General features: G+C 45.3%; 45 protein-coding genes, 3 tRNA genes and 1 pseudogene (2 of these 49 cut by a window edge). 17 read left to right on the top strand and 32 right to left on the bottom strand.

The genetic code is table 11. From position 1 onward, the window contains the following. The 3 genes from DWW23_RS01870 to DWW23_RS01880 form a co-directional block, all read left to right on the top strand. A protein-coding gene (locus DWW23_RS01870) for a 2-oxoacid:acceptor oxidoreductase family protein (RefSeq protein ID WP_122351579.1) crosses the window boundary here: on the top strand, positions 1–428 show its 3' portion. The gene continues 115 nt to the left of window position 1, outside the view; only the last 428 of its 543 coding nucleotides appear in the window; its start codon lies off the left edge, out of view; it ends in the stop codon at positions 426–428. Between the two features lie 70 nt (positions 429–498). Then, positions 499–2,634 carry a putative porin gene (locus DWW23_RS01875; protein WP_122351580.1) on the top strand — a complete coding sequence of 712 codons (2,136 nt, stop codon included), beginning with the start codon at positions 499–501 and terminating at the stop codon, positions 2,632–2,634. 5 nt (positions 2,635–2,639) lie between these two features. Further along, on the top strand, positions 2,640–3,464 hold the full coding sequence (locus tag DWW23_RS01880) for a transporter substrate-binding domain-containing protein (RefSeq protein WP_122351581.1): 825 nt from the start codon (positions 2,640–2,642) through the stop codon (positions 3,462–3,464). 18 nt (positions 3,465–3,482) lie between these two features. On the opposite strand, the gene DWW23_RS01885 is transcribed toward DWW23_RS01880, so the two are convergent. After that, positions 3,483–4,625 (bottom strand): ATP-binding protein, encoded by a 1,143-nt coding sequence (locus tag DWW23_RS01885; protein ID WP_122351678.1) that lies wholly within the window; start codon positions 4,623–4,625, stop codon positions 3,483–3,485. 182 nt (positions 4,626–4,807) lie between these two features. Between DWW23_RS01885 and DWW23_RS01890 the strand changes: the two genes are divergently transcribed. Then, positions 4,808–6,103 (top strand): DEAD/DEAH box helicase, encoded by a 1,296-nt coding sequence (locus DWW23_RS01890; RefSeq protein ID WP_122351582.1) that lies wholly within the window; start codon positions 4,808–4,810, stop codon positions 6,101–6,103. A gap of 76 nt (positions 6,104–6,179) precedes the next feature. Here the strand turns inward: DWW23_RS01890 and rho are convergent, their stop codons facing one another. The 6 genes from rho to DWW23_RS01920 all read right to left on the bottom strand — a co-directional run bounded on the left by rho (position 6,180) and on the right by DWW23_RS01920 (position 14,327). Continuing rightward, complete coding sequence (gene rho / locus DWW23_RS01895) at positions 6,180–8,216, bottom strand: transcription termination factor Rho (RefSeq protein WP_122351679.1); 2,037 nt, start codon at positions 8,214–8,216, stop codon at positions 6,180–6,182. 187 nt (positions 8,217–8,403) lie between these two features. Next, on the bottom strand, positions 8,404–9,744 hold the full coding sequence (gene tilS / locus DWW23_RS01900) for a tRNA lysidine(34) synthetase TilS (protein ID WP_122351583.1): 1,341 nt from the start codon (positions 9,742–9,744) through the stop codon (positions 8,404–8,406). A gap of 80 nt (positions 9,745–9,824) precedes the next feature. Then, the gene (locus DWW23_RS01905; protein WP_122351584.1) at positions 9,825–10,589 is read right to left on the bottom strand and encodes a zinc ribbon domain-containing protein; all 765 of its coding nucleotides are present in this window, start codon (positions 10,587–10,589) and stop codon (positions 9,825–9,827) included. A 1-nt stretch (position 10,590) separates the two neighbouring features. Next, the gene (locus tag DWW23_RS01910) at positions 10,591–11,688 is read right to left on the bottom strand and encodes a Nif3-like dinuclear metal center hexameric protein (RefSeq protein WP_122351585.1); all 1,098 of its coding nucleotides are present in this window, start codon (positions 11,686–11,688) and stop codon (positions 10,591–10,593) included. Positions 11,689–11,698: 10 nt separating this feature from the next. Further along, positions 11,699–13,456, bottom strand: a complete 1,758-nt coding sequence (aspS, locus tag DWW23_RS01915) for an aspartate--tRNA ligase (protein WP_122351586.1) — start codon at positions 13,454–13,456, stop codon at positions 11,699–11,701. 796 nt (positions 13,457–14,252) lie between these two features. Further along, a tRNA-Pro gene (locus DWW23_RS01920) sits at positions 14,253–14,327 on the bottom strand. Between the two features lie 217 nt (positions 14,328–14,544). Here DWW23_RS01920 and DWW23_RS01925 point away from each other — a divergent pair. Beyond that, a complete protein-coding gene (locus DWW23_RS01925; RefSeq protein ID WP_122351587.1) occupies positions 14,545–15,183 on the top strand; it encodes a recombinase family protein in 639 nt (212 codons plus the stop codon). Between the two features lie 77 nt (positions 15,184–15,260). Here DWW23_RS01925 and DWW23_RS01930 read toward each other — a convergent pair whose 3' ends face one another. From DWW23_RS01930 to hypF, 4 genes are all read right to left on the bottom strand, one after another. Next, on the bottom strand, positions 15,261–17,321 hold the full coding sequence (locus DWW23_RS01930; RefSeq protein ID WP_122351588.1) for an acetate--CoA ligase family protein: 2,061 nt from the start codon (positions 17,319–17,321) through the stop codon (positions 15,261–15,263). Positions 17,322–17,400: 79 nt separating this feature from the next. After that, positions 17,401–18,162, bottom strand: a complete 762-nt coding sequence (hypB, locus tag DWW23_RS01935; RefSeq protein ID WP_122351589.1) for a hydrogenase nickel incorporation protein HypB — start codon at positions 18,160–18,162, stop codon at positions 17,401–17,403. Between the two features lie 16 nt (positions 18,163–18,178). Next, positions 18,179–18,520: a hydrogenase maturation nickel metallochaperone HypA gene (locus DWW23_RS01940; protein ID WP_122351590.1), complete on the bottom strand. Its 342-nt coding sequence runs from the start codon at positions 18,518–18,520 to the stop codon at positions 18,179–18,181. Continuing rightward, on the bottom strand, positions 18,513–20,789 hold the full coding sequence (gene hypF / locus DWW23_RS01945; RefSeq protein WP_122351680.1) for a carbamoyltransferase HypF: 2,277 nt from the start codon (positions 20,787–20,789) through the stop codon (positions 18,513–18,515). Before hypF ends, DWW23_RS01940 begins: the two co-directional genes overlap by 8 nt. A 179-nt stretch (positions 20,790–20,968) precedes the next feature. Here hypF and DWW23_RS01950 point away from each other — a divergent pair, with 179 nt between their 5' ends. From DWW23_RS01950 to DWW23_RS01980, 7 genes are all read left to right on the top strand, one after another. Next, a complete protein-coding gene (locus tag DWW23_RS01950; protein ID WP_122351591.1) occupies positions 20,969–21,196 on the top strand; it encodes a HypC/HybG/HupF family hydrogenase formation chaperone in 228 nt (75 codons plus the stop codon). Next, positions 21,193–22,272: a hydrogenase formation protein HypD gene (hypD, locus tag DWW23_RS01955; RefSeq protein WP_122351592.1), complete on the top strand. Its 1,080-nt coding sequence runs from the start codon at positions 21,193–21,195 to the stop codon at positions 22,270–22,272. Before DWW23_RS01950 ends, hypD begins: the two co-directional genes overlap by 4 nt. A gap of 83 nt (positions 22,273–22,355) precedes the next feature. Next, positions 22,356–23,402, top strand: coding sequence for a hydrogenase expression/formation protein HypE (gene hypE, locus DWW23_RS01960; protein WP_122351593.1), 1,047 nt, complete (start codon positions 22,356–22,358; stop codon positions 23,400–23,402). 26 nt (positions 23,403–23,428) lie between these two features. Continuing rightward, the gene (locus tag DWW23_RS01965) at positions 23,429–24,526 is read left to right on the top strand and encodes a hydrogenase small subunit (protein WP_122351594.1); all 1,098 of its coding nucleotides are present in this window, start codon (positions 23,429–23,431) and stop codon (positions 24,524–24,526) included. Positions 24,527–24,538: 12 nt separating this feature from the next. Continuing rightward, a complete protein-coding gene (locus DWW23_RS01970; RefSeq protein ID WP_122351595.1) occupies positions 24,539–26,260 on the top strand; it encodes a nickel-dependent hydrogenase large subunit in 1,722 nt (573 codons plus the stop codon). Positions 26,261–26,271: 11 nt separating this feature from the next. Further along, positions 26,272–27,012, top strand: a complete 741-nt coding sequence (gene cybH, locus DWW23_RS01975) for a Ni/Fe-hydrogenase, b-type cytochrome subunit (protein ID WP_122351596.1) — start codon at positions 26,272–26,274, stop codon at positions 27,010–27,012. A gap of 89 nt (positions 27,013–27,101) precedes the next feature. Continuing rightward, positions 27,102–27,590 (top strand): HyaD/HybD family hydrogenase maturation endopeptidase, encoded by a 489-nt coding sequence (locus DWW23_RS01980; protein WP_122351597.1) that lies wholly within the window; start codon positions 27,102–27,104, stop codon positions 27,588–27,590. On the opposite strand, the gene DWW23_RS01985 is transcribed toward DWW23_RS01980, so the two are convergent. The 7 genes from DWW23_RS01985 to DWW23_RS02015 form a co-directional block, all read right to left on the bottom strand. After that, positions 27,584–28,483, bottom strand: coding sequence for a substrate-binding domain-containing protein (locus tag DWW23_RS01985; RefSeq protein WP_233564239.1), 900 nt, complete (start codon positions 28,481–28,483; stop codon positions 27,584–27,586). The genes DWW23_RS01980 and DWW23_RS01985 overlap by 7 nt on opposite strands. Before the next feature lie 241 nt (positions 28,484–28,724). Beyond that, positions 28,725–30,662, bottom strand: a complete 1,938-nt coding sequence (locus DWW23_RS01990; RefSeq protein WP_122351599.1) for a hypothetical protein — start codon at positions 30,660–30,662, stop codon at positions 28,725–28,727. Between the two features lie 97 nt (positions 30,663–30,759). Continuing rightward, positions 30,760–31,497 carry an MIP/aquaporin family protein gene (locus DWW23_RS01995; RefSeq protein ID WP_122351600.1) on the bottom strand — a complete coding sequence of 246 codons (738 nt, stop codon included), beginning with the start codon at positions 31,495–31,497 and terminating at the stop codon, positions 30,760–30,762. A gap of 5 nt (positions 31,498–31,502) precedes the next feature. Continuing rightward, entirely contained in the window at positions 31,503–33,014 is a 1,512-nt protein-coding gene (glpK, locus tag DWW23_RS02000) for a glycerol kinase GlpK (RefSeq protein WP_122351601.1), read from the bottom strand. A 130-nt stretch (positions 33,015–33,144) separates the two neighbouring features. Then, positions 33,145–35,493: a transglycosylase domain-containing protein gene (locus DWW23_RS02005; protein WP_122351602.1), complete on the bottom strand. Its 2,349-nt coding sequence runs from the start codon at positions 35,491–35,493 to the stop codon at positions 33,145–33,147. A 130-nt stretch (positions 35,494–35,623) separates the two neighbouring features. Beyond that, complete coding sequence (locus DWW23_RS02010; RefSeq protein ID WP_122351603.1) at positions 35,624–36,565, bottom strand: YeiH family protein; 942 nt, start codon at positions 36,563–36,565, stop codon at positions 35,624–35,626. 127 nt (positions 36,566–36,692) lie between these two features. Beyond that, positions 36,693–37,979, bottom strand: a complete 1,287-nt coding sequence (locus DWW23_RS02015) for an O-acetylhomoserine aminocarboxypropyltransferase/cysteine synthase family protein (protein ID WP_122351604.1) — start codon at positions 37,977–37,979, stop codon at positions 36,693–36,695. 178 nt (positions 37,980–38,157) lie between these two features. Between DWW23_RS02015 and DWW23_RS02020 the strand changes: the two genes are divergently transcribed. Next, positions 38,158–38,619 (top strand): Lrp/AsnC family transcriptional regulator, encoded by a 462-nt coding sequence (locus tag DWW23_RS02020; protein ID WP_122351605.1) that lies wholly within the window; start codon positions 38,158–38,160, stop codon positions 38,617–38,619. Between the two features lie 2 nt (positions 38,620–38,621). On the opposite strand, the gene DWW23_RS02025 is transcribed toward DWW23_RS02020, so the two are convergent. Beyond that, positions 38,622–39,506, bottom strand: a complete 885-nt coding sequence (locus DWW23_RS02025; RefSeq protein WP_122351606.1) for a LysR family transcriptional regulator — start codon at positions 39,504–39,506, stop codon at positions 38,622–38,624. An 87-nt stretch (positions 39,507–39,593) separates the two neighbouring features. Between DWW23_RS02025 and DWW23_RS02030 the strand changes: the two genes are divergently transcribed. Beyond that, on the top strand, positions 39,594–42,893 hold the full coding sequence (locus DWW23_RS02030; RefSeq protein WP_122351607.1) for an AsmA-like C-terminal region-containing protein: 3,300 nt from the start codon (positions 39,594–39,596) through the stop codon (positions 42,891–42,893). Here DWW23_RS02030 and rfbB read toward each other — a convergent pair. After that, positions 42,888–44,033 (bottom strand): dTDP-glucose 4,6-dehydratase, encoded by a 1,146-nt coding sequence (rfbB, locus tag DWW23_RS02035; RefSeq protein ID WP_122351608.1) that lies wholly within the window; start codon positions 44,031–44,033, stop codon positions 42,888–42,890. The two genes, DWW23_RS02030 and rfbB, sit on opposite strands and share 6 nt — an antisense overlap. Positions 44,034–44,041: 8 nt before the next feature. Continuing rightward, on the bottom strand, positions 44,042–44,602 hold the full coding sequence (gene rfbC / locus DWW23_RS02040; RefSeq protein WP_122351681.1) for a dTDP-4-dehydrorhamnose 3,5-epimerase: 561 nt from the start codon (positions 44,600–44,602) through the stop codon (positions 44,042–44,044). Between the two features lie 158 nt (positions 44,603–44,760). Here rfbC and DWW23_RS02045 point away from each other — a divergent pair. The 3 genes from DWW23_RS02045 (at position 44,761) to DWW23_RS02055 (ending at position 45,479) form a co-directional block, all read left to right on the top strand. After that, positions 44,761–44,832: transfer RNA gene (locus tag DWW23_RS02045), tRNA-Cys, on the top strand. A gap of 36 nt (positions 44,833–44,868) precedes the next feature. Further along, positions 44,869–44,940 (top strand) — tRNA-Cys (locus DWW23_RS02050). Positions 44,941–45,272: 332 nt separating this feature from the next. Beyond that, complete coding sequence (locus DWW23_RS02055) at positions 45,273–45,479, top strand: AAA family ATPase (RefSeq protein ID WP_122351609.1); 207 nt, start codon at positions 45,273–45,275, stop codon at positions 45,477–45,479. 387 nt (positions 45,480–45,866) lie between these two features. Here the strand turns inward: DWW23_RS02055 and DWW23_RS27005 are convergent. From DWW23_RS27005 to DWW23_RS02110, 11 genes and pseudogenes are all read right to left on the bottom strand, one after another. Then, positions 45,867–46,289: pseudogene (locus DWW23_RS27005) on the bottom strand (D-Ala-D-Ala carboxypeptidase family metallohydrolase); the annotation flags it as partial. Beyond that, a complete protein-coding gene (locus DWW23_RS02065; protein ID WP_122351611.1) occupies positions 46,282–46,485 on the bottom strand; it encodes a hypothetical protein in 204 nt (67 codons plus the stop codon). The gene DWW23_RS02065 and the pseudogene DWW23_RS27005, both read right to left, overlap by 8 nt. 26 nt (positions 46,486–46,511) lie before the next feature. Next, entirely contained in the window at positions 46,512–46,949 is a 438-nt protein-coding gene (locus DWW23_RS02070) for an HU family DNA-binding protein (protein WP_122351612.1), read from the bottom strand. A gap of 216 nt (positions 46,950–47,165) precedes the next feature. Next, positions 47,166–47,588: a hypothetical protein gene (locus DWW23_RS02075; RefSeq protein WP_147382580.1), complete on the bottom strand. Its 423-nt coding sequence runs from the start codon at positions 47,586–47,588 to the stop codon at positions 47,166–47,168. A 116-nt stretch (positions 47,589–47,704) separates the two neighbouring features. After that, positions 47,705–47,986: an HU family DNA-binding protein gene (locus tag DWW23_RS02080; RefSeq protein WP_122351614.1), complete on the bottom strand. Its 282-nt coding sequence runs from the start codon at positions 47,984–47,986 to the stop codon at positions 47,705–47,707. A 166-nt stretch (positions 47,987–48,152) separates the two neighbouring features. Further along, positions 48,153–50,870, bottom strand: coding sequence for a BACON domain-containing protein (locus tag DWW23_RS02085; RefSeq protein WP_122351615.1), 2,718 nt, complete (start codon positions 50,868–50,870; stop codon positions 48,153–48,155). Positions 50,871–50,889: 19 nt separating this feature from the next. Then, entirely contained in the window at positions 50,890–52,047 is a 1,158-nt protein-coding gene (locus DWW23_RS02090; RefSeq protein WP_122351616.1) for a fimbrillin family protein, read from the bottom strand. Positions 52,048–52,069: 22 nt separating this feature from the next. After that, a complete protein-coding gene (locus DWW23_RS02095) occupies positions 52,070–53,188 on the bottom strand; it encodes a fimbrillin family protein (protein WP_122351617.1) in 1,119 nt (372 codons plus the stop codon). After that, the gene (locus tag DWW23_RS02100; RefSeq protein ID WP_122351618.1) at positions 53,185–54,396 is read right to left on the bottom strand and encodes a fimbrillin family protein; all 1,212 of its coding nucleotides are present in this window, start codon (positions 54,394–54,396) and stop codon (positions 53,185–53,187) included. Before DWW23_RS02100 ends, DWW23_RS02095 begins: the two co-directional genes overlap by 4 nt. A 402-nt stretch (positions 54,397–54,798) precedes the next feature. After that, positions 54,799–57,636, bottom strand: coding sequence for a BACON domain-containing protein (locus DWW23_RS02105; protein WP_122351619.1), 2,838 nt, complete (start codon positions 57,634–57,636; stop codon positions 54,799–54,801). A 13-nt stretch (positions 57,637–57,649) separates the two neighbouring features. Continuing rightward, a protein-coding gene (locus tag DWW23_RS02110) for a fimbrillin family protein (protein WP_122351620.1) crosses the window boundary here: on the bottom strand, positions 57,650–57,671 show its 3' portion. The gene runs 1,133 nt beyond the window's last position; only the last 22 of its 1,155 coding nucleotides appear in the window; its start codon lies beyond the right edge, outside the window; the stop codon is at positions 57,650–57,652.

The raw sequence follows: 57,671 nt of genomic DNA on the forward strand, positions 1-57,671 counted from the left end.
ACGGACCCGAACAACGCGGTGGTACAGCCAATGTAACAGTGATCCTGAGCGACGACCCGATCAGCTCTCCGATCCTGAACGAATATGACATCGCTATCATCCTGAACCAACCGTCTATGGATAAGTTCGAAAGCAAAGTGAAACCGGGTGGTATCCTGATCTACGACGGCTATGGTATCCATACACCGGTAAAACGTACCGATATCAGCGTTTATCGTGTGGACGCGATGGATGCTGCCACGGAAATGAAGAATGAAAAAGCATTCAACATGCTTATTCTCGGCGGTCTGCTGAAGATCGTTCCGATGGTACAACTTGAAAACGTGTTGCTGGGTCTGAAGAAGTCCCTGCCCGAGCGTCACCACAAGCTGATCCCGATGAACGAAGCGGCCATAAAGAAAGGCATGGAGATCATACAGAAAATGTAATCTTGCAAAAAGAATATAAAGAGGGGCGTTTCTTTCGTAGAAATGCCCTTTTGTTTTATCTTTGCAACCCATGAAGCATTGCTTATACATATTATTGTTGCTGATAGTATCTGCCGTAACCGTTCAGGCACAACGCGAAGGAGGCCGGGCAGATCAGAGAGGTGGAGGAAGACGTGGCGGCTTCTCCCTGTCGAACCTGACATCATCGCAGAAAGATATACCGGACAGTCTGCTGGTTGCTGATAGTGCCGCTTTGAAATCCAAACGCATTACAGCCTATCGGCTCACTCCCTTTCTGGGTGAACCGTATGTAGCACCTATGGATACGAATAAACTGAATTTCAGTAATTCGACATTGGTGGAAAGTAAATCGCTTGCCGTCGGCTACCTGGCAAACCTGGGCTCTCCGGCACAAACCAAAATATTCACCGAACGGCAGGAAGCACGTGATTTCATCTTTGCCGATGCATATGATTATTATATCACGACACCTGAAAACGCCTATTTCTACAACACAAAAATCCCTTACACCAACGTTATGTACACCACTGCCGGCGGTAGCACGAACAAGGAAGAACAGTTGAAAGGGACAATGACCATGAACTTCGGCAAGAAGATCAATGTGGGTGCCGATATCGACTATATCTATGGCCGCGGACATTATAAAAATAATGGTAACAAACTATTAAGCTATCGCTTCTTCGGCAGTTACCAAACCGACCGTTATGAATTGCATGCTTCGCTAAGCAACTTTAACTTTGTAAATTATGAGAACGGAGGGTTGGAAAACGATTCTACCATCAACCATCCGGACGAATATTTCCCGGAAGGACGTCCGTCCGATACCAAATCGTATGATATCCGTTATCTGACAAATGCATGGAACCGTGTACGTGGAAAACGCTATTTCCTGACGCAACGATACAATCTCGGTTTCACACGTGAACTGGAAGAAACGGATGAAGAAGGGAACCCGAAGGAAGTGTTTGTGCCGATATCCAGTATTATCCATACAATCGATTACGAAGATAACCGCCGCCGGTTCATCGCTGACAACACGGCACTGATGGATTCGTCCTATGTGGTCGATGATAACGGTTTGCGTTTCCCGCGTATCTATGGATTAGGGGCTGCACTCAACGACCAGACATCTGCATGGAATCTGAAAAATACGATCGGCCTTTCGTTACGGGAAGGTTTTCAGGACTGGGTGAAATTCGGTCTGACCGCTTTCGTCAGGTTGGAAAAACGCAGGTTCAAACTGGAGCCAAGGATAGAAGGACTCGACTACGGCGAATACGGCCGGGGTCCCTACTTCTCTGTAGACAATATCGACCTGAAGAATTTACCCACAGCAGAGATTTATGATGAGTTCTCCACCTATGTCGGAGCGGAACTTTCCAAACGCCAGGGCAGTATCCTGACTTATAATGCACGAGGTGAACTATGTATGGTTGGTAGTGATGTAGGTGAGTTTCGCGTGACCGGAGATTTGCAAACCCGCTTCAAGTTATTCAATAAAGATGCCGTTATCAAAGCAGATGCTTACATCAAGAATACAACACCGGCTTTCTACCTGCGCCATAATCATTCCCGGTACTTCTGGTGGGACAATCCCGGCTTTAACATGACCCAGCAAATCTATGCGGGAGGTGAAGTTTATCTGGAATCTTCAAAGACGACATTAAAAGCAGGTGTAGAAAGTATCCAGAATTATATTTATTTCAATAAGGAAGGATTCCCGGTACAGCATGGAAGCAACTTGCAGGTTGTCAGTGCACGTATCAAACAAGACTTCCGTTTCCGTGCTTTCGGATGGGAAAATGAAGTTTGCTGGCAATTAAGCAGTGATAAAAGTGTACTTCCTCTTCCATCGATAAGCGCTTACTCGAACATGTATCTGGCAGTTAAGCTGGCAAAAGTACTGACCGTTCAATTGGGAGCCAATGTGTATTATAACACGGCTTACTACGCTCCTTATTACGAACCGGCCACCCAACAGTTCCAGGTTCAGGATGAAGTAAAAGTAGGTAATTATCCTTTGGTCAATGCGTATGTGAATTTCCACCTGAAACAGGCCCGTTTCTTTGTAATGGCGTATAACCTGAGCAGCAAGTTTGCTGATCCTAACTATTTCTCTCTGGCCCATTATCCGTTGAATCCGATGGTACTGAAAATGGGTATTGCTGTTACATTCAATAACTAAGCCGTATGAAATCCCGGAAGTTACTGGTCGTTTATGTCATCCTGTTGGTATGTGTACTGATAGTCATGTTTCGTCTGTGGCCATATAAGAAAGCGCCTGTCGCTCCAAGGGACTATCCGGAAATCAAGGCAGAGGGTATCCTTCGAATGGTTACCGAATATAATCAATCCGGTTATTACATAGCCGGCGATACGATAGAGGGGTTCCAATATGAATTAAGCCAGGCAATCGCCGCCTTGTCCGGTCTGGAAGTTCAGACCCAGCTCGAAATGAGCCTTGCAGAAAGTTTCAAGGAATTATCGGACAACCAATGCGATATCATAGCCCGCAATATTCCGATTAACAGTGAAATAAAAGAGAACTACCTGTTTACCGAACCGATCGTTTTTAACAAGCAGGTATTGGTACAACGCACGGAAGAATCCAACAACGGCATCAAACCGATCCGTAATCAGCTCGACCTGGCACAAAAGACATTGTATATCCCCAAAAACTCACCGGCTTTGCTGCGTCTGCAAAACCTGGCACATGAAATAGGCGACACCATCTATGTAAAAGAAGACGAACTTTATTCCAGCGAACAATTAGCCATCATGGTAGCCAAAGGGGATATCGACTATGCCGTATGCGATCAGCAAATAGCCCGTCTATCCAAAGACAATCTGCCCGAAATAGATATCGATACGGATATTAGTTTCACCCAGCTTCAATCGTGGGCCGTACGTAAAGACTCCCCTATCCTGCTCGACAGCCTGAACAGCTGGTTGTCACAAATTAAGCAGAGCGGTTTGTATGACCAGATTTACAAACGCTATTACGGAAAGAAATAATTACTTCAAAACAACTCTTTACCAGGCATGTGAAGGCAGAATGAACGAAAAAGTCGAACCTTCACCCAGCCGCGATTCAACCCGGATAGTACCTCCCATCTTCGTCACAAGTCCTTTACAAATAGCTAATCCCAAACCGATACCCTCCACATAGTCATTGACCTTGACAAAGCGGTTGAACAGGTTCTGCAATTGCGCCTCAGCGATTCCCTGTCCGGTATCTTTGACATAAAAGTTTAGTTTACCATCCCCCAGAGATTCATAGCCCATCGTAATGCTCCCCTTTTTGGTATTCTTGATCGCATTATTAACCAGGTTATTGATTAGCTGGAGCAAACGGATATAGTCGGCACCAAAAGTACATCTATCCAGTCCCTTTTCCAGGATCAGTTTCACATCTTTCGGCATACGGGGTCTTATGGAAGCATAAGTAGTATCCATCATCTCGTTCAGGTCGATCGGCGCATAGCTGATCTTTATCGCATCCGCCTCAATCTTCGATAAGTCGAGAATATCATTGATCAATTGCATGAGCAACTGATTATTGGCTTTTATTATCTCATAATAAGACATACGTTCTTCGTCCGAATCCGCAAAGGCCATCATTTCCGAAAAACCGGTTATTGCATTCAAAGGCGTACGGATCTCATGGCTCATATCTGCCAGATATTTAGATTTCAGCTTGTCTGCCATTTCCGCCTTATCACGCTCATCTTCCAGGCGTTTTTCTATTGCCCGTTTCACTGTAGCGTCACGCCACAATGCGAGTAACAGAGGTTTTCCGTTACTTAAAGAAATCGGATACTTTGCAACCTCAATATATTTAGTCTCTCCGGAAACAGTCTTGAGCCACCCATGAAATTCGGCCTCTTTTCCCGAGCGGATTACCTGTCTATCAACCTCCAGGCGTTCCTCTGCCGACATTAAGGCATTAAAATTCACTTCAGAGTCATCGTGTCCTTCGATCTGGGATGTATCAATACCCGTTATCTCTTCCATAAATTTGTTCCAGTAAAGATAATTGAAATGATCTTCCGGATCTTTTACAAATACCCCCAGAGGCAAATGATCTAATATTGTATTAAGTAACTCATGAACTGTATCCGACTCATTTAAGGTTACTTTCTTTTGAAAGCCGTTAGAGCTATCATTTATTCCCATAATAACTTGCCATTTTTCCAATACGGGCATAAAGATATTAATTTTTATGGTACAGCACCATAGATAAATATGAATTTTCAAAGCTTACAGAAAAATACAAGACATTTATTACAAGAGCCAACATTAGTAGTATAGAATTTGACAAATATTATTTACCTTTACGGTGAATTTAATGATAGAAGATGAGATTTGACGAATTGGATTTGGAAGAGGCCGTATTAGACGGACTCGATGCTATGAATTTTCAGGAAACGACACCTGTACAGGAATTAACGATTCCGGTAATATTAGAAGGGAAGGATATTATCGCCTGTGCACAAACCGGCACAGGAAAGACGGCGGCATATGTACTGCCTCTGATCAATGAATTAAGTAAGGGAAATCATCCTGACAATGCCGTTAATGCCGTTATTATGGCACCAACCCGTGAGCTGGCCCAACAGATAGACCAGCAGATAGAAGGATTCACTTATTTCGTTCCGGTATCGGCTGTGGCCGTATACGGCGGAACTGACGGGGTAGCCTGGGAACAACAAAAACGAGGTATGGAAATGGGTGCCGATATTGTTATCGCCACTCCGGGACGTTTATTATCGCACCTGAAACTGGGGACTGTAGACCTTTCACAGGTTTCCTATTTCGTGCTCGATGAAGCCGACCGCATGTTGGATATGGGATTTTACGACGACATTATGCAGGTATATAAACAACTGCCTCCTACGTGTCAGACTATTATGTTCTCCGCCACCATGCCTCCCAAAATCAGAACATTAGCAAAAACAATTCTGAAAAACCCCGAAGAAGTTAAAATCGCCATCTCACGTCCACCGGAAACAATCATGCAAACGGCTTATATTTGCTACGATCCTCAAAAACTAAAGATACTTGAAGATCTGTTCCAGCAAAGCCGTCCGCAGCGTGTCATTATTTTCTCTTCCTCCAAAATGAAAGTGAAAGAGCTTGCCTCTACCCTGAAACGGATGAAGTTCAATGTAGCTGCCATGCACTCCGACCTGGAACAGTCTCAGCGCGAAGAGGTGATGAAAGAATTTAAAAACGGACACATCGACATACTGGTCGCTACCGATGTTGTTTCACGCGGTATCGATATCAATGACATCAAACTGGTAGTCAATTATGATATACCTCACGATCCGGAAGATTACGTACACCGCATTGGTCGTACTGCACGCGGTACCGGCGGCGAAGGATTAGCTATCACATTTATCAGTATAGAAGAACAGGCACAGTTCAAACGCATCGAAAACTTCCTGGAAAAAGAGGTTTACAAAATCCCTATCGATCCGAAGTTTGGCGAAACACCCTTGTACGAGCCTGAGAAATATGGAAATATGCGTCGCGGACGCGGACGTCCACGTAAAGAAGGTAACAACGGTGGAGGAAGAAATCAGGGAAACCGTCCGGGAGGAAAACCCAATAACGGAAACCGCCGCGGAAGACCTAAAAAAGAATCCTGAAAGAAAATCAAAATACAGGTAAACAAAAAGGGATGCATTTAATATGCATCCCTTTTTTATATGTTTCTGTTTTAAATTATCCGTTCATGGAAGCCAGGAATTCCATATTATCATAAGTTTGTTCCATACGTTTCTTCACAAACTCCATCGCTTCGATCGAGTTCATATCCGACAGATATTTACGAAGTATCCACATACGGTTCAATGTACTTTCATCCTGCAACAGATCATCGCGGCGAGTACTTGAAGCTGTGATATCGACAGCCGGATAAATACGTTTGTTAGACAACTTACGATCCAACTGTAACTCCATATTACCTGTACCTTTAAACTCTTCAAAGATCACGTCGTCCATTTTTGAACCGGTTTCTGTCAATGCTGTTGCCAGGATCGTCAGGCTACCGCCATTCTCAATGTTACGGGCAGCACCGAAGAAACGTTTCGGCTTCTGCAGCGCGTTCGCATCCACACCTCCGGAAAGAACCTTACCGGAAGCAGGCTGAACTGTATTGTAAGCACGTGCCAGACGAGTGATAGAATCCAGAAGGATAACAACATCATGGCCGCATTCTACCATACGTTTAGCCTTGTTCAATACGATCTCGGCAATCTTCACATGACGTTCTGCCGGTTCATCGAAAGTAGAAGCGATCACTTCCGCATCTACACTACGAGCCATATCGGTTACTTCTTCCGGACGCTCATCGATCAACAGGATGATCATATATACCTCCGGATGGTTCGCTGCAATTGCATTAGCGATATCTTTCAGCAACATAGTCTTACCGGTCTTAGGCTGTGCCACGATCAGACCACGCTGACCTTTACCGATCGGAGAGAACAGATCGACTACACGAACAGCTATATTATCATATACTTTCGGAGCTTTACGAGCCGTCAGCATAAACTTTTCATCCGGGAAAAGCGGTGTCAGATGATCGAAAGGAACACGGTCGCGCACATCTTCCGGCGAACGGCCATTGATCTTATCGACTTTTACCAGCGGGAAATATTTTTCACCTTCCTTCGGAGGACGGATAGCACCTTCCACCACATCACCGGTCTTCAGACCAAACAATTTGATCTGCGATTGTGAAACATATATATCATCCGGAGAAGTCAGGTAGTTATAATCCGAAGAACGCAGAAAACCATAACCATCCTGCATCATTTCCAAAACGCCCGTACCGATCAGAATTCCATCGAACTCGTACTGTTTTTCCTGCGATGCGTTATTGTTGCGCTGATTATTGTGGTTATTCTGATTGTTCTGTCTGTTATTATTCTGACGAGGAGCGTTTTGCTGCGGCTGTGCTTGCTGCGGCTGAGGAGCATTCTGCTGTTCAGGCTGTTGCGGAGCAGCTTTTTCCGGTTTGGCCGACGAAGGAGAGAACGGGAAAAGTTGATCGAGCACCGACTTGGTGTCAGGATGTCTGAATACAACTCTCTTGGGTTCGTTTGCTGCCGGGGTTTCAACTGCCGGGACTTCAGGGGCTTCCTGTACCGGTACTGCCGGAACTTCAGGAGCGGCTTCTACTACCGGCAATTCCTCCGGAGCACCTTCAACCACAACCGGTGGTAATAAAGGCTTTTCCACAACTACTTCCGTAGAGACAGTTTGAGGAGTCTTAGTAACCTTCACCTCATCTGTCTGATTAGCCGGAACAGCTGCACCTGCCACTTTTTCTTTCTTTTCAATGCGTACTCTTTTCTTACGCTCGGGTTGTTCCTTCTTTTCCGCAACAACCGCTGCTTTCTTTTCTGCAACAACCGCTACTTTCTTTTCTTCAACCGGCTCTGTGGCTTCAGGAGCTACAACCGCAGCCGTTTCGGACTTTGCAGCTTTAGGTTTGCTTTCGGCTTTCGGAGCTTTTGCAGCAGCCGTTTTAGAAGGTTTCTTCGCTTTCGTCTGCTTTTCAGCTTTCTTAGCTTCTTTTTCTTTCTCCTTTTCTGCCTGTAAACCTGCATAAGAGATAGCCTGTTCATCAAGAATACGATAAACAAGTTCTTCTTTTTTCAAAGAACTTATCTTCTTAATTCCCAACTCTTCCGCTATACTCTGCAATTCAGGAAGGAGTTTTTCATTTAGTTCTAGAATGTTATATTTCTGCATATTGAGAAGTGAGTAATAAAAACGGCACACGATGAAAGATTGTACAACACGTGCTTACCGCTATCATTGTATCTTAATAGTTTTTGATAATAAAAATTTCAATGTAAAAACCGGATTGTCTAGCTAATTTGAATCATTAGTAACACATCTGCGGAGTAAATCAGTGCAAATGTAAAAACATTTTTAGTTATTCTGTCATTTTTGTCGAAAAAAAATTCACAATTAGCACACTCTTAGTCGTTTTGTCGAGACAAAAGCGGTTATCGGAGCGCTCTCCTACAATCCAGATAATGTTTTCGCCGCTACAAAGGAGCCACGTCCGCTCCTTATCCATACGGCTGAATTTATGATCGGAAAAATAATCACTCAGTTTCTTACGGCCTTTCATCCCAAAAGGAATGAACCAGTCTCCTTCTTTCCATTTACGTAATGTCAGGGGAAAAGAGAGTTTGTCGTAATCGAAATAAGCGATATGCTTATCTTTCCGGATACTGAAGTCAGTAGTAATAACAGATTTAAAGAAAGAAAGTTCAATCGGACCGTGCCAGATATCTTCCATAATATCTTCTGCCGTAAACGCATATTCCATAGTCTCCCCCTGATCTTTGGGCTCCAACAGCAAATACTCACGATCTTTCAATAAACAAAATCCGGGAGAATAAAACATTTTACCCGACTCTCTCTCCAATGAACGGAATACATCATCGGCTACCTGGCGGGAAAAACCATAAGGCTTCAACAACTCATATAAAATCGTTGCAGGAGAAGGATATCGGAGCAAGCGGGCAATCGGGATACGGTTTCCCTCTTTCAGCAGTTCTCTACGGGCTTTTTCCACCTCATGCAGGTAGATGGTTTCGGTTTCTGCCAAATGGTCGGCAGTGCGCGCTATAGCCGATTTGACGGAAGGATTCAATTCTTCCAGCAAAGGAAGTACACGAAGACGAATAAAATTACGTGTATAAGCATCCGAGAGGTTTGTGCTGTCGGTAACATACGGCAATTGCTGTTCTTCCAGCCAGTCCAGTATCTCACTACGGCTGACCGTCAGCAGCGGACGCACCACATGGCCGTTTTTCGGACGAATACCACCCAGTCCCCGAATCCCTGTCCCCCGCACCAGGTTCATCAATACAGTTTCCACGCTATCGTCGCGATGATGGGCCACAGCGATAGCCTGTGCACCCAAACGTTGCCGCATCTCTTCAAACCAGCTGTAACGGAGTTCACGGGCTGCCATCTCGATAGAAAGATGGTGCTCTGCCGCATAAGCAACGGTATCAAAATCTATTTTATGAAAAGGCACCTGCAGCCTGCAGGCCATATCTTCGGCAAACTGTTCATCTCTGACAGACTCATCGCCACGCAAATGGAAATTACAATGCAGAGCCATACAGGGATAATCCAGCTGTACGAGCAAAGCAAGCAAAGCAACCGAATCAGCTCCTCCACTCAACCCGACCAGCACAGGCTTGTCCCCCGACAACAACTGCTGTTTTTCGATATATGCACGAACAATATTCCTCATCTGCCGTATAAAATTATGGCTTTAGCCAAACATATTATAATTCAGCTAAAGCCATAAGCTTTTATCCACTGTATCAGTTTTTATTCTTCCACACCTGCCAGTTCCGGGTCGATCATGATACGTCCGCAATATTCGCAAACAATCACTTTCTTACGCAACTTGATATCCATCTGTTTCTGGGGCGGGATCTTATTGAAGCAACCACCGCAGGCATCACGCTGGATATAAACAACAGCCAAACCATTGCGTGCACCCTTACGGATACGTTTGAAAGCAGTAAGCAAACGAGGCTCGATCGTTGTCTCCAACTTTTTAGCCTTTTCGCGTAATCTTTCTTCTTCCTGCTTGGTTTCGGAAATAATCTCTTCCAGTTCGCTCTTCTTCTGAACCAGGTCAGCTTTACGGCCGTCCAGTCTTTCAGAAAGCTGGGCAATCTCTTCTTTCTTATGGTTAATCGACTCACCGAATTCACGTATCTTCTTTTCAGAAAATTCGATCTCAAGTCCCTGGAATTCGATTTCCTTCGACAAGTTATCAAATTCACGGTTATTGCGCACGTTATCCAGTTGCGATTTATATCTCTCGATCAGTCCGGTAGATTCTGTAATTCTGTGTTTCTGTTCAACAACAGCATTCTCATAATCCTGGATCTCCGACTGATAGTTCTGAAGACGGGTTTCCAATCCTGCAATCTCATCTTCCAGGTCCTGAACTTCCAGGGGAAGCTCTCCACGAAGCGTTTTGATCTTATCAATTTCAGTCATCATCGTCTGAAGTTGATAGAGCGTAGAAAGCTTTTCTTCAACTGTATACTCTTTTTCAGCTGATTGTTTATCTGTAGCCATTCTATAAATATTTTACCGGGTTTGAATTAACATTCGAAAAATGTACGGCAAAGGTAGGGAATTTTTTCGATATTATGTTATAAAAGATGTCTTTTGTACATACTTCGGATTCATAGTGGCCTATTACAGCCAACAGAATACGATCCTCCACATCATAAAAGTCATTGTATTTAGCCTCTCCTGTAATGAACACGTCGGCACCGTACGCAATCGCATCTTTCACAAGGAACGCGCCGCTGCCACCACACAACGCTACTTCACGTATCGGCTTGCCGGTGAAGGCGGAATGCTTTACGCAACCGACCTGAAACAGGTCTTTTATCCGTTGCAGAAAGGCCAGTTCATCCTCTTCTTCCGGCAACTCGCCCACTACGCCCGAACCGACCTGTTCCCACGTATTGTTTAAAGGGTAAAAATCGAATACCGGCTCCTCATACGGATGAACGGAAAGCAAAGCGCGTGTTATCGTAGGCTTACGGAAAGCAGGCAATATCGTTTCGATACGGATTTCGCGTTCAACATGCAACTCCCCTACTTCACCGCAAAACGGATTTGTACCTTCTCCTGCACGGAAAGTTCCGCTCCCTGTCAGGTTAAAACTGCACGAATCATAAGCCCCGACAGTTCCGGCACCTGCGTTGAACAATGTGGTTCGCACCAGTTCGGCATAAGCTTCAGGCACGAATGTAACCAGTTTCAACAAAGCGCCTTTCTGCGGACTCAACACACGCACGTTTTCCAAACCGATCAGTTCGGCCAGACGAAAGTTCACACCACCAGCAGCATTATCGAGATTCGTATGGGCAGCGTAGACCACCAGGTCATACTTGCATGCCTTCATCATACAACGCTCGATATAAGTCGAACCGGTCAACGATTTGAACGCTTTAAAGGCTAAAGGATGATGAGAAATAATCAGATTACACCCCAGTTCTATCGCCTCATCCACCACCTCTTCAGTGACATCGAGGCAAAGAAGCGCACCGGTGGCAAGCTGGTTTACATCTCCAACCTGTACACCTGCATTGTCAAAGCTTTCCTGCAATGGCAACGGAGCGTATTGCTCTAATTCTTTCAGTACATCCTTTATCCGTATCATAAGCAATAAATTATTCTTTTACGTCTACTTTCAGGCACAGCTCATCCAATTGCGAATCGTCGATAACCGACGGAGCATCGAGCATGACATCGCGACCGGAGTTGTTCTTCGGGAAGGCGATGCAATCGCGAATCGAATCGAGACCGGCAAACAAAGACACCCAACGGTCGAGACCATAAGCCAGACCTCCGTGAGGGGGTGCACCATATTTGAAAGCATTCATCAGGAAGCCGAACTGAGACTGTGCTCTCTCTTCGGTGAATCCCAGCAACTGGAACATCTTATCCTGCAATTTGCTGTCATGGATACGGATAGAACCTCCACCCACTTCAACACCATTGATAACCATATCGTAAGCATTGGCACGTACAGCACCTGTATCACTATCCAACAGCGGAATATCCTCGGGCTTCGGAGAAGTAAACGGGTGGTGCATCGCATAAAAACGCTGATCTTCTTCACTCCACTCAAACAACGGAAAGTCTACAACCCACAGGCAGGCAAACTTATTCTTGTCGCGCAATCCTAACTGGCTTGCCACTTCAAGACGTAATTCGCAAAGTTGTTTGCGTGTCTTCATTGCATTATCACCGGAAAGGATCAGGATCAGATCGCCCGGTTTTGCACCGAAGGCATCTTTCATCTGCTGCAACGTTTCCTGTGTATAGAATTTGTCTACACTCGATTTTACGTTACCGTCGGCTTCCACACGGGCATAAACCATGCCCTTTGCTCCCACCTGCGGACGTTTTACAAACTCGGTCAGCGCATCCAATTGCTTACGTGTATAAGTTGCTGCCCCTTCGGCGCAGATACCGCCGATATAAGCTGCATCGTCGAATACCGAGAAACCATGACCTTTCATGATATCCATCAGTTCGACAAACTTCATACCGAAACGCAAATCGGGTTTATCGCTTCCGTAATATTTCATTGCATCGTGCCAGGTCATACGCTGGAACGGTTCTTTAATCTCAACACCACGAATTACGTTGAACAGATGTTTCGCCATTCCTTCGAAGATATTCAAGACATCTTCCTGCTCAACGAAACTCATTTCACAGTCGATCTGTGTAAATTCCGGCTGACGGTCGGCACGCAGGTCTTCGTCACGGAAACATTTAACGATCTGGAAATAACGGTCGAAACCAGACACCATCAGCAACTGTTTCAAGGTCTGCGGAGACTGTGGCAATGCATAGAACTGTCCCGGATTCATACGTGAAGGAACCACAAAATCGCGTGCACCTTCGGGAGTAGAATTTACCAGAACCGGAGTTTCCACTTCAAGGAATCCCTGTTTATCCAGATAGTTACGAACTTCAAAAGCCATGCGGTGACGCAATTCGAGATTCTTGCGAACAGCATTACGACGCAAATCCAGATAACGGTATTTCATACGCAGGTCATCGCCTCCGTCCGTTTCGTCTTCAATCGTGAAAGGAGGAGTAACAGCCGCATTCAATATATTCATTTCCGAAACGATCAACTCGATATCTCCTGTCGGGATATTTTTATTCTTGCTGGAGCGTTCTCTAACCGTACCTGTTACCTGAATAACATATTCACGTCCCAGTTTATTTGCCTTTTCGCAAAGATCTGCATCCACTTCCTGATTGAATACCAACTGGGTTATACCATAACGGTCGCGGAGATCGACAAATGTCATACCGCCCATCTTACGAGTTCTCTGCACCCATCCGGCTAAAGTAACCACCAGACCTTCGTCTGCCAGGCGCAAGTTTCCACATGTTCTTGTTCTATACATCTTAAATAAGATTTATTTGTTTTAATTCCATGAATCAAAAGTACACATACAATGCATCTGTAAAATACTATTGTACTCTACGCGCAGCCGGTTTGCAAAGATAATACTATATTCATTAACTGTAATAATTTCATTGAAATTAAAAGAAAAACAGGACAACCGGACCAAAGATACTTACGATTATTTAATGCAAAACAACTGTCATACTATCATAACACACACCTTATCTATTAATATTCAGCACTACGACAGCATGATAGTTAAGATGATACGGATCAATACAACTATCATACTATCATAAATACACCTGGATTTTATCACGTAGTATATTGTTTATTTTCAATAACATAACGACTTATTTCCATTGAGACCCGGGTCTGTCAACCCTTTACACCCGGGTCTCGGCACCGTTCAAACCCGGGTGTAAAAAGCATTCAAATGAGGGTCTCGGAGAAATAATCCGCTTACTCTTCGCAAAAAATCCTATTACATCACTAAAAAAAGATACCTGTTTAATATAAAACAACCCACCGGCTACACTTTCAGGTACCTTATTTTTTTGATAAACGGGTAGATATGACAGTTAAATGAGGATTATGATAGTTGCCATGATAGTTATTTCAAGCAACTATCATAGATATATGCATTGACTTTCAATCCACACAAAAGAAAAATGAGAGTATGATAGTTTATTTTCAAAAAACTAATCAGGGAAAGAGAACTTCCGGATAAGATATATTATAGAGATTTAAAAATAAAAAAGAGAACCAACTAAACCGTTGATTCTCTTTCTCTGTCGGGGTACCAGGATTCGAACCTGGGACCCCCTGCTCCCAAAGCAGGTGCGCTAACCGGACTGCGCTACACCCCGTTTTACAACCCCTTTATTGTTGATTGCGGTGCAAAGGTAAGCATTTATTTTTATCTTCCAAATATTTCGTGTTCTTTTTTAATTGATTATTTTCGCATCTGTTTATTTACATGATTTAAAGGAAAGGAGGAAAAAGCAGCAGAAAGAAGAAGAATCGAACATGAACATATTGCAAACCAATATGTTATAATATAAACGTATCAACATTGAAAACAGTATGATAATTGCCTATACACGAACATATTCAAACAAGCAACAAAGTGACAATCAAAAAAATGCGATTGAACAGTTTGCCGCGAACAATAACATAATTATCGACAAATGGCATAAAGATACCCGTACAACCTCCTCACGACACAAGAACAGGCTTGAAGATATAATCAAGAATATGAACGCTGGCGACACACTGATTGTAGCCGATGTTACGCGCCTGAGCCGAAGGTTGATGGAAATTATGCATTTGATCTTATTATGTATTGAGAAAAAAGTAACCCTTCATTGTCTTAAGGAAGGCTATACTTTTGAAAATAATGTCGACAGCAAAACATTAGCATTTACTTTTGGGCTCGTTTCGGAAATAGAAAGTAAACTAATCTCGACCCGAACAAAAGAATCGTTAGAGATAACCAGAAGCCGGGGTAAAGTACTCGGGCGGCCGAAAGGAACACCCAAAATGGATCACCTGCTCTCACAAAAAGAACAGATCGAAAAAGAACTCAACGAAGATAATGCGACTTATGCCGAACTGGCCGAATTTTACCAGGTATCGCTGAGTAGCTTTAAAAAGTTTGTCAGAGACAATATTTCACCTTCACTTCCCGGACGAAAAAGAAGAGGAAGAAAACAGGCAGAATAGAGACCATATATTAAGGGGAATTGAAACAAATCGACAGGCTTATGTTTTCAATTCCCCTTTTTTTTATTTGTCAGTTTTTATTTCTCTATCCTGATGCGGGCATCTACCGCAAACAATCCCCGGTCGGTTGCTACCAGCGGATTAATATCCATTTCTTTTATCTCGGATGCAAAACGGAGCAAAGTGGAAAGGCGGACGATGATATCAGCATATTGTTGTTCATCGATACCTTTTTGACCACGCGTTCCCTTAATAATCGGATAACCGCGCAAAGAGCGGATCATGGAATAGGTTTCATCATATGATAACGGAGACAGGCCATAAGAGACATCTTTCAATACTTCGACAAAAATTCCTCCCAGTCCACACAGGATGACATGGCCGAAACCTTCCTCATATTTAGCCCCCAGGAACAACTCCTGCCCTTTCAGCATGGGCTGCACCATAACGGCCGTCACATCCGGCAAACGCATCATACGTTCAAACTCGAACAACAGATGTTCTTCGCTACGAATATTCAGGGCTACTCCTCCAATATCACTTTTATGTACAGGACCTACGACTTTGGCAACTACGGGGAATTTTACCCGTTTGGCAAAAGCGATCAACTCGTCTTTGTCGGTCGATGTAAATTCATCCACAAGCGGAATATTGGCAGCACCCAGTAAAGTACGAACCTGCTCGGGAGCCAAATATCCGTTTGAAGGAAGCTGGTCGATGATGCGGCGTACCTCAGGCACATTAACCCCATACAGTTGTATATCGGTACTCATCGGCTTCGGCGTATTGATCACACGTGAAAGGGCTGTTCCCAGCGTCACTTCATCAGAGAAATTCACATGGCCTTTTTTAACAAAACTGCGAACCTCCGGTCCGGCTGTCACAATAGAGGGGAGCACCGGGAAGATCGGTTTTTTACATTCTTCCATCTTCTTATGAAGCACTTCATAAGCGTCATACAATTTCACCAGTCCCGGACTTCCGAAGATGACCATCATCAGGTCGATTTCTTCAAAATGATTTTCGCAATAATCGATCGCGGTAGCCAGATGTTCCGGTGTTCCCGTTCCGATAATATCGATCGGGTTGCCCACTGCAGCCCCCGGATATAATTTAGATTTCAGTTCGGTAGCAACAGGCCCTTCCAGGTTCGGAACATTCAGACGGCCTTTGGAAAGCGCATCGGCCAACATAACCGCCGGACCTCCGGCATGTGTGATGATAGCACAGTTCTTTCCTTTTACATCCTTCAGGGTAAAGATACTGGCAACAGTCGTCAGTTCTTCACGGCTAAAACAACGTACGATGCCCGCCTTACGGAACAAAGCCTCAACTGCCGAATCAGAGCTGGCAATCGCACCGGTATGCGAAGAGGCCGCACGTTTGCCGGACTCTGTACTTCCTGCCTTGATCGCTGCAATATGGCATCCTTTACGAATCAATGAAGAAGCATGATAAAGCAGTTTATCGGGATTCTTGATCTGCTCGATATACAGCATTTTTATTTTTGAGTCGAGTACAGGATCAAAATGACGGTCCATATATTCGATCACCTCCTCCACTCCGATCTGTTTGGAGTTGCCGACAGACCAGACAGACGAGAAGCGCAAGCCTTTAGTCAACGCCGATTCGATAATGAAAAGCGCCGTACCGCCTGAACTGGAGATAAAATCCACTCCGTCCGGATGAAATTCGGGTATAGGTTGCGTAAATACGCCATGGAAATTCATATTCATCAGCCCGATACAGTTCGGACCGATCATGGATGCTCCCGCTTCATTCACACTTTCGAGCATCTGATTTTCCAGAATGGCTCCTTCGTGAGTCTCCTCTCCGAATCCGGCAGAGACTACAATAAAGGCTTTTACATTCTTCTGTTTTGCCAATACATCGACAGCTTCAGGACATGAAGGACCGGGAATTGATATAATAGCCATTTCCGTATCCGGTATATCGTGTACGGAATGATACGATTTCAGACCTTGCACGTCGTCTTCCTTGGCATTCACGACATACAACTCTCCTTTATATTTACCATCGAGGAGGTTTCGTACCAAACGCCCACCCGGCTTGTGTACATTATTTGAGCCGCCTACAACGACTATGCTCTTCGGGTCGATTAATTCTCGGTTAATCATAACATTTTGATTATTTAATTCAATGAGCCGGAACAAATATAGCTTTTTTCATCTATTTATTCATCGGATTCCGGGTTATTTATTTACATTTTGCACATTCCAGACACAACCAGTCACACCAGGCATCCATACCGTCGCCTTTCATAGCCGATACTTCAAAAACTGCTAAATGGTGATTCACCTTTAAAGCATTATTTTTCAATGTCTCTATATCTGTATTGAGATAGGGTGCAAGGTCTGTCTTGTTGATCACACAGACATCTGCTTCTGCAAAGATATGCGGGTATTTCAAAGGTTTGTCATCCCCTTCGGTCGTACTTACAATAACCACTTTCTTCGCTTCACCGAGATCGAACATGGCAGGGCAAACCAGATTGCCGACATTCTCAATAAACAAGATCGAACCGTTTGCCGGAGAAAGATGTTTCACCGCATGATTTACCATATCAGCCTCCAGATGGCAGCCTGTTCCGGTATTTACCTGGAAAACTGGGATATTCAGAGCGGCAATACGATCTGCATCATTGGAGGTCTGCTGGTCACCTTCGATAACATACAACGGAAGTTTACCATTCAAACGGCGGACGGTCTCTTCCAACAATGTCGTCTTTCCGGAACCGGGCGAGCTCATCAGGTTCAGGCAGAATATTTCTTTTGCTTCAAAATAACCTCGGTTACGTTCTGCCAGCAGATTGTTTCGCTGGAGAATATCCTGTTCGAGTGTTATTACCTTATCCTCATCATGGTGGTGATGATGATGTTCATGGCCATGATCATGATGATGGTCGTGATGGTCATGTTCGTGATGATGGTGTTCTCCACACCCGCAAGTTCCACACATAAGCGTTTTGTATTTATTATTTAATAACAATCGATTTCACACGAAGTTCTTTTCCTTTAATGATTTTAACACAATAAGAACCGCATGCCGGACAAGGCGTGAATAAAGCCTCCATTGGAAAGAGCTGTCCGCAATCCATACAGGTTCCCTCACCGTCAATAATATGACGAACGATCGAAGCATGTTCGAGCATGGAACCTTTCACCGCACTTTCAAGGGCGAAGTCAAGCGTATGTAATTCCACACCGGCCAGACGCCCGATTTCCAGTTCCAGTTCTTCGACTGCTTCCGAATGACGGCTGCGCGCCTGCTCTTCCGCCAGTTCGACTATACTTTGAGCAATAGACATTTCATGCATAATCAGTACTATTTTTCCGGGAAGCAGCAATGGCCAGCTGACCGACTGCGACTCCCCCATCATTACAAGGTATACGGCCCGGGACATACAATGAAATATCCTCATCCGCAAATAAGCGTTGCAACTGTTCCGTCAACCGTTTGTTTTGAAAACAGCCGCCGGAGATAACCACCCGGGTCGCCCCGGTCTGCTGCAGATAACGTTTAGCTTCTGCCAGCAGAAGAAACGCTATTGCATTATGGAATTTTGCCGCTATATCAGCGACAGAGACTCCGGAAGCCAGATCGTTCAGCAATCCTTCAAACATAGGGCGGAAAGAGACAACCCCTTCTTTTATTATAACCGGATACTGCGCCGACTGTTCACTTCCTGCCGCTTGTTCCAACCGCACGGGAGCCTCAGCCTGATGCGTCGACACGTCACAAAGCCCAAGCAAAGAGGCGACAGCGTCAAATAACCGGCCGGCACCCGATGTATAAGGCGTATTGATACCCTTTTCCATCATGGTTACCAGCAACCGGATCTTATCTGCACCTATCCGTTCAGTAAACCCTTCCGGAAAACGGGCGGCATCTCCCCAGTAATGCCATAAATAAGCAACGGCCATCCGCCAGGGTTCTACAGCTGCTTTATCACCACCGGGCAAAGGGACATATTCGAAATGTGACAGGCGGTGATACACCTTCCGGTCACAGAGGAAAAACTCGCCTCCCCACACTTTCCCGTCATCCCCCAGACCGGTCCCATCCAAGACGACAGCAACGACTTTTTCATGTAAGCCATATTCCAGCATACAAGCCGCAGCATGGGCATGATGGTGCTGTACTTTCAGCAACGGCAAGCCGGAACATGCAGCTACACGCTCCGCCTCCCGGGATGATAAATAATCAGGATGCATGTCACATACAAGCACAGAGGGGGTAAAGCGAAAAAGATGCCGGAAACGTTCCAGCGATTCTGTATAAAAACTGAATGTTTCCCAGTTCTTCAAATCACCGATATATTGGCTTTGCAAAACCGTATCCCCTTTCCCCAAAGCAAATGTGTTTACCTTTTCCGCACCAAAAGCCCATATTCCTTCTACCGGAATATCTGCAAAGAAAGGCTCCGGCACATAACCCCGCGAACGACGGATCAGACAAGGCTGGTCACCGCAAACCTGAAGAACCGAGTCGTCCACCCGGTTATGAATATCCCTGTTGTGATGAAGTAACAGGGCGACTTTACCGGATAGTTGTTCCTCTGCCTCAGCAGGCGTTATGGCAATCGGCCGATCACTCAGGTTTCCACTGGTCATCACCAAAGCCGGAGTGTCGAGGACAGCAAACCAATCGTAATGCAGGGGCATATAAGGCAGCATGCAGCCTAACGTTTGCATATCAGGGTTTATATCGGCAGCAAGCCTTCTCTTTTGTTTCAGCAATACGATCGGACGCCGCCAGGAAAGCAGGCAATCTTCTTCGACCGGATTTACTTCTACATATTGTTTCAACTGTTCCATATCACGGAACATAACGGCAAAAGGTTTACCGTCACGCTGTTTTATCATCCGTAAACGGGTTACGGCCCGGTCGTTCAGGGCATCACATATCAAATGGTAACCACCGATACCTTTTGCTGCGATCACTTCTCCTTCACTAAGCAGGCGAACGGACAGATCGAGCAACTCATTATAGTCTTCCGTCTCTACATTATTATATATAGCATAATAAAAAGGCCCGCAATGATTACAGGCCACAGGTTGTGCATGAAAACGGCGGTCGCTGACTGTCGTATATTCCTTCCGGCAATCCGGACACATGGCAAAGGCAGACATCGTTGTCTGCTGCCGGTCGTAAGGAAGATCACGAATGATGGAAAAACGCGGACCGCAATGCGTACAGTTAATAAAAGGGTACCGCAGACGATGCGGTTGTATCTTTCTGTCGCGAAGACATTCGGGACAAACGGCAATATCAGGTGCTACCTGTGTTACTTCTTCCGAATCGGAACGGCTTGGAATAATGGTAAAACCGGCCTGTCCGATATCTTCATGCTCCGTTTCCGAGATTTGTATGCTATGGATAAAAGCTACCGGAGGATGCTCTTCTCTGATCCGGGAAATAAACGTCTCCTGTTGCTCCGGTGTCAGAACAGCATGAATGCAAACACCGTTATTCCGGTTGTCTACTTCCCCTCTTATCCCCATCTCGTTTGCAATACGATAGATAAACGGACGAAAGCCAACCCCTTGCACCAATCCACGGATTATCAATTTCGATATCTTCACCCTTCCTTGTTTTACGATCCGAACAAATATAGAAGGTTTAACCAGAATAAACAAACCATACCCTCGACAAAGCTGATAATTTTTATTTATCACTTAATAGATAATATGTATCATTTAACACATCTTTTCCCGAACATATTGGCTACTTTTGGAGTTGTTAATAAAAAACAAATAAGCTTATGTGTCTTGCTGTTCCTGGTAAAATAATAAGTATAGACCGGTCTGTGCCCGACCTGGCAATGGCTAAGGTCGATTTCAGCGGCGTCACGAAGGATATTTGTATCCAATGGGTGGATGCGGCGGAAGGCGATTATATACTGGCGCATGCCGGGATGGCAATCTCTGTCGTCAATGCCCGGGAAGCTGAAGAGACGCTGGAAGACCTCAAAAAACTGGAGCGTATATGAAATACGTTGACGAATATCGCAACAACGAGCAGGTGCAGGCGCTTGTCCGGGCCATCCGTAAGGCGACAACCCAGACGTGGCATATCATGGAAATATGCGGCGGACAGACGCATGCCATCGCCCGTTACCGTTTGGAAGAGATGTTGCCGGAACAGGTCCGCCTGCTTCATGGCCCCGGTTGTCCGGTCTGTGTCACGCCGGTTACTCTGATAGACCAGGCTCTGGAATTAGCCAAACGCCCCGATGTCATACTGGCTTCGTTCGGAGACATGATGCGTGTACCGGGAACCCGTGAAGATCTGTTGCAGGTAAAAGCACACGGAGCAGATGTTCGTATGCTTTACTCACCACTCGATGCGGTCAGGCTGGCGGAGACTAATCCGGGAAAGGAAGTCGTTTTCTTCGCTATAGGCTTTGAAACGACAGCGCCGGTACATATGATGGCATTGAAGGAAGCGCAACGGAAGAAATTATCCAACTTCTCTTTACTGACTTCGCTATTCACCGTTCCGCCCGCAATAGATGCGATCCTTTCCGATCCGGAAAGTAAAGTAGACGGATTCCTGACAGCCGGTCATGTTTGTGCTATCACCGGAAATTCAGCCTATCATCAATTAGCAGAAAAATATAAGACACCGATGGTTGTCACCGGTTTTGAGCCGGTCGACCTACTGCTGGGGGTTTACCGTTGCCTGCTGCAACTGGAGAACGGAAGCTATTTTGTTGAAAATGCTTACCGCCGTGCCGTGCCGGAAGAGGGTAATCCGGCTGCTCGCGCATTGATGGACGAGACACTTGAACCATGCGATCAGGAATGGCGCGGAATCGGCGTAATTCCCGGTAGCGGTTTACAATTGAAGAAAACGTATGCAATCTATTCCTCCCGGGAGAAATTTCCATTCCTTCCGAGAGAAACTGAAATTTCATCCGAATGTATTGCCGGAAACATCATGAGGGGCGTGAGCCAACCATCCGACTGTCCTTTCTTCGGAAAAGCCTGTTCGCCGGAACGCCCGATGGGAGCACCGATGGTTTCTTCGGAAGGGGTTTGCGCGGCATACTATAAATATAGTTGACAGTTGACAAGTGACAGTTGACAGGTTTCAGACGCGAAGCCTAAACTGTCACTTGCCAACTGTCAACTATCAACTATAAAGATATGAAGAACGAAGATTTTAATTGTCCGGTTCCATTTAATGACTCCGACTGTGTATTAATGGCACATGGCGGAGGCGGACGGATGACACATCGGTTGATAAGCGATATTTTCTATCCGGCATTCCGCAATCCGTTACTGGAACAGGATCATGACGGTTGCGTGTTCCCCGTTCAGGAAGGACGTATGGCCTACTCGACCGACTCATTTGTTGTCGATCCGATATTCTTTCCCGGCGGCGATATCGGCGACCTGGCAGTGAACGGTACGGTAAACGATCTGGCATGTTGCGGTGCCCGGCCACTTTACCTGACAGCCGGGTTCATACTGGAAGAAGGTTTGCCATTATCCGACCTGCAACGCATCGTCCGCTCCATGCGGAAAGCTGCCGATAAAGCCGGAGTACAGATCGTTGCCGGCGATACCAAAGTGGTGGAACGCGGCAAATGCGACAAACTGTTCATCAATACCAGCGGTATCGGAGTCGTGCCGGAAGGCATCCGTATCGCTCCCGACCGTGTACGACCCGGAGATGTCGTCATCTGTAGCGGTCCGATCGGAGCGCACGGCATCACGATCCTTTCCGCCCGCGAAAGCCTCGGTTTTGAAACAAATCTGAAAAGTGATACAGTTTCGTTAAACAATATGCTTTCTCAGTTGTTAAAAAATATAGAGGAAGTACATGTGCTTCGTGACCCGACACGCGGCGGAGTAAGCGGAACACTGAACGAGATAGCGAAAGCAGCCCGTGTTGAAATTGTTTTGGATGAAGCATCCCTCCCCATCCCCGATGCCGTGAAAGGTGCTTCTGAAATACTGGGACTCGACCCGCTTTATATTGCCAACGAAGGATTGGTGCTGGTTATCCTGCCGGAAACCCGGTCACAAGAGGCTCTCGCTGTGATGAAAAGCTTTCCGGAAGGAAAGAATGCAACGGTCATCGGCCGTATAACCGGAGAGGATAATGCAATCGTAAAAATGAAAACACCGTACGGCAACTACCGGATCGTCGATATGCTGAGCGGTGAACAGCTACCACGTATTTGCTGAAAAGAAAACCAATAAATTGCGAAAATATGGAAAATAAAAGACCTACCGTCTACGAAGAATGCCGGCAAAAAGGCATCTCTCGAAGGGATTTCCTGAAATTCTGTACCACCATGGCGGCCCTTATGGGACTGGAATCCTCCGGTGTGGCCCAGGTTGTCAATGCACTGGAAACCAAACCGCGCCTGCCGGTTATCTGGCTTCACCTCCAGGAATGTACCTGCTGTACTGAATCGTTCATCCGTGCTGCGCATCCGATCGTGGCAACACTTCTACTCGACAAGATTTCACTCGACTATACGGAAACGTTGATGGCTGCAGCCGGTGAACAGGCTGAAGCAGCTAAGGAAGAGACGATGAAAAAGTATTACGGTGAATACTTGCTTATGATCGAAGGATCGATCCCGACAAAAGACGAAGGTTATTGCTGCGTAGGCGGCAAAAGTGCTTTGCAGATCACCGAAGAGGCTGCCAAAGGCGCAAAAGCGATCATCGCCTGGGGTAACTGTGCATGCGCCGGTTGCGTACAGGCAGCCAACCCGAACCCGACAGGGGCCAAAGCGATCCATAAAGTAATCAAGGGTAAACCTATTATTAATGTACAAGGCTGTCCTCCTATCGCAGATGTGATGGCCGGTGTCATCATCTATATGCTGACATTCGAACGTATGCCGCAACTCGACGGTCTGGGACGTCCCAAGATGTTTTATTCCCGCCGTGTACACGACTCCTGTTACCGCCGTGCCAACTTCGATGCCGGTCTTTTCGTGGAAAGCTTCGACGATGAAAATGCCAAACATGGATACTGCCTCTACAAAGTCGGCTGCAAAGGACCCAGCACTTACAATTCGTGCGGGATCATCAAATGGAATGAAGGAACCAGCTACCCGATCCAGAGCGGTCACCCCTGCCTGGGTTGCAGCGAAGAAAACTTTTGGGACAACAGTCCGTTCTATAAACGAATGCCCGACGTCCACGGTTTCGGAATTGAAGCGACAGCCGACCAAATCGGCCTCGCCCTGGGAACAGCCACAGCCGCCGGTATAGCCGTCCACGCCGTAGCAACCAATATCCGTAAAAAGAAACTCATCGATAATGAGGAACCGGAAAGTACGTCTAACATCTAAATTTACAATACCATGTCAGAAAGAATCGTTATAGACCCTATCACCCGTATCGAAGGCCATCTCCGGGTAGAAGCAGCCATAGAAGGCGGCAAAATCAAAGACGCATACAGTTCCGGAACAATGGTTCGGGGAATTGAAAATATAGTCCGTAACCGCGATCCCCGCGATGCCTGGGTATTCGTCGGACGCGTCTGCGGCGTATGTACCTCCATTCATTCGCTCTGTTCTGTCCGAGCGGTGGAACAGGCGTTGGATATCACCATCCCTCCTAACGCGGAAATGGTTCGCAATATTATGGAAGCAGTGCTTTACATGCACGACCATACGGTCCACTTCTACCAGTTGCATGCACTGGACTGGGTAGATATCGTATCGGCCCTGAAAGCTGACCCGAAAGCTGCCGCCCTCCTCGCCCAGCAACTATCGCCGTGGGCTAAAAACACGGAAGGCTATTTCAGAAATACCCAGGAACGCCTGAAGAAATTCGTAGCCAGCGGACAGCTCGGTATCTTTGCCAACGGCTATTGGGGCCATCCTGCCTATAAACTGACGCCGGAACAGAACCTTATCGCAACCGTCCATTACCTGGATGCACTGGAATGGCAAAAGGAAATCGTTAAAGTACATGCCGTATTCGGTGGTAAAAACCCGCACCCGAACTTCCTGGTGGGCGGTATGCCGTGCAGCATCGACCTCAACGAAGCGAATGCGATCAACGCCGAACGCCTGGCGCTGGTTAAACAGAAACTTCAGGAAGGGAAAGACTTTATCGACCAGGTATATATCCCTGACCTGCTGATGATCGCCGAAGTCTACAAAGACGAATGGAGCAAAATCGGAGGCGGCGTTAGCAACTATCTGTCTTATGGAGATTTCCCGTTGCACGGATATGCCGGTATAGAGGATTATCTGAGCCCGCGGGGTATCGTACTCGATCGTGACCTGAGCAAGGTCCATCCGGTAGACGCCAACTCTTCGGAAGAGATAAAAGAATATATCTATCATTCCTGGTATAAATATACAGAAGGCGACAAAGCCGGTTTGCATCCGTACGATGGAGAAACAAATCTGGAATACACCGGTCCGAAACCTCCTTATAAACACCTGGACGTAGAAGATAAATATAGCTGGATCAAAACGCCGCGCTGGAAAGGCCAGCCGATGGAAGTAGGTCCTCTTGCCCGTCTGATCGTAGCATACGCAGCAGGCAAAGAACCACAGAAAACAGCTGTCGACAATGTTTTGAGACAGCTTAATCTCCCGGCTGAAGCTCTCTTCTCCACACTGGGACGCACGGCCGCCCGTGGTATCGAGACACAGCTTGTTGCCGGTTGGTCGCTCGAATTCTTCGACCAGTTGATGAAGAACCTGGAGAACGGAGATTCGCGTATGGCTAATCCGGTGATGTGGGAAAACGAGAACTGGCCGAAGAAGGCGCAAGGCGTAGGACTGACAGAAGCTCCGCGCGGTGCCCTAGCTCACTTCATCGTGATAGAGAACAACCGGGTGAAAAACTACCAGATGGTAGTTCCTACCACCTGGAATGCCTCGCCCAGGGATGAAAACGGCAACCTTTCGCCCTATGAATCGGCCCTGATCGGCACACCGATACACGATGCCAACCAGCCGCTCGAAATCCTTCGGACAATCCATTCCTTCGACCCGTGCCTGGCTTGCGCCGTGCATCTGTATGACGAGGAAGGGAAGTATGTGCACCAAATGGATACGTTTTAAATAGTATTGCTATGAAAAGTCGTAAAAAACGTCTTACTGAAGTATACGTATGGGAACTTCCCGTACGTATCTACCATTGGGTGAATGCCTTGTGTATCGTCATACTGTGCATCACCGGATTCATTATTGCCGATCCGCCAGCCATACTGAACGCTTCGGAAGCCTATTTCAGCTATTGGTTCGGCGTAGTCCGTTTCATCCATTTTGTAGCGGCTTTCGTGTTCTTCTTCAACTTTGTGTTCCGCCTGTACTGGGGATTCGTGGGAAACCGCTTTGCACGGTGGACAAACTTCATTCCATTAAAGAAATCACAGTGGCAGGAAGTACTGGAAGTAATAAAGGTCGACATCCTGATGATAAAGAACAAACCGGTAGAAAGTATCGGCCATAATGCGCTGGCAAGCCTGATCTACTTCGGTACATTCTGGGCATTCTTGTTGCAAAGTATTACAGGTTTCGGATTGTATGCCAAAATGAGCCAGTCGGTCTTCCCCCAACTGTTTGCCTGGACCATCCCGTTGATGGGCGGCGATTTGATGGCACGCCAGATCCACCATTTCCTGATGTGGTTCTTTATCCTCTTTGCTATTGTCCATGTATATCTGGTATTCTACCACGATTACATCGAACAACGCGGTGAAACATCCTCGATCATCGGTGGCTGGAAGTTTATTGAAGAAGATATCGCCGATAAGGAAGAAATAACGGAGACTGCCGAAGCAATCACCAAGATAGCTAAAAAAAATGACTGATATTGCAGACGGACATACGAGTGTACGCTTGCTCCTTATCCGCCCATATCTCAGGCTGTAATATATCCTACAAGGAAAAGAACTATAGAATGGAAAAGAAAACTCTTATATTAGGTGTCGGCAATTTATTGCTGAAAGACGAAGGGGTCGGTATCCACGTGATCCGTGCCCTGGAAAAAGAAACGCTTCCCGCCCATGTCACCCTGATGGATGGCGGGACGGGAGGCTTGCATTTGATCAGCTGGCTGACGGGGTATGACCATATCATCATGGTCGACGCTACCCTCGACACTCATCCACCGGGAACAGTCCGCCTCATCCGTCCGAAATACGCCAGCGATTATCCCCCCTTGATGAGTGCACATGAAATCGGTCTCCGCGACATGATCGAAACAATGATCCTGACCGGCGACCTGCCGGAGGTCCATCTTATCGTCGTATCGGCCGCCAATCTGAATGAAGTAAATATGGAACTGACTCCGGAAGTAGAAGCCTCTATTCCGGAAGTTATAAAAGTGATACGGGAACTGATTAAAAAATACTCCTGTGCGCAAATCGACAACCATACAGGTCAATAAGGCGAATTACTATCCTGGTATTCCCGGACATTCTCTTTGTTCACGACTGTTGCAGGCATCACGATTTGCTTTTCTTCCGGTAACTTACCTTTCAGTATATCATCCGCCAGATCTATACATTTGGTAATCATGGACGGAGAATAAAGCGTCGTCGCTACATCCGTGACCGTCGTTGAAAGGATCAGTGAAAAGAAAGTCTGCGATCCGCCGCAACCGACAACTACTTTGATATCGTTACGGCCAGATTCACCGATGGCTTCAATCACACCAGCCGCCACTTCATCGTCCTGGGCATAAAAGGCATCTACAGACGGATCACTGGCTAAAATACCGGCAGCCGCAGCCTTACCATCGGCACTTGTATATAATGACAGGGATTGCGTTGTCACCTGAGTAGAAGGTGATTTGGATCTCATCTCCTCCGTAAATGCACCGACACGGGCATCACTCGATGCCGGATCTTGTGTTACTTTGAAAGCAACTACATGCACAGCTCCTTTCGATGCTATATAATCGGCAGCATTCTTTCCGGCTGCCCCGTTATCACCCTGAACCAGGGCAGCGTATCCGTCTATAATTCCATCCTCAAACATTATAACCGGAATCCCTGCCGAAAGAGCGGCATCGAGTGCCTCTTTACCGATGCCTTCGGGAACCACCACCAATGCCTGGCAACCGGATTCCACAGCCATCTTGATCTGATGAGCTTGCTGTTCGGCATCTTTCGCCACGTAGGTAGAATAAGTCAACCCCTTCGCTTCGAGCTGGTTTGTCGCATAGTAACTCAAAGCAGTACGCCAGCTATTTGTCTGGCTTTTCAAACAGACAGCCACCTCAGGATGCTGTGCAGGACACGGCTCGTCATCATCGCTGCAAGCTGTAAATAAGATCATCACTGAAAAGATAACACTGGTAATAGTTAACAATCGCCTTAATAAAGATAATCTGCTCAAATTTGAAAATGTAATAGTTTTCATGTTCGCTAATTTTAATTCATATTTAGTGGTAACTATGATTCAGGTTCATATACAGAAAACGAAACTATATAAAGTCAATGCCATTTCCTAAAAACGGCAATAGACAATTCAATAGACAATTGCAACTGTAAAGAATAAGGCTCTGATTTATAATTTTTCAGAGACTGTCTATATAATCTTCCAGCGATACCTCCTTTTCAAGTCCCAGCTTCTTCCGGAAACGGAAACGGGATGTATTCACACTTGCCCGGTTATTTCCTAAAGCGAACGCTATTTCATCGGAGGATAGATGCAGGCGGACAAGCATCGCCAACAATTCCTCACTACGAGTCACTGTGGGACAAACCTTCCTCAACCCCGACAGGAAGGATGGATATAGAAGACAGAACTGACGCCGGAACTCCTGTTCTTCTTCGTTAGTCAGTAGACGGGGAGACAGACTGTTGATCACCTCCTGCATGGTATGTTGGGCATCAGCCTTTTCTATCTGCAAACGGAGTTCCTCGTTTTTACGGTTCATATTTTGCCACTCGGCTAACATCTGACGAAGATTCGACTCATGGCGCAACCGCAAAGCACGATGGCGCAGGATCAACCAAAGCAAGAAAGCCGTACCCAGCAGAAAGGATACTATACCGATCAGTACATAATATTGCGTGGTACGTTTCTGTAGTTGCAGTTCAGAACGTAACAACCGGTTATCCTGTTCCTTTTCCCTCGTTTCATATCTGACCCGGAACTGCGACATCAGTCCGGCATTCCGTCGCTCTGTGAATACCAGTCCAGCCTGGTGAGCCATCAAAAGATAACGGGAAGATTCGTCCGGGCGCTTTGTTTCTGCGTACAATCTTCCCAATGCATAATAAACCAGGCGTTGCTGATTGACCAATTGATTCTTTTGAATATAATCTGTACAAGCCAGATAAGCATCAATCGCCAATTCCCGCTCTCCACCTTCGGCCAAAACATCACCCAACAAACGATAAGTCAGGACCGACAGGTTGTTCAGTGGTTTATCTTTCAGCTGTCCGATCAATTCTCGTGCCCTGATAACCGCCTGAAGATCTTTCCCCTTCGTTTCACCTACAGCCAGGATACAGGCATAATTATCATAAAACTCATGATAAAACGAATTTTGTGAACGGTCCGGTATACGAACCTGCATGCTATCCAGTAAAACACGGGCTTTATCATATTCCTCACTTTGAAGGGTATAATAAACCGACAAGTTATCCACCCGCAGGAAAGCATCGGGAACACCGCTCCGTTCGGCAGCCTCACGGGCCTTATCGAGATGAACCGTCACTTCTTCCTCCAATCCCCATTCGTCATAAAGATGAACTATGTTAGTCTCGGCAGCACATAGTCCGTAAGGATTCTTTTCCCCCTCACCGGATACCAATAAAGCATCATAAACAGCAAGAGCTTTTTCAAATTCGCCAATCTGCTGATATTGATAGATCAGATTTCCCAATACGAATACGATCTTTGACTGATCTTCCAGAGTTTTTATGATCTCCAGACTCCGTTCTCCACAACTAATCGCTTTACGTATTTCACCAGCCTGATTGTAAATGACGGAGGCAATTCCGTTGTCCACGTAAAGCTGTTCATTTTTTCTGCCTTCCTCCTCGCGGGATAAGGCACGGTCCACCAAAGCAACGGCTTCTTCCAGACGTGTAGCTTCATAGAGGGAATAAGCTGTACAGATTTCCACACTACGAGGATGATTCAGTACAAACCAAAGTTTCTTTTCTTTATATACACGGTTGAAATAATCAGCTCCATCCTTCCGTTGCCCGGCAAAGATATAGCAATAGACCAATTGCAGAAATCCATCGTCCATCAAAGCGACGACCGGCTTCATGTCATCATCCTCCGGTTCCAGAGAGATGAGTTGTTGATAAGCGGATATGGCTGCGGAGTAATTTTCTCCTTGCTGTTGTTCACGGGCTTCATCAAACAGTAATTGCGCCCGATTATGAAATTCAGACAATGAATCCGGAGACAAAACGGTTTGGTCACCTGGGCTATTATGATTTCCACATCCGGACAGTATCAGACAAAGGGCTAAAATCAAAGTGGCTATTCTCATTTCAATATACTTAAGTTGAATCTGGTTGTCATTCCTCTTTCGGAATAATACCACGAATATACCACTTTTATGTATAAAATAAAAGAGCTTCGATACTCTATTTCAGCACATAATAAAACATCGCAGCCAGGGCAGATCCTACAAGCGGTGCACTTCCGGGGATCCAGGCATATTCCCAGTGGCTGCTTCCTTTTGCTTTGATCGGGAGAATCATGTGCATAAAACGGGGAGCCAGGTCACGTGCCGGATTAATGGCGTATCCCGTCGGGCCACCTAACGAAAGTCCGATCACCCAAACGGTAAAAGCAACCGGAATAGCTCCCACCGACCCCAGTCCTATAGGTAAAGTACTGTTACTGTCGTAGGTCAGTTCTCCATCCGTTATATAGAAAACGACAAACATCAGGACAAATGTTCCCACCATCTCCGTCAGGAAATTGATCAACGGATTACTAATAGCCGGATTCGTACAGAAGACCCCCAGTTTTATTCCCTGATCATCCGTCGCATCAAAATGATCTTTATAAACGAGCCAGACAATCAAAGCTCCGGCTGCTGCCCCCAAAAACTGCGCAAGGATATAAACAGGCACTTCGCTCCACGGAAAAGTACCCCCGATCGCCAAACCTATCGAAACGGCAGGGTTTAGATGGGCACCGCTATAAGGTCCTGCCACAACGACCCCGATAAAGACACCTAACGCCCAGGCCGTAGTGATAGCCAGCCACCCGGCACCATACCCTTTGGTCTTCGCCAGGCAAACATTGGCAACCACGCCTCCTCCCATCAGGAGAAGCAACATCGTCCCTATAAATTCTGCAAAAAAAGGTGTCATCTCTTTTATATTTCGCTGTCCATCGCCCAATTCATCGTCCGGCCGACAGCCTTATGCCAGTCTGTCAGCAAAGCCAGAGCTGTTTCAGGCTTCATCTTGGCAGTAAATATGGTATCGAGCGACCATTGTTCTTTCAGTTCATCCATATCTTTCCAATAGTTCACAGCCAGTCCCGCGAGATAAGCGGCTCCTAAAGCCGTTGTTTCAATGATGCTGGGACGCACCACGGGACACCGGCTGATATCTGCCTGGAACTGCATCAGGAAATTATTCGCAATCGCACCGCCATCCACACGGATCTCCTTTGGTTTGGCATGAATATCATTCTCCATCGCGATCAGGACGTCGTATACCTGATAACAAATACCTTCCAAAGCTGCACGTGTCAGGTGCGCTGCCGTCGTGCCCCGGGTTATGCCTATGATCGCACCACGTGCATACTGGTCCCAGTAAGGGGCTCCTAAACCAGTCAATGCCGGAACAAAATAGACACCGCCGTTGTCGGGAACCGATTTTGCCATCTGTTCAGTCACCGGGGCATTCGGGATCAACCCGATACCGTCACGAAGCCACTGGATAGCTGCACCACCGACAAACACGCTTCCTTCAAGTGCATACGTTACCTTATCGCCTAACTTCCAGGCAATCGTCGTCAACAGGTTATTCTGTGAAAGTACCGGCTTGTCCCCGATATTTACGATCATAAAACAACCGGTCCCGTAGGTCGTCTTCATCATTCCTTCTTCCAGGCATAACTGGCCGAACAAAGCCGCCTGCTGGTCACCCGCCATTCCGGAAACCGGAATACCGGTCTTAAATATCGGTGTAGATGTCTCGCAATACACCTCACTGCTGCTCTTAACCTCCGGCAGCATGGAAGACGGGATCGTAAACAGATCGAGCAACTCCTGGTCCCACTGCAAGGTATTTATATTAAATAACATGGTCCGGGAAGCATTCGTAACATCGGTTATGAACTGCGATCCCCGCGTCAGTTTCCAGACCAGCCAGGAATCGACCGTTCCGAAACAAAGTTCTCCCCGCTCCGCCCGTTCACGAATACCTTTTACATGATCCAGTATCCACTTGACTTTGGTTGCCGAAAAGTAAGCATCTATCACCAATCCTGTCTTTTGCTGGATAAAATCGGAATAACCTTCCGCCTTCAGCTCCTCACAATAATCAGCCGTACGACGATCCTGCCACACGATCGCATTGTAGACAGGAAAACCCGTCTCACGATCCCAGACGATCGTTGTCTCTCGTTGGTTGGCAATGCCTATACAGGCAATATGGGTATCCGTTACGTCGGCTTTTGCCATCGCCTCCTTGATCGCAAGCGATTGTGTATACCAGATTTCGTTCGGATCGTGCTCCACCCAACCCGGCTTAGGAAAGTACTGCTGGAATGTTTTCTGGGAGAGTGTGATGACCTGTCCCTGACGATTAAACAGGATGGCCCGGGAAGTTGTCGTTCCCTGATCGATTGCCAATACATATTTGTGTCTGAAATTCATGTTATATCACTTTATAATCAGTAAACCACTTTCCTTAGGAATAAGTTCAGTTTATCCTAAAAAAGGAACTCCCGCAAATCTAATAAATAATTTAGATTTGCGGGAGTTGTATTTCAAGTAATCCAATCTGCTATTCAAACATTTTATCGATACCGCCGACATCTGTCGGAATACTCTTGCGTTCTTCCTCTGTCGCTGTTTTACAAGGATCGGCATATTGCTCTGGAACATCAAAATCTTCCTCTTCCGAATAGCCGAGCGTCTTGTCGGCATATACTTTCTGCATGAACAAACCATAGATAGGCAACGCCATACTTGCTCCCTGTCCTTCCGACAAACGATCGAAGTGGATAGAACGTTCTTCGCCACCGACCCAACATCCCGAGACCAGGCTGGGTGTAAAAGCCATGAACCAACCGTCGGAGTTGTTTTGCGTCGTACCGGTCTTACCGCCCATAGGAGCCTTGATCCCATAACGGAAACGGATACGGCCGCCTGTTCCCCCATCGATCACATTCTTCAACATATGAAGCATTTTATAAGAAGCATCTTCTGTCAACACCTCGCTCATCTGAGAATTAAAGCTGGCAATCGTGTTTCCATAGGAGTCCTCGATACGGGTCACATAAATCGGTTCCGAACGAATACCTTTATTCGCAAAGACGGAATAGCCACTTACCATCTCACTGACCGAGACGTCCGGTGTACCGAGACAAATCGAGATCACGGGATCCATCTGATTCTTCAAACCAAAAGAGTGAAGCAAGCGCACGAATGTATAAGGAGACATCTGGCTCATCAGCCATGCCGTCACCCAGTTATCCGAATTCTGTAAGCCCCATTGAATAGAAACCTGTTCACCAACCCGTTTAGCACTGGCATTACGTGGAGACCAGGGGATACCATTCTCATCAAAATAGGTATTTTGCACATGCAACATTTCATCACACGGGCTGAACCCCTCAATCATAGCCAGCGAATAAAGGAATGGCTTAATGGTCGAACCAATCTGACGACGTCCGCCATTCACCATATCATACTGAAAGTCATTATAATCGATACCACCTACATAGGCTTTTACATAACCGGTACGCGGGTCCATCGACATAAAACCAGTACGCAGGAAACTTTTATGGTAACGGATAGAATCCATCGGCGACATAATCGTATCGATCGGTCCGCTCCATGAAAACACACGCATATCAACAGGTGTATTGAACACTTTACGTATCTCATCCTCCTTCTCTCCAGCCTTTTTCATGGCCCGGTAACGATCGGTCTGATGCATAGCACGCATCATAATGGTATCTACTTCGCCCGGACGAAGGTCTATGGAGAAAGGAGCCTGTTTCTTCTTTTTGTTAGCCTGGAAGAAAGCAGGTTGCAAATCTTTACTGAAATGTTCGCGAACGGCTTCTTCCGCATACTGCTGCATACGGGAATCAATCGTTGTATATATTTTCAAACCATCCGTATAGAGATTATAATACTTACCGTCCACAGCTTTCTTATTCTTGTTACACCAGCCATACAGCGGATTGGTTTCCCAAGCCAGAGAATCTTCATAAAATTGCTGTTTCTGCCATCCTCTGTACTCACTGCGATCCGGTTTATTCCGTGTCATCAGAATACGCAAATATTCACGGAAGTAAGGAGCCGGACCATCCTTGTGATCCATACGACTGAAACGAAGAGTCAATGGTAATGCCTTTAACGAATCACATTCAGCACGTGAAATATAACCGGCTTTTTCCATTTGTTCCAACACTGTATTACGGCGTCCGCGTGTACGTTCATTCTGACGCTTCGGATTGAAATAAGAAGGGTTTTTACACATTCCGACCAGTGTCGCGGCTTCTTCTATTTTCAGATTCTTAGGAGTCGTTCCAAAATAGACACGTGCAGCCGATTGAATACCAACCGCATTATACAGGAAGTCAAATTTATTCAGATACATGCTGACGATCTCTTCCTTCGTATAATTACGTTCCAACTGAACGGCTATTACCCATTCGATCGGCTTCTGGAACAGACGTTCCATAAAATTGTCAGCACTTGGTGAGAAAAGCTGCTTAGCTAACTGTTGGGTGATGGTACTACCGCCTCCACCACTCTTCTGCATCAAAAGACCACGTTTCACAACAGCACGGAACAATCCCTGTGCATCGATACCGCTATGTTCTGCAAAACGGATATCTTCAGTAGCGATCAGGGCTTTCACCAGGTCGGGCGAAAGGTCTTTGTAATTTGCCATAATACGGTTATCCTGACTATGCGCATAACTACCCAACGTTTTTCCATCTGCAGAAATGATCTGGGAAGCGAACTTGTCGATAGGATTTTCCAACTGTTCCACACGGGGCATATACCCGATCGAACCATTTGCAATAGCTGTAAACAACAGGAACACAGTCCCTACTACTGCAACGAACAGCACCCAAAACGAAATTATAATGCCTTTTGTTACTTTTGAAGCCATAATATTTAATCAGTTGACAACTGACAGTTGACAGTTGATAAATAACAGCCGGCAGGTCGTAACCATTTCTTACTGTCAATCATCAACTGTCAACTGTCAACTTTTGAGGGGCAAAGGTAATAAAAAACAATTAAACCAACATTATTACCCCTAAACTGATCAATCCGATAAATATCCAAAGAATAACTCCCTGAACCATCGGACGAACTCCGACCTGCTTAATTACTTTTCTCGATAGCCCCGCCCCGATCAGAAACAGAGTAACTGTCAACCCTTTCTTTGCCAACCAGACCAACGAACTCGTTATCGTTTCAGGAATTGTCAGGAAGGTATTTGCCACCATAGCCAAAATAAAGAAAAAGATAAACCAGGGGATACTGATCTTCGCACCTTTCTGTTTGAAAATAAACATAGTAGCAATTGTCACCGGAATGATCCATAACGCCCGCGTCAACTTAACCATCGTTGCTATTTCAAGCGCTTGTTCACCATAAGCGGCACCGGCTCCTACCACCGAGCTTGTATCATGTATGGCAATAGCCGCCCACATACCAAACTGTTCCTGGCTTAATCCCAGTAAATGACCGATAGGCGGAAAGATAAACAACGCAATCGCATTTAGAATAAAAATAGTCCCTAACGACATCGACATCTCGTTATCATTGGCTTTCACTACCGGTGCAACGGCTGCAATAGCACTTCCTCCGCAAATAGCAGTCCCGGCAGAGATCAGATAGGCCGTTTTACGATCCATCATCAACCTTTTACCCAGATACATACCTAACGCCAAAACTGCAACAACCGACACAACAGTGAAAAGCATCCCTTCTTTTCCCGTTCTCAGCGATTCATGCAGATTCATTCCGAATCCCAGACCAACGACAGAGAACTGCAATAAATATTTAGAAGTCTTCTTACTGAATTTCGGGAAAGGTTGTCCGGCTGTCATTCCCAGCGCAAGCCCCAGGAACAGGGCAACTGCAGGTGAAACAAAAGGCATCAGACAAAAAATAAAAAGAAGAATGAAAAGAGGTTTGTTATACTTCGTAAGTACTTGTTCAATTGTATTCATTACTATAATATCTTAGTTATCCTTTATTTTTGATGGCGCAAAGGTAAACTTAAAAAAGATATCGTACCAATCACATTATGGAATAGCTGATAACTTGAAGTTATAACATTCCCCTCTTTCCAATTGTTCAGATTTTAGCAAGCGCTTCCTCCAGATCTGCAAGCAAATCATCTATATGCTCTGTTCCGATCGATAAACGAACTGTTCCCGGATAGATTTCCTGATCGGCAAGTTCTTCGGCACTAAGTTGCGAGTGTGTCGTACTTGCCGGATGAATAACAAGGGATTTAACATCGGCAACGTTTGCCAACAAAGAGAAAATCTCCAGGCTGTCGATGAAACGGTGCGCTTCCTTTTGTCCTCCCTTTATTTCAAAGGTAAAAATAGAACTGCCACCTTTCGGGAAATACCGCTTGTATAAAGCATGGTCAGGATGATCCGGCAATGACGGATGATTCACTTTTTTCACTCTCGGATGGTCTTTCAGAAAATTCACAACCTTCAGGGCATTTTCCACATGACGTTCCACACGTAATGAAAGCGTTTCCAGTCCTTGTAATAAAATGAATGCATTGAAAGGACTGATGCAAGCCCCTGTATCACGCAGTAAGATGGCGCGAATACGGGTCGCATACGCCGCCGGACCTGCTGCATCGACGAAACGTACACCATGATAACTCGGATCCGGTTCCGTCAGTTGTGGGAATTTACCGGAGGCTACCCAGTCGAATTTACCGGAATCAACAATCACACCACCTAACGATGTTCCGTGACCACCTATAAACTTTGTTGCAGAATGTACCACAATATCAGCACCGTACTCGATCGGGCGTATCAGATAAGGAGTACCGAAAGTATTATCGACGATCAAAGGGATTTGATGACGATGAGCGATATCAGCAACAACTTCTATATCTATAATATTGGAATTCGGATTTCCGAGAGTCTCGATGAAAATAGCCTTCGTATTCGGTTGAATAGCTTTCTCGAAATTCGACAGATCGGCAGGATCGACAAAGGTCGCTGTTATCCCATAAGTAGGCAACGTATGTGCCAGCAGGTTATAACTTCCCCCATAAATAGTTTTAGCAGCGACAATATGGTCACCGGCACGGGCAATGTTTTCAAATGCATATGTAATAGCAGCCGCACCGGAAGCTACAGCCAACCCGGCCACGCCCCCTTCAAGAGCGGCTACACGTTGCTCGAAAACACCTTGTGTCGAATTGGTCAGACGTCCGTATATATTACCCGGATCCTGCAAACCGAAACGGGCAGCGGCATGTGCCGAGTTATGGAATACATAAGAAGTTGTCTGATAAATGGGCACTGCACGTGAATCTGTTGCCGGATCAGCCTGTTCCTGCCCTACATGAAGCTGTAATGTCTCGAAATGTAATTCTCTTTTTGCCATGATCTTATTCTTTTTAGTTTGAGTTATTATTGAATTATTTTCCAGCAAAGTTATCATACACGGAAATATCAAACAAGAAATATCATAAATACAGAAAATAACCCTATTTTTGCAGTATCATACAGAATAAACGAACCAGACAACAATTAAAAAAGATCAGATAAAAGAATTTTATTCTATGGAGACTCTGGATAAAAAGGATTTACAAATCCTCCGTACGCTACAAGAAAATGCACGACTAACGACCAAAGAGCTTGCCGCCCGGGTAAACCTTTCGTCGACACCTGTCTTCGAACGCCTCAGACGCCTGGAGAACGGAGGGTATATAAAAAAGTACATTGCCGTATTGGATGCAGAAAAACTGAATTTGGGTTTTGTCGTCTTTTGCCGCGTCAAACTCAGTAAGCTCAACAAAGAAATAGCGACCGATTTCACACGAGTCATACAAGATATTCCTGAGGTAACCGAATGTTACAACATATCGGGCAGTTACGATTACCTGCTAAAGATACATGCTCCCAATATGAAATACTATCAGGAGTTTATCCTAAACGTTCTGGGGACAATCGACAGTCTCGGATCGCTGGAAAGTACTTTTGTGATGGATGAAGTGAAACATGATTACGGCATCCATATCTGATATCATTTATATGCCTGCATATACCGGATAAAACTTTCTTCCAACCCTCCGCTTTGCCCCTGCAATTGTACAAAGGAGAACATACGTTCGGCAGAAAAATTCGTGATATCGATCACTTTCAAGGTACCTGACATCAACTCGCGGGTAACGGCACGCACCGATACGATAGCCAAAGCATCCGAGTTTTCAAGAAATAACTTGATACTTTCGGTACTCCCTAACTGCATCAGCACATTTAACTGCGATAATTTGATCTGATGTTCGGCAAGCGTTGATTCCAAAACCGCCAATGTTCCGGAACCATTTTCCCGGAGTACCAGCGGAAGTGTGCAAAGTTGTTCCAGCGACAGTTCTTCAAAATGAGCCAGTTTACTACCGGTATGCGTAATCACAACCAATTCGTCTTTCATAAAAGGCGTATAATGAAGAGAACTTTGGCGGGCATTTCCTTCCACCAGCCCCAAAGTGATTTTACCCTCACACAAAGCCTTTTCAATATCATGGCTGTTACCGTTCAGTAAAGAAGCACGAATATCGGGGAACTTCCTGATAAAAGTAGATAATATAGGTGGTAAAACATATTGGGCGATCGTAGTACTGGCCCCCAGGCGCAGGTCGCCACATATATTATCGGTCAGCAGATTCATCTCGAAGTCCAGTTGCCGGTAAGCGGCAAGCAGCGTATTGGTATGCGACAACAACAGTTCTCCGGCCCGCGTCAACATGATACGGCTGCCTGTACGGTCGAACAGAGGCATCTTATATTGCATTTCCAACTCATGAATATGCTTACTTATAGCAGGTTGACTTATATACAACTCTTTTGACGCTTTCGTAAAGCTCAGGTTAGTCGCTACGCTGTAAAATACCTTCAGACGAAAATCCATATTCCTATATTCTTTTAAATAAACTTATCAGGTACAAAGATATGGGTTTATTTACATACTTTTGTATGACCAATACATGAAGACAATATGAAGATCAATAAAAAATTAGTTACAACCATTATCGTTATCGCCGTTACCCTGTTCTTTATCCTTCCGGGTATCGGGTTCAGCATTCTGAATTGGGGTGTCCTCCCACCGGAGAAACTGACCCCGCTTGTCATCGAACAGACTAATAAATTTCTCGATGCCCACCTGGATTGCGAACGGATCGAACTGACTTATTTCGAAACATACCCGCATCTGGGCATCCGGCTTACGAACGGTCATCTGATCTCACATGCAGCAGAAGACTCTACAGCACATAAAGAAAAACTGGCTATCTCCTCCGATTCGTTACTTGCATTCAAAACGGCTGTCATCTCCCTCCGACCGACCGACTACCTTTTCGGCGGCAAAATAACCATAGGCGAGATCAGCATTGATGAACCCCGCTTCTATGGATATGTCAATAAAAAAGGAGCGGCTAACTGGGATATTTATTCCAGCGAAACGGATTCTGCCGAGACTGACAAAAAACCGTTGCCTCCTATCGACCTGCAAAAAGTCCGTATCTCAAACGGCCGTTTCACTTACGACGACCATGAAGCAGATTTATTTGCCGAAATCAATGGCTTTTTCCTCAATCTCGACGGCTCACTAACCAACGGAAAAAACAAACTGGATATTGAAACAGGTTCTACCTCCATCTTGTTCAGCAGCCCGACTTATACATTGGAAAACAAACTGGCATTAAAACTAAAAAGCCAGCTCTTACTTTCTGACAACTTCAATACAATCACATTGAACGATGCCGAACTACTGGTAAACGACCTGCCTTTTACGGCTAACGGCTCTGTCAGCAGTGTACCTCCGCTAAAACAGACTAAAATAGACATGGAGGTAGGGCTCAAAGTATCTGACATGAACGATTTGCTGAAATTCATTCCCGATGCTTATTTTCAGAACAGAGAAAAAACACTGGCAAAAGGAGCAATCGTTGTGGAAGGCAACATACATGGTTACCTCGGCGACAGCATTGTGCCCTCTGTAAACCTATGCTGCAAAATAGAGAATGGCTCCTATCACGTCAAAGGTCTCAAACAAGGGATCGACACCATACAGATGGATATGGATCTTCACCTGAACGGTATGTATCCCGACTCTTCTTTCATGTCATTGGAACAACTGACATTAAAAGGTCTGACAACCTCCCTGGACATGAGCGGAAAAGTCACCAACCTGCTGACGTCCCCCAATATAGATGCGAATATAAAAGGAAAGATCGATTTTACACGGCTAGCAAAAGAGTTCCTGAACCCGGACACATTGCTCCTTCAGGGAGCTATGGATGCCGACCTTTCCGCATCATTCAATGTCGACGATCTATTGAACAGCCAATACGGGAAAGTACATGCTTCCGGCCGTTTGAACATTGATACGTTGAAAGCCTATAGCAAGCCGTTGGGAATGGATGTTTTTATTACTAATGCCGGTTTCTCGGTCGACTCGACACAGCTAAGCAGTTCTTATCTGGAAAATAAAGATCTGTTAAGTATGACTTTATCGGTCGATAGCCTGAACATCAAATACCAGGATGCAATCAGTACAAACATCAGCCGATTGACTATACAGGCAAAAACATCTCCTGTCATAGATACGACGGCTGTTATCCCAATGACTGCTCAACTGAAATTTGACTATCTGCGTACCCGCCTCCCCGATTCCGTATGGCTGGTTGCCGGACAAACAGTCATGAAAGGGGGGATCAAATCATCCGCATCCAACAAACGTATACCGACTGCCGGTGCTACCATCTCAGTCGATACCCTTCGTTATTTCATTCTACCGATGCGTACCGGAATGATCCTTTCCGGAAATACATTTAATATAGAAGCACTCCCCTACCGCGATGCAATACGTCAACGCTGGCTGGCACGGACCGATACGACTACCCATACCACAACCGCAAGAGCGACACGTACGCGCCGTCCAAGAACACCTGACCAGACACAGACAGACACGACTGATGTAACGACACAGTTATTACGCCGTTGGGAAGTCCGTGGCAGTCTTTCTTTCAACAAAATGCGCGGATTCAGCCGTCTTTTACCCGTTCCCATGAAAATGGACCAAACCACCATGAAGTTCAATACCAACAATATTACCCTTACCAATGCTCACCTGCATCTGGGTAAAAGCGATTTCATGCTGAACGGAGAAATAAAACGTATTCGCCAGGCGATGTTACGCGGAGGGAAATTACAAGGAAACTTCTCCCTGACATCCGACTATATCGACTGCAACCAGCTGATGAAAGCGATGAACTCAGGCATGCAATATACAGAGCTACATTCCGCAACTACCGACCAGTCAGTTATTGACGAAGAAAATCTAGTCACAATGGATACCCATACATTACAGGATTCCATTGCTACAGCAACGTTAGACACAACAGACCGCGTATTCGTTATCCCGGCCTATCTGGATATGACGCTTCACACAGATGCAAAAAAGATAGATTTCAAAGATGTCGAACTTAGTAACGTTCTCGGTGAAGTGATCATCCGTGATCAAAGCATCAACCTCAGTAACCTCAAGATGGATTCGAATATCGGTCGTGGACATATGACCATGTTCTACACAGCTAAAGATGAGAGCGGTGCTTCTGCCGGTTTCGATATTGATATGGAAAATGTGATGGTCGAGAAACTGATCGGGTTATATCCTGCCATCGATACCCTGGTCCCTATGTTACGTTCTTTTGAGGGGGTAGTAGACTGCCAGATAACAGCTACTTGTAAAATGGATTCGGTAATGTCACTCGATCTCCCTTCTTTAAATTCAGCCTGCTATCTGCATGGAGAAAATATGGTACTGCTCGATGGCGAGACTTTTACGGAAATATCCAAGACGCTTATGTTCAAAAATAAGAAACGGAATGTCATAGACAGTATCTCTGTCGACCTTGCCATCAAAGACAATAAAATCGAAGTATTCCCCTTTCTGGTCGAAATGGACAGATATAAAGTGGCAGTCGGAGGAACACATAACCTGGACATGACATTCAACTATCATTTATCCGTACTCAAGTCGCCCGTTCCTTTCAAACTGGGAATAGACATCACCGGCAACCTGGACGATTTTAAATACAAGATCGTAAAATGCCGTTACAAAGATTTATTCAAACCGGCTAAAGAAGCCGAACTGGATAGCACACGGACAAATATCCGGAAAGAGATACGGGAATCGATACGCAATCAAATAAAAGAGACTGCTCCCGAACTGGTGAGCAGCCTCTCCTCAAATCATTCAGCGACTCCTCCGGATGGAGAAGCCAGTATTTTATAACTCACGGCCGGAATACATCCGGTCGTAATATTTCATATAGTCACCACCGGTAATTTCTTCCACCCATTGCTGGTTTTCCAGATACCAGCGGATTGTTTTGACAATACCGACTTCAAAACTGGTTTCAGGCGTCCAGCCGAGTTCTTCCGAGATCTTTGTTGGATCGATAGCATAACGCTGGTCATGTCCGAGACGGTCTTTCACAAAAGTGATCAGGCTTTCGTTGATCCAGTCGATCCTGATTTCTCCATCAGGACCGATCTCTTTCTTCTTCAATACCTGACGATATTCGGGGTGTTCAGTCATCAACTGATGAATCGTCTGAATGGTCAGTTTAACAATCTCGATATTCTGCTTTTCGTTATGTCCGCCAACATTATATACTTCTCCTACCCGACCGCGATGAATAACCGCATCGATAGCTTTACAATGATCTTCCACATACAACCAGTCCCGAACATTGGTACCGTCGCCATACACCGGCAAAGATTTTCCTTCCAGAATATTTTTGATAATAAGCGGAATCAGCTTTTCCGGGAAATGATAGGGGCCATAGTTGTTGGAACAACGGGTAATACTTACCGGCATTTTATAAGTATCGGAATATGCCTTTACAAACAAATCGGCACTGGTCTTGGAAGCGCTATACGGACTTCTCGGGTCGAGCGGAGTCGTTTCATGGAAATAACCTTCCGCACCAAGACTGCCATACACCTCATCCGTCGATACCTGATGGAAACGAACACCTTCACGCCACTGCGGATAACCGGTCTCCTCTTTTCCCGTCACCCAGGCTTTGCGCGCAGCGTCCAGCAGGTTTTGTGTTCCCAGAATATTCGTCACCAGAAACAACTGCGGATTTTCAATACTACGGTCTACATGGCTTTCTGCAGCAAAATTGACTACATAATCGAAATTATACTTTGCAAAAAGTTCATCAGCCAGCGTACGGTCACAGATATCCCCCTTTACAAACTCACAACGTTTGCCATCGATATCTCCTGCTATTGTACCCAGATTACCTGCATAAGTAAGCAAGTCGAGAACTACAATCTTTATATCCTGATGCTCTGCCAGCATATATTTGATAAAGTTGGCACCAATAAAACCAGCGGCACCCGTAACCAGATAAGTCTTCATCGTCCGTATTATTTATATGTAAAATTATATTCTGCCTCACTTAAGAGAGGCGCTTTTGTATCTTTCTCTGACAAAGTTAGAGTTTCCGTGTCGGAAATCCTCCAATCGACCCCAATCGAAGGATCATCAAAACGAAGTCCCCTTTCATGACTCGGCATGTAAGGATTATCTACTTTATAAGTAAATACAGCTTCGTCGCTCAATACATGAAATCCATGAGCAAATCCCTGGGGAATAAAGAACTGACGTTTATTCTCTGCTGAAAGTTCGACAGCTACATATTTTCCGAATGTCGGAGAACCGACACGGATATCCACCGCTACATCCAGAACACGTCCGGTGATCACCCGTACCAACTTCGACTGCGAATAAGGAGCCAACTGGTAATGTAATCCACGAAGTACTCCTCTGGAAGAACAGGATTCATTATCCTGAATAAAATTTATTTTACCGATATGTTGCTCGAACTCTTCTTTCTTCCAAGCTTCCATAAAATATCCCCGTGCATCATTAAAAACCTTAGGTTCAATAATCCATACACCCGGGATTTCTGTCTCAATATAATTCATCCTTTCATTTTTATAACTAACAGAAGACAAAGTAACTTCTTTTTCCTTAGTTCTGCAACTATCAACGCCTGCAAAAAGAATGAAAAAGATTTGCATAATCCAAACATAATCCTTTTCTTTGCACTCGCAAAACGATAAGACGTTATTTGAAACAAATTGGTTCCTTGGATGAGTGGCTTAGTCAGCGGTCTGCAAAACCGTGTACGGCGGTTCGAATCCGCCAGGAACCTCTAAAAAGAGTAACAGATTATCGATAAATAAATATTGGTTCCTTGGATGAGTGGCTTAGTCAGTGGTCTGCAAAACCATGTACGGCGGTTCGAATCCGCCAGGAACCTCTGGAAACAGAAGGGTTAGAAAGTTATTTTCTAATCCTTCTGTTTTGTTATTATATCCATTTTGTTTGCCATCAACTTCCTCAAAAAGAAATTACGCCGTTCAATGGCTGTTTAATGTCGTCTGTGAAATATATTTTGTGGTTAAATCAGAGACTTCTACATTTGCCGTCGAAAACAAATGAATTAATCACTCCAACAAATATATATTGTCCAGTTCATAGTAAATGATTAACTTTGCAAATATCACAGCTGCATCAATTACTACTGTAATATCAGGCTGTGCTTACAGGACAAAGGAACAGGATATCATTTGAACATTAATTATACATATAATGGATTATATAGAAATTAAAGGATATAAGTCAATAAAAGAACAAAAAGTTGATTTTAAAGACATTAATATACTCATTGGATCAAATGGTAGCGGAAAAAGCAATTTCATTTCTTTCTTTGAATTTCTAAACCGACTATATAACAGGAATTTGCAGGAATACATCTCCCTAAGAGGGGGATTAGCAATTGCAGATAAGAATTCCTAACAGGACAAAAACTACTATCCAAATACTCATAGACGATGACCGTTTGTATTGATTTTCAGATAAAAAAGAAGAAACTGCGGTTTGATGGCGGGTCAATTCTACTGACGAATTAGCGGTTTTACTACCCGTATCAGTTATGCTGTGATGTTTGTTTCCATGCAATAAAGCTATCTCTGCCGGATATTGTCGGCCGGTACTATCGGGTGGTGAGAAGACCACCCGGGTTATATTCCAGTTTATGGAATCTATCGTGTATATTTTACGGTTCAAAAAAGAAGAATCTTTAAGAGAAAGTTTCAGTGAATCTGTTTGGACAGTCTGTCCCTTTTTTATACTTTCCTGCTGTATCCGGCAGGAGGGTAACATAAAAAGTAAACATAACAACATATAGAATAACACCTGTTGCCGGTTATGACCTCTTTCTTTTAAGGAGATATGTAAGAATTTACGTTTTCTGTAAACAATCGCCTGATCGAAAAGCAACCCCGACTTTTTCAGTATCTCCAGTAACCGGCCCGGTCCTTCCGGTATATAACAATCGACAGCCTCCCCGTTTCGGTGCTGACTGGTGGCAACACCACCGGCCAGACGATTTACAGCTTCACTGCGATACCCGCTCAGAATGGCAATCGGACCATTATTCAACCGCCTTAACGGCTCCAGTAAGTGAATGGCGAGATAAGCCAGGGCTAGGCAAGCAGCAGACGGAGGTTCGTTATCCAAACCGTTTTCTACCGCGATCCTACTGTAAGTCAATTCTTCCTTGCTGAAATGTTCGCTCAGCATGGTTTTATGTCTCGTGTTACTCATGATTGTTGATTTTAAATCTATATGTATAATCCACTCCGAAAAGAGCTCCGGCAAATGTGCTGATCTCGCCAAAAGCCACCAGCACACTACTGTCTATCAACCCGCCAGGGGCTACCCAAAAGCCGCTGAAGAGAAGAACAATCCCGCTCACTGTGAGCAGGATTGCAATAATTAACTGAACCGTTATCCGTTTCATACACCTCTGAGCTTTTTAACTATCAACTATTCTATTTCCGGTCGGTCGCCACCGCCATTCTCTTCATCCTTCTTTTCAGACAACTTCTCAAAACTTACTTGGCTTTTAATGGTACGGAGCGCTTTCCCCGGAAAAAAGCGAACCTTAGGTTCACGGATCAGATTCGTATCAAAAGATTTTTCGTCCGTTACCCCGGAAGACCCGATGGTAAAACGGAAAGTACCCAATTCCCCGACAGTGACACGTCGTCCATGTTGCAGATGACGCACTAATATGACATTCATACGGTCCAATACCGCTTTCACCACAGCGCTACCTACCCCGGAGCTATCGCCTACCTCCTCCACAAATTCATCAAATCCCACAAAATCACCCGAAACAATTTGTGCATACTTCTTTTCAGGGATATCTTTCTTATCATTTCCCAAATTCTTTTTAACCACCAGTTTATACTTTACACTCATGACAACAACAATTTAATAGATTAATATTCAAGATCTTTATCGACATCGATACCACAAAGATAAACTAGTTAAAAACTGAAATATGCTGAAATATGCAACACACATAAGACCACCAAGCAGCCTGTCGTCGTTTTAAATAGAAAAACGGCAACAATCATTGTATATTCCAGAAGGGGTAAAAGCCGGTTATTTTAAGTTCTATTAATCAGAAGGCGACTATTTAGGTTCATTATCAGCTTTCCATAGGTCAAGCAGGTCACTAAAATCATCCGAAGTAAATTCTTTACGGAGCAGATCTCCCAAATATTCAACCGATTTATTATCGTGAAAAACAAGGAGAAGTACAAAAGACAAATGCAGATAAGAAGGCATAAAACCATCCTCCCGCTTTCCCTCCAGTAAAGAGAATACTTTTCGGAGCAGTTCCGGTTGTTGCAGTTCATAGCCAAGCGAACCGATTACCGTTTTATGTAGCAGATAATCCAGTGATTTTTGCCACTGGTGTTGAAACAAATCGGTCAGAAATAACTGGTAACGGGGAGGTGTATTTTCCCAGTCACAAAAGGCCGTATCGACAGCAGCCTTTTTATAAAGTTCCTGTTCCGGCTCTGGTAAGTTTTCCAATAATAACTTAAACATTTTTACAGAGGGTGTTTTTCTCCCAAAGAGTTCTTTTAGTTTTGTATACATAATGCTTTCAGACAGGGGAATGGTTTCCCCCTGCCTGAAAGCACATACCAAGGTCATACTACCATCTATTTCCCATCATTCAAAAATCTCAATAAATCTTTACCGGGCCTGAATTTGACACTGGTACGAGATTTTATCAGGACAGAAATACCGGTATGAGGATTACGTCCAATACGTTCGGTCTGTTTCCAGGAAGAAAAAGTACCGAAACCTTGCAGAACAATAGAACTATCTTTCAATAGTTCGTTTGCCATAACATCTTTGAAGATGTTTATAAAGCGCAAAGAATCCTTTTGAGAGATCGACATCTTTTCAGCGATCTCCCGTGTTAAATCTGATTTGTTCATGATTGTTATGATTATAAAGAATAATATGTAAGGCAATAAAAGAGTGGCATAATATATTCCTAATGGATATTATATCACATGTCAAAGAACGCTTTATTTAAATGGTGCCTACAAACACCGTCAGGTTAAGAACTGTTTATGTTCATAATATGAAAGAATTTGGAGATTAGTTTTTATCACGGACACAACGAACCCTGTCTGTACTTGCTTGGATAGTTCCATAACTTAGAGTTCCATCGGCGAAAACAAATCTACCACGCAAATTACTATCACTATGGTAAATAGAAGTGCTCCAATAATGTTTATCAATAAACTTTTCAGCATTATTCCCTTCTTCAATCTTTGATCGATTATCATACATTATTTTTAATTCTAGCATCGTCGGAAGCCGCCAATCACTATAACCATCTTCTTCCAAAGAGGAACAATATTCAGTCACTGCCGCATATCTCCTATCAGGACCTCCTAATTGCGTTCTTTGTACTTGTATAACATAAGAACCACCTCCTTCAACTAATGTTTTCCTATTATTAAAATCCGCTTCACCATCATAATCAAACGGAGGATAATCCGGCAGTTTTTCACCCATAAATTCATTATAGAAACTAAGTAAACTTTGATTAATTTCAAGATCAAAAGCAGTCAAACCTGCAATCTGATTGATTGTTACAGACAACTCCCGTGTAGGTACAGCACCTATTACACTCAATGCATATTCAGCAGTACGAGTATCTCTTTCATTTTTTGTAGCACTAAAAGACAAAGTCTGATTTCCTGTGTAAGTTTTATTCTCTGGCGAAGTAATACCATCCGCTTCTACTATTGGACTCAAACTCCAAGGTAAGCCTGTTGTTGCTGATACTATAATAGAAGTAACTCCTCCATCTCTAGGAATATCATTAGGGGAAATTACCTCAAACACCGATCCTTCCTGTACTACCGTTATATCCTCTGATGGTCCCGGATGAGAATCACCAGTTTCATTTCCGACATGTACCGCGATCGTCCCTTTCCGTTTTGAAGCATTTAAATTTAAAGTAGTCTTGTAATTAATTTCTTGAGAGCTTTTACTGGTAATCCCACTTTCCGGAGTCAATAAAGACAACCAATCAGTTCCACTAATTACTGTAGCAACCCACGGTAAGTCGTGGGTTGCTACAAAACTGTCTGACAGTATTTCGGCAGCTTCCGGTCCTAGATTGGGAGTTCGGTCAGAGACAGAAATTGTTGCTCCAATCTGGGTCACAGATATGCTTTTAGTCAGATCCGGATAGAGAGTACCGATCGCATCACCTGCCTTTACCTGGATTTCCCCGGTACGGGTTGCAGCGGAAGGATTACTGGATAAAGCCTTAACCTTTAAGAATTCCTCAGAACCTGAAGCCTCCGTTCCTGTTTGTGGAACGTCCCCGTTCCACCCAAGCCATTCTCCCCATTCAGAAGTTAAAGTAGCAGACCAGGGTATCCCCCGGGTAGCTGTAAACGAACAGTTTCCTTCAGAACCTCCGCCAGCATCCAATGATATAGGTATTCCGGTTGTTAAAGTAGACGGATTCTGTCTTACCGTAATTTCTTTTTCTCCCACCGTAAACGCTGTTTCACGCACTTTGGCACTAGGATTGGCTGTCACAGTCTTAAACTCCACCTTATAAGGACCTATAAAATCCAGTCGGTTCCCCGACTCATACGTTGTCTCTCCTACAGTTGCAGATAACCAGCCGGGGATAGTAAAATACCAGGGAACTCCCGGACGGGTGGTCACCTGAAAAATACCGGTAGCCCCTTTTTCCGGTCCCAGATTCTCCGGATCCTGCATTTCGGGCACTATCCCTACCGTTACCCGCTTATCAGAAAAATCTATGCCCGTCAAGGTTACATTTATAGTATAAAGACCGTTCCTCACTATAGTATAATCATTATTCCCATTACCGGGATAAAGCGTAAAAACAACATTTTCATATCGAACCCCGTCCTGCACAGCCTCCCCCGTCAAACGGATACAGGTCGCAAGCGTTACTCCCTCGCCGGTTTTATTGACCGCCTTATCACCCGTATTGTCTCCTGTACCAGCCGGATTCTCCGGTAGATACCAATATTGCGTACCGCTATTACCGGGTGAGGTAGCAGTATACGTTTTAAAATTATCTTCTCCGGTCAGTTGCGTTGGATTTTCATCTCCGATATATTTCATCTGTACCGGGACATTACACAATTCTAGTGAAGAAACGATAAAAGAAAAATTCTCTCCATCTACCGAATAGGTGAATTTAATTTTGGCAAGAGAACGTTTCAGCTGAATATCCGCACTGATATTCTCTGTGATTTCACCCGACCACATACCGGTCATTACACAAAGGTTATTGTTCGGCAATCCGTCATCCGTAAAAGCACTCTCTACTGAATATGCTTTTAATTCAGATTCAGTCGCTACCTTCCCCGTCAGACTTCCCGCATTGGCCACAGCCCATACATGCGATGTTCCTGTTATTCTTTTCAAAGGAAGATTCACATTCTCCTGGGATGCCAAAGATGAAAAATATTCATCTGTAACCAAATCGCCATTCTCCCTATACTGTCCCACCCACAGGTTCAGTATCGTCTTATCCGAGGTATCCCCTGGATCGCTCGTCGAGCGGGTAACAGTATCGCCCACAACCTCCGGAAGGCTATTAGGTTTCTCTGTTCCACAGGAAGTAAAAGCGACACTTCGGGTATTTGTTATTGTTGTAGCCAGCACATTCAGATGAAAACACGAAGAAACCTCCTCCGTCTTTCCCTCTTTAGCACCTGTCATCACCTCGCTTTGCGTGCAACCACAAAACAGGCTCAACAAGAAGAATACGTTCAACGTCACTTCTTTTTTTCTGATCCTTTTTCTTTCCATTTTCCTGTTTGTTACAATACTAATCGATCTTTTTCCCACCGATCGTCCCACCTCCCGTCCAGGGTATGTTCTCCCAATCGGCTACTACCAAACCGAAAGGGGTTCCGGGGGTAACTTCCGGTTCAGTCGGACGACCGGACGGAGCCCCTCCTATATTATGATCCGTCCATCCGAAAGGAGACCAATCATAGACACTCAAACGAAGCAGACTCCGATCGTTTTCCACTTCCAATGTAAACACATATTGTTTTCCCTCTTCAAAAACAATATTTTTTGAAATCATTGCTTCCAATTTTACGGCAATACCGTTGCGGGCCACCGTCACCGCCACACCGAACGCCTCACTGTTCTTTGGCAACAGAATCGTTGTCGTCCGGTTCAGTCCCAACGGGTTTGGCTGATCCGGATTCTCAGAATCTGGTAAAGTAACAAAATCCGTTGTCGACAGCTTACCTGCATCCGTCCGGTCGCCACCGGACGGCGAGATGATCTCGCTTTCCCCTACCGATAAACTGGCTCCCGCCGATGAGATAGCAGACAGTTCAAGACGTGTCCCGCAAAGGGAAGAGATCGGTACAATATTCCCTTTGGTAGGTGCGACCTCAAAAACGACCTGCGCACATTTACGACGAAACGCCCGGAGGGTAACGACCCGGGCAACCTGCGAGACTTCAACGCCACGTACAAAAGAGGTCATTACATCCTCCTGATGCGGAATATCGGTGACTTGCCACTTCCCATCAACCTGTGTCAAAGGACGTGCCGGAGAGACCGCGTAAAAATCATATCTACCTGCCGGTATTCTCATCTCTTCTCCTTTTCCGGCAATTTGTTTCCCACTCTCATCCACCTGACAAGGCACCAGATCACCTTCAACGCCTACAACAAAAGTCGCTTCTACCGTCGGGGCCGTAACGGAAAAGTCTGCAGAGGCAGTCACCTCCCCCAATTCACCCAGGTGATAGGCTGCAATACGTATCGTACTCCCTACAGGCAAAGAAACCGCTTCTGTACTACGGGTTATCGGCAAAAGCTCCAACGCAGGAGACGCGAATGATAATGTGATAAGATCGTTTTTTTCCACCCCTTCTTCCACGAAACTGCCAGTACACCCTGTCCCCGATAAGAGACAAAATGTAAACAGTAAAAAGAGATTTACAGAAAGCCGTTCTATCATCAAAAATTATCCTTTATTTATACTACTCTACCGGGACAACAACAGGCTCTGGTGTCTCATCCCAACCTACCACCTGTACCTGACTGAACTCGATGCCTTTGTCGGTAACAGTCATGGTATAGACATAATGTTTACCCTGCTCCCAGGTAGCAGCGACAGTGTTCTCTTTCGTCTGATAGGTATGGTCTTTATCCGTATTAAGCTCACCTTTGGGACCCAATGTGATCTTTACTCCCATCTGTCCTGTACACGGCGCTACCAAACCGTATGCCTGAGGTGAGGGGACTACCGTAGAACCTGACTCTGCAGCTTCTGCTACTTCTGTCACTGGTTCAGACCATGCGGCAACCTGTCCTTGATTCTCTGTTTTTGCCGTCAGCGTCAATGCAGTAGTAGTCGATGTTCCGGTTAATGCGCCATCCGTCAAACGCATAACGGCACTTGAGGGATTCGAAGCTACTACAAATGCAGTACCATTACTCGTCAGTTCCAGCTTCTTCACATAATCCTCTGTTGTAACTTCTTGTCCCTCCGCTTTCATCACACGGAAACTGATTTTAGCCAGGGCATGCTGCATAGATAAAGCAACAGACGGGCTCAAATGATTCACGACAGGAGCTGTTTTATTTTCAGCCGTCCCATAGAGATAATCAATCTGATTCGTTTCCCATTCATTGCCATAGCCAAAAGACTGTTCAGACAAAATAACCGGTGCACTCAAAACAGGTATTTTCTGACTACTTCCATCCAGTTTACCTTCTACATCGGAAGGCGCCCAAGCATAAACCGTACCGTCGGTATCTCCCAGATTCAATGTTTTATCCGCAGTCCATGTTAGTGTGCCTCCACCATCACTATTACTACTACAGGTAAATATTTGTTTTTCGACCAGGGAAGAATAATATTCCCTGGTATCACTTCCTTTCGTCACCAATACCCCGATCGTTTTAAGGATATTGTCTGCACCGTCAGCCCCCGTCTTTTCATACACAGCTTTTGTTCCTTCGGTAAGGGATAAAAAACTGACAGACAAAGCACTTGTTTCCTCTTCATCAGGTTCCTTTTCCGACAAACCTGTTTCCGCTACGGTACAGGCAGTAAGAAAAAGAGATGGTAACAAATATTTTATTCCACACATCATAATTCGATATTTCCTCCCAGTTCCTCATTCCATTCGGCAACGCTCACGCTCGTCACTTCCAGCTTACGCTGTGAAGCACAGACCGTATATACATAGTTCGTCCCTGCCTGCCATGCCCAGACATCCGTCACCGGTAAGGATATCGTATAATCCTGACCGTCGATCGTAAAAACTACTTCGATCTCATTTTCCGGTATATTTGTAAGCGGATAAGTCAGAAGACTTATTTTCCGAGCTACTTTCGGACCGGTGACCGTTCCACTTACAATATAAGTTGTTAAAGTTAGATTTCCCGACTTGACTTCTTTCGGTATTGTATAACCACTGACTGTTCGCGTCAGATTATCCGATGTGTTAGTCGACAGCCCCGCTATCGTTCCATCCGCCAGTTTCATTGTCGCCCCGTCAGTTGTTTTGATCAAGGTCTTACTATCTGCATTTTTGAGTTTGATCTGTGTTAGTTTTCCGTCTCCCGGTAAAGTACCGTCATTGTAAAGCCGGAAAGAAACCATTGTCAATGCATGTGCCATCGTCAGGTCGATGGAGCGACCGGGGCTACTTTGCGTCCGACCGTTGCTAACCTTACGATTACTGTTATCGGCATATAGATAATCAGTCTCGACCGGAGCACAGATTATTTTCTTCTTATTCGCCGACGCATTCTGAGTCCATGCCCCCCCGTCAAAACGCAAGTCGGCATTCGTTAAATCATCCGATAATGTGATCGTTCCGGTCTTCTGCAGCGGAGCAGGAATGGTCAGCGCAGAAGAAGTCGTTCCCGTAACCGTACTTGTTTTCGGATAATAAGCATAGACCGTACCGACCGCATCACTCAACGTATAAGGGGCAGCAGTAGCAGCAGCAAAACTCTCTCCCTTGTCGGAAATAGACTTCCATGTCTCTCCTTTCTCGTCCCCAATAAACCAGACATGGTCGGCAGAAATTCCTCCTCCTGAATAGGCTGCGGATCCTTCTGAATTCAGTATCACGACACCTATCCCTAACGCATCCGTAGAATAATTAGTCTTGGTATACGTAATCGCATCCCCACCTACCACCGATTTTGTTTCAGCGGACAGTACTCCGGTTGATATACCTAACACTGCCGGTTCGTTCTCCCCGTCATCTCCTGTTAAAATTTCCTGCTGCGTGCAACCTGTTGCCGACAGCAAAGCAGCCAATGCTGCTAATGAAAATAATTGTTTCATACTATTTTGTTTTAAAATATCATTCTTCGCATGAGGGCATAAAAAAGCCCTCAATATCTCTATCGTCCGAGACATTGAGGGTTTAAAGAAAAATATTCTTACAAAATGTATTACAGCTTCGCTATTTCTTCAGCAGTCAAACCGGTCGCCTGCGAGATAAGCAAAATCATTTACAGCTTACCTTACTATTTTTCTTCAAACCCTCAATATGTCAAAGATCGCTTCTATCAGTTCTTATATATTCACCTGACACGGTTCTCTCACCGCTGCCTTTTCTCTCTTCCGTTCAACACCTCACCCGTTGGAATGAAGTACCGAAGCGTAGTTTGGTAGTGGATATTCTATTACCCTCCAAACCTCGAATTACAGACCATTATCATTTATTGAATTGGCTGGGCACACCTATTTATCTCTTACACAGCGAACATAGTAGATAGTTTTACTGTCTTGAATGTTATAAACTTCTCCGTTACCTAGGAGCACAAGCCAATGATATCCACCATTACTACTTGTTCCAGTCCAGTGCCATTGAGTACTTAACTCAGTAAAACCGTCAACAGAATTTAATGAATTTCTGTTGTTGGCTATTATCAACAATTCATCTTTTGATGGCAAACGCCAATCATTTTTTCCTTCTGCCTCCAAACAATTACAATATGAGTCAGCACTAGTCCAATTCATACTTCCTCCACTGTCATCTGTTTTACATATCTGAAAGTTTCCTATATAAACGCCTGTCTCATTCGCTGTTTGCGTAGCAATAACCGTTATTGTACGTACCGGACTTAGTACCACAAGGAACGTACCGGAACGTTCACCCCCTGTATTGGCAGAAGCCGTAAACGTTAATGTCCCATTGCCGGTACCGCTACTAGGGTTTACCGTTATACCATTATCAGTAGCAGAATTTATTTTCCATGGTAAACCTGTAGTAGCTGTAACAGAACCGGTAACACTACCACCTGTATTTGCGATTTGTGTAGTCGGACCGGTAACACTAAAAGCAGAAGCTAGTTGCCTGATCGCAACATTTGTTGTCATTCCTCCTGCTGTTACCGATATGTTACCTGTTTTATCTGCACTATTTAAATTTAAACTACTTGTTTTATATCCTAATGTCTCTTTTTCACCGCTCGTGTTTTCGGAGGCTGCTGCCTCCAAGGTTAACCAATCAGGAACAACAATGGACAAAGGCAATCCTTTAGTTGCCTGATACGTGAGTGTTCCACTGTCATCAGCGGTTGCAGCCAATGTGGGTTTATCACCGGAAGCTGTCAGCGATGAAGCCTTTTGATTTACAGTAATCGCACCTGTCGGACCACCATCCTCGTCACCTGCCCGGACGGTGATCGTACCGCTTCGTTGGGAGGCATTTGGGTTCACCGTTACATCAAAGGAGATCGTTTGAGCAGAACCCGTTGTCTGATCTCCCGAGGTCACACCTGTCAGGGTAATCCAATCGTCATTCGTTATTTTTGCCGCCCACGACAAACCGGATGTAGCTGTAAACGAAGAAGACTGCCCGCTGGCGGCTACCGGTTCAACCTCTACAACGGAACCCTTAACTGTAGAAGCAGCCTGCCTGACCGCTATCTCTTTTGTCAAATTGGGATAATTAAGGTCACCTACCGAAGCACCGACTTTCACTGTGACCGTGCCGGTACGTTCCTCTGCCCGTGGATTACTGGAGACAGCTTTTACGTTCAACGCCTGTTGCTCTCCTGTAGTTTCTTCACCGGACACTCCCGGGTTATCATCCGACCATTTCCACCAGCTATCCCCGCTTACGGCAACCAGCCACGACAGCCCCTTCGTAGCTGTAAAAGAAGAAGCAGCTTCTGAACCGGCGGCAGCTCCTAAAGAAAAATCTCCTCCAGTCGTCAAAACCGAACCGGCTTGTGTAAGAGTGATCTTCTGGGGTTCTCCATTCACATCTACCGAAAACGAGACGCTCCTGTCCTCCGCCTTCGGGTTGGAAGACAATGCCTCAAAGACGACATTTGCCGGTCCCTGGTAATCTACTCCTACACCCGTTCCAACAACTTTTCCTTCTACTATCGCCGACAGCCACTCCTCCAGTTCGATCGACCATTCCTGACCCGGACGGGCAGTGATCTGTACCTCTGTCTGACCGCCTTTCTCTGCAGGCATATTCCCCCCTGTTACTACGATCGGCGGTATATTACCGACCGTGATGCGCTCGTCCGAAATATCTATTCCAACCAACTTTACATTCATCTTATAATAGGAATTACGTACAATATCATAATTGTTTTTATCCGTACCCGGATAAAAACAGAATGTAACATTCTCGTAAGTCACCCCACCCTGCACGGCCGTTCCGGTCAGTTTAATAAACGTGGCGTCACTCACTCCTTTGCCTGTTTTCTTCTTTTCCGCATCGACAGTATTATCGTCGCTTACCGTTCCCGCCATATTCTCCGGCAAATACCAATACATGGTTGTACCCTGCTCATTGACCTCACCGGTATAAGTCGTATAGCTCATCTCCTGCAGCTGACTTTCCGGTGCGTCTACCTGCATTTTCTGCGGAACCGAGCAGAGTGCCACACTAGTAGGCTTAAATGTAAAGCCGTCTTCCCCCATCGAATAGGTAAATTCAATTTTTGCCAACAAGCGCGTCAACTCCACCTCTACTTCTTTTACACCATCTTCCTTTACTACCCCTTGCCAGGAGCCAGCCATTCCGCACAAGTTATTCGTCGGCAAACCGTGCTCCGTCGAAGCATACGACAAGACATGTTTCTTCAAATCCGCCTCTTTTTCAATCCTTCCCAGGTTGCCGGCATTCGCAACGAACCAAACCCTGCTTTCCATTTCGTCCTGGTTTTTCTTTAATTTCACGTTCACCTGGTCACCGTTGAAAGAATCTATATATTTACAAAACAGAAGAGCCCCGGTCGAGGCATCGTACTGCCCCACCCAAATGGCGGATATCCGGCTCTCCAAACCATCCCCCAACGGGTTGGCGGCACGGGTATCCATCCGGTCGGTTTCACCAGCAACCAGCGTATCCGATTCTACCGTTCCTTCAGCCGTACACGTGAGACTACGGGTCATTGCCGTCCGGCAAGCCTCTACATGCAGGAGAAAGCCAGCATCCACATCTTTCAGCGTTTGCCGTGCAGCATCCTCTTCGCCTACATCTGCCAGTGTGCAACTACCGGCAAGAAGCAAAATCAACCAGGCAAACCATTCTATTTTATTTACTCGTTCCATCCCTTCACGCGTTTTATTTCCCACTACCTATATCC

The organism is Parabacteroides sp. AF14-59 (genome assembly GCF_003479515.1).
In the GTDB taxonomy this organism is placed as follows: Bacteria; Bacteroidota; Bacteroidia; order Bacteroidales; family Tannerellaceae; genus Parabacteroides; species Parabacteroides faecis.

Bases quoted from the DNA above. Each gene is read 5' to 3' on its own strand.
- DWW23_RS01950 (WP_122351591.1), top strand. From the start codon at position 20,969: ATGTGTCTTGCTGTTCCTGGTAAAATAATAAGTATAGACCGGTCTGTG.
- hypB (WP_122351589.1), bottom strand. From the start codon at position 18,162: ATGTGTGGAACTTGCGGGTGTGGAGAACACCATCATCACGAACATGAC.
- DWW23_RS02095 (WP_122351617.1), bottom strand. From the start codon at position 53,188: ATGATGTGTGGAATAAAATATTTGTTACCATCTCTTTTTCTTACTGCC.
- cybH (WP_122351596.1), top strand. From the start codon at position 26,272: ATGAAAAGTCGTAAAAAACGTCTTACTGAAGTATACGTATGGGAACTT.
- DWW23_RS02005 (WP_122351602.1), bottom strand. From the start codon at position 35,493: ATGGCTTCAAAAGTAACAAAAGGCATTATAATTTCGTTTTGGGTGCTG.
- DWW23_RS02010 (WP_122351603.1), bottom strand. From the start codon at position 36,565: ATGAATACAATTGAACAAGTACTTACGAAGTATAACAAACCTCTTTTC.
- hypE (WP_122351593.1), top strand. From the start codon at position 22,356: ATGAAGAACGAAGATTTTAATTGTCCGGTTCCATTTAATGACTCCGAC.
- DWW23_RS02065 (WP_122351611.1), bottom strand. From the start codon at position 46,485: ATGAAACGGATAACGGTTCAGTTAATTATTGCAATCCTGCTCACAGTG.
- DWW23_RS02025 (WP_122351606.1), bottom strand. From the start codon at position 39,506: ATGGATTTTCGTCTGAAGGTATTTTACAGCGTAGCGACTAACCTGAGC.
- DWW23_RS02030 (WP_122351607.1), top strand. From the start codon at position 39,594: ATGAAGATCAATAAAAAATTAGTTACAACCATTATCGTTATCGCCGTT.
- DWW23_RS01905 (WP_122351584.1), bottom strand. From the start codon at position 10,589: ATGGCTACAGATAAACAATCAGCTGAAAAAGAGTATACAGTTGAAGAA.
- DWW23_RS01995 (WP_122351600.1), bottom strand. From the start codon at position 31,497: ATGACACCTTTTTTTGCAGAATTTATAGGGACGATGTTGCTTCTCCTG.
- DWW23_RS02085 (WP_122351615.1), bottom strand. From the start codon at position 50,870: ATGGAAAGAAAAAGGATCAGAAAAAAAGAAGTGACGTTGAACGTATTC.
- DWW23_RS01970 (WP_122351595.1), top strand. From the start codon at position 24,539: ATGTCAGAAAGAATCGTTATAGACCCTATCACCCGTATCGAAGGCCAT.
- DWW23_RS01985 (WP_233564239.1), bottom strand. From the start codon at position 28,483: ATGATCTTATTTACAGCTTGCAGCGATGATGACGAGCCGTGTCCTGCA.
- DWW23_RS02015 (WP_122351604.1), bottom strand. From the start codon at position 37,979: ATGGCAAAAAGAGAATTACATTTCGAGACATTACAGCTTCATGTAGGG.
- DWW23_RS01910 (WP_122351585.1), bottom strand. From the start codon at position 11,688: ATGATACGGATAAAGGATGTACTGAAAGAATTAGAGCAATACGCTCCG.
- rfbB (WP_122351608.1), bottom strand. From the start codon at position 44,033: ATGAAGACTTATCTGGTTACGGGTGCCGCTGGTTTTATTGGTGCCAAC.
- DWW23_RS02090 (WP_122351616.1), bottom strand. From the start codon at position 52,047: ATGATAGAACGGCTTTCTGTAAATCTCTTTTTACTGTTTACATTTTGT.
- DWW23_RS02020 (WP_122351605.1), top strand. From the start codon at position 38,158: ATGGAGACTCTGGATAAAAAGGATTTACAAATCCTCCGTACGCTACAA.
- DWW23_RS02070 (WP_122351612.1), bottom strand. From the start codon at position 46,949: ATGAGTGTAAAGTATAAACTGGTGGTTAAAAAGAATTTGGGAAATGAT.
- DWW23_RS01930 (WP_122351588.1), bottom strand. From the start codon at position 17,321: ATGATTAACCGAGAATTAATCGACCCGAAGAGCATAGTCGTTGTAGGC.
- DWW23_RS01965 (WP_122351594.1), top strand. From the start codon at position 23,429: ATGGAAAATAAAAGACCTACCGTCTACGAAGAATGCCGGCAAAAAGGC.
- tilS (WP_122351583.1), bottom strand. From the start codon at position 9,744: ATGAGGAATATTGTTCGTGCATATATCGAAAAACAGCAGTTGTTGTCG.
- hypD (WP_122351592.1), top strand. From the start codon at position 21,193: ATGAAATACGTTGACGAATATCGCAACAACGAGCAGGTGCAGGCGCTT.
- DWW23_RS01990 (WP_122351599.1), bottom strand. From the start codon at position 30,662: ATGAGAATAGCCACTTTGATTTTAGCCCTTTGTCTGATACTGTCCGGA.
- DWW23_RS01875 (WP_122351580.1), top strand. From the start codon at position 499: ATGAAGCATTGCTTATACATATTATTGTTGCTGATAGTATCTGCCGTA.
- aspS (WP_122351586.1), bottom strand. From the start codon at position 13,456: ATGTATAGAACAAGAACATGTGGAAACTTGCGCCTGGCAGACGAAGGT.
- DWW23_RS02075 (WP_147382580.1), bottom strand. From the start codon at position 47,588: ATGTTTAAGTTATTATTGGAAAACTTACCAGAGCCGGAACAGGAACTT.
- DWW23_RS01940 (WP_122351590.1), bottom strand. From the start codon at position 18,520: ATGCATGAAATGTCTATTGCTCAAAGTATAGTCGAACTGGCGGAAGAG.
- DWW23_RS01980 (WP_122351597.1), top strand. From the start codon at position 27,102: ATGGAAAAGAAAACTCTTATATTAGGTGTCGGCAATTTATTGCTGAAA.
- DWW23_RS02055 (WP_122351609.1), top strand. From the start codon at position 45,273: ATGGATTATATAGAAATTAAAGGATATAAGTCAATAAAAGAACAAAAA.
- rfbC (WP_122351681.1), bottom strand. From the start codon at position 44,602: ATGAATTATATTGAGACAGAAATCCCGGGTGTATGGATTATTGAACCT.
- DWW23_RS01880 (WP_122351581.1), top strand. From the start codon at position 2,640: ATGAAATCCCGGAAGTTACTGGTCGTTTATGTCATCCTGTTGGTATGT.
- DWW23_RS01890 (WP_122351582.1), top strand. From the start codon at position 4,808: ATGAGATTTGACGAATTGGATTTGGAAGAGGCCGTATTAGACGGACTC.
- DWW23_RS01885 (WP_122351678.1), bottom strand. From the start codon at position 4,625: ATGGGAATAAATGATAGCTCTAACGGCTTTCAAAAGAAAGTAACCTTA.
- DWW23_RS02105 (WP_122351619.1), bottom strand. From the start codon at position 57,636: ATGGAACGAGTAAATAAAATAGAATGGTTTGCCTGGTTGATTTTGCTT.
- DWW23_RS02080 (WP_122351614.1), bottom strand. From the start codon at position 47,986: ATGAACAAATCAGATTTAACACGGGAGATCGCTGAAAAGATGTCGATC.
- rho (WP_122351679.1), bottom strand. From the start codon at position 8,216: ATGCAGAAATATAACATTCTAGAACTAAATGAAAAACTCCTTCCTGAA.
- glpK (WP_122351601.1), bottom strand. From the start codon at position 33,014: ATGAATTTCAGACACAAATATGTATTGGCAATCGATCAGGGAACGACA.
- DWW23_RS02100 (WP_122351618.1), bottom strand. From the start codon at position 54,396: ATGAAACAATTATTTTCATTAGCAGCATTGGCTGCTTTGCTGTCGGCA.
- DWW23_RS01925 (WP_122351587.1), top strand. From the start codon at position 14,545: ATGATAATTGCCTATACACGAACATATTCAAACAAGCAACAAAGTGAC.